57 protein-coding genes, 1 pseudogene and 1 riboswitch (2 of these 59 only partly in view) are annotated in these 55,840 nt (G+C 52.7%); of the genes and pseudogenes, 21 read left to right on the top strand and 37 right to left on the bottom strand.

All coding sequences use genetic code 11. The features are described 5' to 3' along the window. Both L103DPR2_RS05295 and L103DPR2_RS05290 read right to left on the bottom strand, forming a co-directional pair. A protein-coding gene (locus L103DPR2_RS05295; protein WP_055360079.1) for an RbsD/FucU family protein crosses the window boundary here: on the bottom strand, positions 1-299 show its 5' portion. It extends 142 nt beyond the left edge of the window; the window shows 299 of its 441 coding nt (coding positions 1-299); its start codon is at positions 297-299; the stop codon falls past the left edge of the window. Continuing rightward, complete coding sequence (locus tag L103DPR2_RS05290; protein ID WP_055361868.1) at positions 293-1,075, bottom strand: ATP-binding cassette domain-containing protein; 783 nt, start codon at positions 1,073-1,075, stop codon at positions 293-295. The genes L103DPR2_RS05295 and L103DPR2_RS05290 overlap by 7 nt, the downstream gene beginning before the upstream one ends. Positions 1,076-1,260: 185 nt before the next feature. Here L103DPR2_RS05290 and L103DPR2_RS05285 point away from each other — a divergent pair, with 185 nt between their 5' ends. From L103DPR2_RS05285 to queC, 3 genes are read left to right on the top strand one after another with little or no spacing between them, the layout of a single operon-like run. Next, positions 1,261-2,226, top strand: coding sequence for a sugar ABC transporter substrate-binding protein (locus tag L103DPR2_RS05285; protein ID WP_055360078.1), 966 nt, complete (start codon positions 1,261-1,263; stop codon positions 2,224-2,226). A gap of 19 nt (positions 2,227-2,245) precedes the next feature. Continuing rightward, positions 2,246-3,190 carry an ABC transporter permease gene (locus L103DPR2_RS05280; protein ID WP_055360077.1) on the top strand — a complete coding sequence of 315 codons (945 nt, stop codon included), beginning with the start codon at positions 2,246-2,248 and terminating at the stop codon, positions 3,188-3,190. A gap of 33 nt (positions 3,191-3,223) precedes the next feature. Beyond that, a complete protein-coding gene (gene queC / locus L103DPR2_RS05275) occupies positions 3,224-3,946 on the top strand; it encodes a 7-cyano-7-deazaguanine synthase QueC (protein WP_055360076.1) in 723 nt (240 codons plus the stop codon). Here queC and fdhF read toward each other — a convergent pair. From fdhF to L103DPR2_RS05260, 3 genes are read right to left on the bottom strand one after another with little or no spacing between them, the layout of a single operon-like run. Beyond that, the gene (fdhF, locus tag L103DPR2_RS05270) at positions 3,931-6,789 is read right to left on the bottom strand and encodes a formate dehydrogenase subunit alpha (protein WP_055360075.1); all 2,859 of its coding nucleotides are present in this window, start codon (positions 6,787-6,789) and stop codon (positions 3,931-3,933) included. The genes queC and fdhF overlap by 16 nt on opposite strands. Then, on the bottom strand, positions 6,790-8,520 hold the full coding sequence (locus tag L103DPR2_RS05265) for an NADH-ubiquinone oxidoreductase-F iron-sulfur binding region domain-containing protein (RefSeq protein WP_055360074.1): 1,731 nt from the start codon (positions 8,518-8,520) through the stop codon (positions 6,790-6,792). 24 nt (positions 8,521-8,544) lie between these two features. Continuing rightward, positions 8,545-9,429, bottom strand: coding sequence for a LysR family transcriptional regulator (locus L103DPR2_RS05260; protein ID WP_055360073.1), 885 nt, complete (start codon positions 9,427-9,429; stop codon positions 8,545-8,547). A 92-nt stretch (positions 9,430-9,521) separates the two neighbouring features. Here L103DPR2_RS05260 and L103DPR2_RS05255 point away from each other — a divergent pair, with 92 nt between their 5' ends. The 6 genes from L103DPR2_RS05255 to yghU all read left to right on the top strand — a co-directional run bounded on the left by L103DPR2_RS05255 (position 9,522) and on the right by yghU (position 14,297). Beyond that, positions 9,522-10,310 carry a DODA-type extradiol aromatic ring-opening family dioxygenase gene (locus L103DPR2_RS05255; RefSeq protein WP_055360072.1) on the top strand — a complete coding sequence of 263 codons (789 nt, stop codon included), beginning with the start codon at positions 9,522-9,524 and terminating at the stop codon, positions 10,308-10,310. 9 nt (positions 10,311-10,319) lie between these two features. Next, positions 10,320-10,874 carry a cytochrome b gene (locus L103DPR2_RS05250; protein ID WP_055360071.1) on the top strand — a complete coding sequence of 185 codons (555 nt, stop codon included), beginning with the start codon at positions 10,320-10,322 and terminating at the stop codon, positions 10,872-10,874. Then, positions 10,871-11,443, top strand: coding sequence for a YceI family protein (locus L103DPR2_RS05245; RefSeq protein WP_055360070.1), 573 nt, complete (start codon positions 10,871-10,873; stop codon positions 11,441-11,443). The genes L103DPR2_RS05250 and L103DPR2_RS05245 overlap by 4 nt, the downstream gene beginning before the upstream one ends. 23 nt (positions 11,444-11,466) lie before the next feature. Beyond that, positions 11,467-12,045 carry a YceI family protein gene (locus L103DPR2_RS05240; protein ID WP_055360069.1) on the top strand — a complete coding sequence of 193 codons (579 nt, stop codon included), beginning with the start codon at positions 11,467-11,469 and terminating at the stop codon, positions 12,043-12,045. A gap of 76 nt (positions 12,046-12,121) precedes the next feature. After that, a complete protein-coding gene (locus L103DPR2_RS05235) occupies positions 12,122-13,348 on the top strand; it encodes an MgtC/SapB family protein (protein ID WP_055360068.1) in 1,227 nt (408 codons plus the stop codon). Between the two features lie 76 nt (positions 13,349-13,424). Beyond that, positions 13,425-14,297, top strand: a complete 873-nt coding sequence (gene yghU / locus L103DPR2_RS05230) for a glutathione-dependent disulfide-bond oxidoreductase (RefSeq protein WP_055360067.1) — start codon at positions 13,425-13,427, stop codon at positions 14,295-14,297. A 42-nt stretch (positions 14,298-14,339) separates the two neighbouring features. Here the strand turns inward: yghU and L103DPR2_RS05225 are convergent, their stop codons facing one another. From L103DPR2_RS05225 to L103DPR2_RS05205, 5 genes are read right to left on the bottom strand one after another with little or no spacing between them, the layout of a single operon-like run. Next, the gene (locus tag L103DPR2_RS05225) at positions 14,340-15,206 is read right to left on the bottom strand and encodes a sterol desaturase family protein (RefSeq protein WP_055360066.1); all 867 of its coding nucleotides are present in this window, start codon (positions 15,204-15,206) and stop codon (positions 14,340-14,342) included. Then, positions 15,207-15,449 (bottom strand): glutaredoxin family protein, encoded by a 243-nt coding sequence (locus L103DPR2_RS05220; protein WP_055360065.1) that lies wholly within the window; start codon positions 15,447-15,449, stop codon positions 15,207-15,209. Between the two features lie 48 nt (positions 15,450-15,497). Further along, complete coding sequence (locus L103DPR2_RS05215) at positions 15,498-15,989, bottom strand: NINE protein (protein WP_055360064.1); 492 nt, start codon at positions 15,987-15,989, stop codon at positions 15,498-15,500. A 7-nt stretch (positions 15,990-15,996) separates the two neighbouring features. Beyond that, positions 15,997-16,689 (bottom strand): SCO family protein, encoded by a 693-nt coding sequence (locus L103DPR2_RS05210; protein ID WP_055360063.1) that lies wholly within the window; start codon positions 16,687-16,689, stop codon positions 15,997-15,999. Further along, on the bottom strand, positions 16,682-17,401 hold the full coding sequence (locus L103DPR2_RS05205) for an SURF1 family protein (protein ID WP_082466856.1): 720 nt from the start codon (positions 17,399-17,401) through the stop codon (positions 16,682-16,684). Before L103DPR2_RS05205 ends, L103DPR2_RS05210 begins: the two co-directional genes overlap by 8 nt. 87 nt (positions 17,402-17,488) lie before the next feature. On the opposite strand from L103DPR2_RS05205, the gene L103DPR2_RS05200 reads away from it, so the two are divergent. Beyond that, positions 17,489-17,710, top strand: a complete 222-nt coding sequence (locus tag L103DPR2_RS05200) for a twin transmembrane helix small protein (RefSeq protein WP_055360061.1) — start codon at positions 17,489-17,491, stop codon at positions 17,708-17,710. A gap of 39 nt (positions 17,711-17,749) precedes the next feature. Here L103DPR2_RS05200 and L103DPR2_RS05195 read toward each other — a convergent pair whose 3' ends face one another. From L103DPR2_RS05195 to L103DPR2_RS05170, 6 genes and pseudogenes are all read right to left on the bottom strand, one after another. Next, positions 17,750-18,631, bottom strand: a complete 882-nt coding sequence (locus L103DPR2_RS05195; protein ID WP_055360060.1) for a cytochrome c oxidase subunit 3 — start codon at positions 18,629-18,631, stop codon at positions 17,750-17,752. 14 nt (positions 18,632-18,645) lie between these two features. Further along, positions 18,646-18,858, bottom strand: a complete 213-nt coding sequence (locus tag L103DPR2_RS05190; protein WP_055360059.1) for a DUF2970 domain-containing protein — start codon at positions 18,856-18,858, stop codon at positions 18,646-18,648. Further along, complete coding sequence (locus L103DPR2_RS05185; protein WP_257719817.1) at positions 18,855-19,430, bottom strand: cytochrome c oxidase assembly protein; 576 nt, start codon at positions 19,428-19,430, stop codon at positions 18,855-18,857. The genes L103DPR2_RS05190 and L103DPR2_RS05185 overlap by 4 nt, the downstream gene beginning before the upstream one ends. Next, the gene (gene ctaD, locus L103DPR2_RS05180; protein WP_055360057.1) at positions 19,430-21,061 is read right to left on the bottom strand and encodes a cytochrome c oxidase subunit I; all 1,632 of its coding nucleotides are present in this window, start codon (positions 21,059-21,061) and stop codon (positions 19,430-19,432) included. The genes L103DPR2_RS05185 and ctaD overlap by 1 nt, the downstream gene beginning before the upstream one ends. 100 nt (positions 21,062-21,161) lie before the next feature. Further along, positions 21,162-21,989, bottom strand: a pseudogene (gene coxB / locus L103DPR2_RS05175) (cytochrome c oxidase subunit II); the annotation flags it as partial. Between the two features lie 51 nt (positions 21,990-22,040). Beyond that, entirely contained in the window at positions 22,041-22,709 is a 669-nt protein-coding gene (locus L103DPR2_RS05170) for a c-type cytochrome (protein WP_082466725.1), read from the bottom strand. Between the two features lie 198 nt (positions 22,710-22,907). Between L103DPR2_RS05170 and cyoE the strand changes: the two genes are divergently transcribed. Together cyoE and L103DPR2_RS05160 are read left to right on the top strand one after the other, a co-directional pair. Next, complete coding sequence (gene cyoE, locus L103DPR2_RS05165) at positions 22,908-23,789, top strand: heme o synthase (protein ID WP_055361866.1); 882 nt, start codon at positions 22,908-22,910, stop codon at positions 23,787-23,789. Between the two features lie 116 nt (positions 23,790-23,905). Further along, positions 23,906-24,646, top strand: a complete 741-nt coding sequence (locus L103DPR2_RS05160; protein ID WP_055360056.1) for a DUF2189 domain-containing protein — start codon at positions 23,906-23,908, stop codon at positions 24,644-24,646. On the opposite strand, the gene L103DPR2_RS05155 is transcribed toward L103DPR2_RS05160, so the two are convergent. Next, positions 24,643-26,898: a heavy metal translocating P-type ATPase gene (locus tag L103DPR2_RS05155; RefSeq protein WP_055360055.1), complete on the bottom strand. Its 2,256-nt coding sequence runs from the start codon at positions 26,896-26,898 to the stop codon at positions 24,643-24,645. The two genes, L103DPR2_RS05160 and L103DPR2_RS05155, sit on opposite strands and share 4 nt — an antisense overlap. A 39-nt stretch (positions 26,899-26,937) precedes the next feature. On the opposite strand from L103DPR2_RS05155, the gene L103DPR2_RS05150 reads away from it, so the two are divergent. Next, on the top strand, positions 26,938-27,135 hold the full coding sequence (locus tag L103DPR2_RS05150) for a heavy-metal-associated domain-containing protein (protein WP_055360054.1): 198 nt from the start codon (positions 26,938-26,940) through the stop codon (positions 27,133-27,135). Here the strand turns inward: L103DPR2_RS05150 and L103DPR2_RS05145 are convergent. After that, complete coding sequence (locus tag L103DPR2_RS05145; protein ID WP_055360053.1) at positions 27,132-28,016, bottom strand: LysR family transcriptional regulator; 885 nt, start codon at positions 28,014-28,016, stop codon at positions 27,132-27,134. The genes L103DPR2_RS05150 and L103DPR2_RS05145 overlap by 4 nt on opposite strands. Positions 28,017-28,127: 111 nt before the next feature. Between L103DPR2_RS05145 and L103DPR2_RS05140 the strand changes: the two genes are divergently transcribed. From L103DPR2_RS05140 to L103DPR2_RS05130, 3 genes are all read left to right on the top strand, one after another. Further along, entirely contained in the window at positions 28,128-29,126 is a 999-nt protein-coding gene (locus tag L103DPR2_RS05140; RefSeq protein ID WP_055360052.1) for a tripartite tricarboxylate transporter substrate binding protein, read from the top strand. Between the two features lie 2 nt (positions 29,127-29,128). Beyond that, on the top strand, positions 29,129-30,304 hold the full coding sequence (locus L103DPR2_RS05135) for a M20 aminoacylase family protein (protein ID WP_055360051.1): 1,176 nt from the start codon (positions 29,129-29,131) through the stop codon (positions 30,302-30,304). A 10-nt stretch (positions 30,305-30,314) separates the two neighbouring features. Beyond that, positions 30,315-30,403: riboswitch (glycine riboswitch) on the top strand. A gap of 158 nt (positions 30,404-30,561) precedes the next feature. Continuing rightward, complete coding sequence (locus tag L103DPR2_RS05130; RefSeq protein ID WP_055360049.1) at positions 30,562-31,839, top strand: D-amino acid dehydrogenase; 1,278 nt, start codon at positions 30,562-30,564, stop codon at positions 31,837-31,839. Here L103DPR2_RS05130 and L103DPR2_RS05125 read toward each other — a convergent pair. From L103DPR2_RS05125 to L103DPR2_RS05095, 7 genes are read right to left on the bottom strand one after another with little or no spacing between them, the layout of a single operon-like run. Next, a complete protein-coding gene (locus L103DPR2_RS05125) occupies positions 31,773-32,177 on the bottom strand; it encodes a hypothetical protein (protein WP_055360047.1) in 405 nt (134 codons plus the stop codon). The two genes, L103DPR2_RS05130 and L103DPR2_RS05125, sit on opposite strands and share 67 nt — an antisense overlap. A gap of 4 nt (positions 32,178-32,181) precedes the next feature. Further along, positions 32,182-33,102 carry an SMP-30/gluconolactonase/LRE family protein gene (locus tag L103DPR2_RS05120; protein ID WP_055360046.1) on the bottom strand — a complete coding sequence of 307 codons (921 nt, stop codon included), beginning with the start codon at positions 33,100-33,102 and terminating at the stop codon, positions 32,182-32,184. 21 nt (positions 33,103-33,123) lie between these two features. Next, positions 33,124-34,098 carry a Bug family tripartite tricarboxylate transporter substrate binding protein gene (locus L103DPR2_RS05115; protein ID WP_055360045.1) on the bottom strand — a complete coding sequence of 325 codons (975 nt, stop codon included), beginning with the start codon at positions 34,096-34,098 and terminating at the stop codon, positions 33,124-33,126. A gap of 23 nt (positions 34,099-34,121) precedes the next feature. Further along, positions 34,122-35,189: a cyclase family protein gene (locus L103DPR2_RS05110; RefSeq protein WP_055360044.1), complete on the bottom strand. Its 1,068-nt coding sequence runs from the start codon at positions 35,187-35,189 to the stop codon at positions 34,122-34,124. A 13-nt stretch (positions 35,190-35,202) separates the two neighbouring features. Then, positions 35,203-36,144: an NAD(P)-dependent oxidoreductase gene (locus L103DPR2_RS05105; RefSeq protein WP_055360043.1), complete on the bottom strand. Its 942-nt coding sequence runs from the start codon at positions 36,142-36,144 to the stop codon at positions 35,203-35,205. Beyond that, positions 36,141-36,821 carry an RraA family protein gene (locus tag L103DPR2_RS05100; RefSeq protein ID WP_055360042.1) on the bottom strand — a complete coding sequence of 227 codons (681 nt, stop codon included), beginning with the start codon at positions 36,819-36,821 and terminating at the stop codon, positions 36,141-36,143. The genes L103DPR2_RS05105 and L103DPR2_RS05100 overlap by 4 nt, the downstream gene beginning before the upstream one ends. A gap of 23 nt (positions 36,822-36,844) precedes the next feature. Continuing rightward, positions 36,845-37,840 (bottom strand): Bug family tripartite tricarboxylate transporter substrate binding protein, encoded by a 996-nt coding sequence (locus tag L103DPR2_RS05095; protein ID WP_055360041.1) that lies wholly within the window; start codon positions 37,838-37,840, stop codon positions 36,845-36,847. 92 nt (positions 37,841-37,932) lie between these two features. Between L103DPR2_RS05095 and L103DPR2_RS05090 the strand changes: the two genes are divergently transcribed. Beyond that, positions 37,933-38,700: an IclR family transcriptional regulator gene (locus tag L103DPR2_RS05090; RefSeq protein WP_055360040.1), complete on the top strand. Its 768-nt coding sequence runs from the start codon at positions 37,933-37,935 to the stop codon at positions 38,698-38,700. Positions 38,701-38,757: 57 nt separating this feature from the next. Here L103DPR2_RS05090 and L103DPR2_RS05085 read toward each other — a convergent pair whose 3' ends face one another. The 7 genes from L103DPR2_RS05085 to dxs form a co-directional block, all read right to left on the bottom strand. Next, positions 38,758-39,978, bottom strand: coding sequence for a M20 aminoacylase family protein (locus tag L103DPR2_RS05085; protein ID WP_055360039.1), 1,221 nt, complete (start codon positions 39,976-39,978; stop codon positions 38,758-38,760). 8 nt (positions 39,979-39,986) lie between these two features. Continuing rightward, complete coding sequence (locus L103DPR2_RS05080) at positions 39,987-40,970, bottom strand: TauD/TfdA family dioxygenase (RefSeq protein WP_197274910.1); 984 nt, start codon at positions 40,968-40,970, stop codon at positions 39,987-39,989. A gap of 40 nt (positions 40,971-41,010) precedes the next feature. Continuing rightward, on the bottom strand, positions 41,011-41,547 hold the full coding sequence (locus L103DPR2_RS05075; protein ID WP_055360038.1) for a PaaI family thioesterase: 537 nt from the start codon (positions 41,545-41,547) through the stop codon (positions 41,011-41,013). Positions 41,548-41,686: 139 nt separating this feature from the next. Continuing rightward, positions 41,687-42,190, bottom strand: a complete 504-nt coding sequence (locus tag L103DPR2_RS05070; protein WP_055360037.1) for a DUF6622 family protein — start codon at positions 42,188-42,190, stop codon at positions 41,687-41,689. Between the two features lie 106 nt (positions 42,191-42,296). Further along, positions 42,297-43,280: an NAD(P)H-binding protein gene (locus tag L103DPR2_RS05065; RefSeq protein ID WP_156339860.1), complete on the bottom strand. Its 984-nt coding sequence runs from the start codon at positions 43,278-43,280 to the stop codon at positions 42,297-42,299. Positions 43,281-43,287: 7 nt separating this feature from the next. Continuing rightward, the gene (gene hemA, locus L103DPR2_RS05060; protein WP_055360036.1) at positions 43,288-44,541 is read right to left on the bottom strand and encodes a glutamyl-tRNA reductase; all 1,254 of its coding nucleotides are present in this window, start codon (positions 44,539-44,541) and stop codon (positions 43,288-43,290) included. Further along, a complete protein-coding gene (gene dxs, locus L103DPR2_RS05055; protein ID WP_055361863.1) occupies positions 44,542-46,419 on the bottom strand; it encodes a 1-deoxy-D-xylulose-5-phosphate synthase in 1,878 nt (625 codons plus the stop codon). Positions 46,420-46,555: 136 nt separating this feature from the next. On the opposite strand from dxs, the gene hemE reads away from it, so the two are divergent. From hemE to bchO, 4 genes are all read left to right on the top strand, one after another. After that, positions 46,556-47,665: a uroporphyrinogen decarboxylase gene (hemE, locus tag L103DPR2_RS05050; RefSeq protein ID WP_055360035.1), complete on the top strand. Its 1,110-nt coding sequence runs from the start codon at positions 46,556-46,558 to the stop codon at positions 47,663-47,665. A 104-nt stretch (positions 47,666-47,769) separates the two neighbouring features. Beyond that, entirely contained in the window at positions 47,770-48,810 is a 1,041-nt protein-coding gene (bchI, locus tag L103DPR2_RS05045; protein WP_055360034.1) for a magnesium chelatase ATPase subunit I, read from the top strand. A gap of 3 nt (positions 48,811-48,813) precedes the next feature. Next, a complete protein-coding gene (locus L103DPR2_RS05040; protein WP_231717685.1) occupies positions 48,814-50,670 on the top strand; it encodes a magnesium chelatase subunit D in 1,857 nt (618 codons plus the stop codon). A 10-nt stretch (positions 50,671-50,680) separates the two neighbouring features. Beyond that, positions 50,681-51,568 (top strand): alpha/beta fold hydrolase BchO, encoded by an 888-nt coding sequence (gene bchO / locus L103DPR2_RS05035; RefSeq protein WP_055360033.1) that lies wholly within the window; start codon positions 50,681-50,683, stop codon positions 51,566-51,568. Here bchO and L103DPR2_RS05030 read toward each other — a convergent pair. The 5 genes from L103DPR2_RS05030 to chlG all read right to left on the bottom strand — a co-directional run. Beyond that, complete coding sequence (locus L103DPR2_RS05030) at positions 51,561-52,391, bottom strand: cobalamin B12-binding domain-containing protein (protein WP_055361861.1); 831 nt, start codon at positions 52,389-52,391, stop codon at positions 51,561-51,563. The two genes, bchO and L103DPR2_RS05030, sit on opposite strands and share 8 nt — an antisense overlap. Positions 52,392-52,598: 207 nt before the next feature. Continuing rightward, positions 52,599-53,084, bottom strand: coding sequence for a TspO/MBR family protein (locus L103DPR2_RS05025; protein WP_082466723.1), 486 nt, complete (start codon positions 53,082-53,084; stop codon positions 52,599-52,601). A gap of 10 nt (positions 53,085-53,094) precedes the next feature. Next, on the bottom strand, positions 53,095-54,303 hold the full coding sequence (locus L103DPR2_RS05020) for a geranylgeranyl diphosphate reductase (RefSeq protein ID WP_055360032.1): 1,209 nt from the start codon (positions 54,301-54,303) through the stop codon (positions 53,095-53,097). After that, positions 54,300-55,646 carry a BCD family MFS transporter gene (locus tag L103DPR2_RS05015; protein WP_055360031.1) on the bottom strand — a complete coding sequence of 449 codons (1,347 nt, stop codon included), beginning with the start codon at positions 55,644-55,646 and terminating at the stop codon, positions 54,300-54,302. Before L103DPR2_RS05015 ends, L103DPR2_RS05020 begins: the two co-directional genes overlap by 4 nt. Next, positions 55,643-55,840, bottom strand: the 3' end of a protein-coding gene (chlG, locus tag L103DPR2_RS05010) for a chlorophyll synthase ChlG (RefSeq protein ID WP_055360030.1). It continues 726 nt past the right edge of the window; only the last 198 of its 924 coding nucleotides appear in the window; the start codon falls outside the window, past its right edge — the gene reads right to left on this strand; its stop codon occupies positions 55,643-55,645. Before chlG ends, L103DPR2_RS05015 begins: the two co-directional genes overlap by 4 nt.

Below are 55,840 nucleotides of genomic sequence, written 5' to 3'. Positions count from 1 at the left end.
TCCGCCACCGCCAAATCAATCACCGCTTGCTGCGCTTCCGTAGCATGGCCTTCTGGACTGTTGCACACCCGCATGAAAGCCACGGGTTGCGCCACATCTGCCGCTAATGGAAAGACTGACAAGACAGCTTTGCAGACACGCTCAAGTGAATGCCCAGGCAGGCGAACCACGGGCTTGCCCTGACTCAAATAATCGGCGGTGAAATTGGCATCCACCACAGCCACCCACTCGCCGTGCCCCATGGCGCTCAAATGCATGAGCAACTCTGGCGTGAGCAGTGGATCAATGCCTTTCAACATGCGACGCTCGCTTCAGATTTCAAGGACGCTGGATCGATGGCACCGGTGATCAAGCCCACAATTTCTTCGGGGCTGGTTTCACGTGTGAGACGGCTACAAATGATGCGCCCCTGACGGAACACCCAGATGCGATCGACCAAGTCAAACACTTGGCGTAAGTTGTGGCTGATGATGATGAGGGGTATGCCTTGTTGCTTCAGCCCTTTGATGATCTGCTCCACGCGCGCTGTTTCTTGTACGCCCAAGGCCGCAGTGGGTTCGTCCAAGATGATGAGTTTCTTGGCAAAACCTGCGGCACGCGCAATGGCCACACATTGGCGCTGGCCGCCCGACATGCCGCGCAAACTTTCAGACATGTCTTGAATCTTCACACCCGTGGTGGCCAACATGCTGGCCGATTGTTCGCGCATGGCCTTGTGGTTCAAGATGGACAGAGGGCCCAAGTTCAAGCGGGTGATTTCACGGCCCAAGAAAATATTGGCTGGCACATCTAGGTCTTCGGCCAAGGCCAAAGTTTGGTACACCGTCTCAATGCCTTGATCCCGTGCGTCCAAGGGCGATGCAAAACTCACCTTCTGGCCCTCCAGCAAGATGTCGCCCTCGTTGGGTTGCTCCACACCGGTGATGAGCCGCACAAAGGTGCTTTTGCCTGCACCGTTGTCCCCCACGATGGCTGCATGCTCCCCTGGCAACAGCTGAAAATGCGCATCGGTGAGCGCTTTCACGCCCCCGTAGTGCTTGGTTAAGTGGTTGATTTCTAAAACAGTTTTTGACATTTTCAAGATCCCAAAGGGGCGCAGCAGGCGCACAAACTTTCCATGGGTCGCAAGCATCGCGGATTTTCAAAAACATTGCATTAGTAAAACTACTAGGTTTACTTAGTCGGCTTTTCGATTCAAATACACCGGCAGTCAGTAAAAGGAATTTCTGGCTTCATAACCTCAAACAACGGAGATACCCCATGATCACAAAACGTACTTTTGGCCGTTTGGCCATTGCGGCAGCTGCAGCCACTTTGTTCACCTCGGCCATGGCGGCCGACGTGACCGTGGCCTACATCACCAACGGCAACACCAATGAAGGTTGGACCCTGATCAACGGCGGCGCCAAGAAAGCTGGCTCTGCACCTGGCGTCAAGTTCATTGAACTGGCTGCCGAAAAAGGTGAGCTCTCCAAACAACTGGCCATCGTGGAAGACATGATCACGCGCAAGGTCAACGCCATTGCCATCGCCCCTGTTGATTCAGCAGGCATTGCCCCCGCCATCAACAAAGCTTTGGCCGCTGGCATTGCCGTGGTGGCAGTCGATACAGGCATCACCGGTGCCAAGATCACTTCGTATGTGGCGACCGACAACATCAAAGCCGCCAACGTGCAAGGCAAGTGGGCCGCTGGCGAGATCAAAGATGGCGACACCGTGATTTACGTGACAGGCGACCAAGGTCAGTCCACAGGTCAAGAGCGCAAGAAGGGTTTCATTGACGCCTTGAACGCTGGCCGTAAGAACGTGAAGATTGTGGAAGTGCCCACAACATGGGACCAGACCATGGCGCAAAACGGCGTGGAAGCAGCTCTTCGCAGCAACCCCAATGCCAAGGTGATTGCTTGTGCATGGGACGGCGGTGCATTGGGCGCAAAAGCTGCATTGATGGCTGCAGGCAAAAAACCAGGCGACATCAAAATCGCAGGCTTTGACGGTTCACCCGGCGGCTTGGACATGATGAAGCAAGGCTGGCAACAAGCCAACGCGGCACAAATGTTGGCCAAGATTGGCCAAGTGGGCGTGGAAACTGCCGTCGCTGCCGCACAAGGCAAAAAGGTTGAAGCCCGCATCGACACCGGTTCATTCTTGGTGCTGCCCTCCAACGTGGACAAATTCGCAGCCGACTCGGGCGTGGGTCAGTTCATGAAAGTCAAAGCCAAGTAATTCACGATCGCTCTCAGACATGAAATCAATCACCCGACAAGAATGGTACGGCGCCCTGGTGGCAGTGCTCGTATTGGGCGCACTGCTCACAGTGGCTTCACCGTACTTCTTAACGACTGGCAATTTGTCCAATATCTTGGTGCAAGCCTCGGTCATTGCCTTGTTGGCGGGCGGTCAAACTTTTGTGATCTTGACGGGCGGCGTGGATTTGGCGGTGGGCGCGCTCACCGCCTTGGCCGGCGCAGTGGCCGGCCACTTGATGATCAAGGTGGGCGTCGATCCTTATGCGGCCATGCTGGTGGCATTGGGCATTGGCGCTGCAGTGGGTTTGTTCAATGGCTACTTGGTGGCGTTTGTGGGCATTCCCGCCTTCATCGTCACCTTGGGTGGCCTGACCTTGTGGCGCGGATTGGCGTTTGACCTGACGGGCGGCTTTGACAACGCTGGCTTGCCCGATCCCCTGCCCTTCTTGGGCTACGGACAAGTGTTGGGCATTCCCATGCCCACACTGATCACGGGCATCTTCTTTGTGGTGATGGCCTTCATTTTGTCGAGCACCAAAATTGGCCGCTATGTGTACGCCATGGGCTCGAATGAAATGGGCGCGCGCCAAGTCGGCATCAACATCCGTTGGTACAAGCTGGGTGTGTACGTCATCTCGGGTTTGTCTTGTGCATTGGGTGCCATCGTGTTGATGGCCCGCATGGATTCGTCCAGCGGCAAGATGGCGCAGATGTTTGAACTCGATGCCATAGCTGCTGTGATTTTGGGCGGCACCTCGTTGTTTGGTGGCCGGGGTAGCATTTGGGGCAGCTTGCTAGGTGCTGTGCTGATCACCATGATTCGCAATGGCATGAACTTGATGGAAGTCTCTCAGTTCAAACAGATGATGGCCATTGGTGCCGTGGTCATTGTGGCGGTCTGGATTGATGTGATAAGGCGCAAGCACCTGTTAAAGAAATAAAATTGCCAGAACTTCAGCTTCTGCGCAATTTCAATGTCCACTTTCAACACCTCTGCCCTTGTCCTGTTTTCAGGTGGCCAAGACTCCGCCACCTGCTTGGCTTGGGCACTCGAAAGATACGAGCGCGTTGAAACCATTGGCTTTCAGTATGGCCAGCGGCACGTCATTGAATTGGCCTGCCGCGAACACTTCATCAAAGGCATCAAGCAACAATTTCCGCAGTGGGCCCACAAGCTTGGCGAAGACCACATGCTAGACCTCAGCTTGCTGGGGCAAATCAGCAACACGGCACTCACAGCCGACAAAGCCATTGAGATGCAGCAAAACGGCTTGCCCAACACCTTTGTGCCAGGTCGCAATTTGTTGTTCCTCACCTTTGCTGCCACCATTGCTTACCGTCGCCAACTCAAAATGATTGTGGGCGGCATGTGCGAAACTGATTACTCTGGTTACCCTGATTGCCGAGACGACACCCTCAAAGCGCTCCAAGTGGCTTTGAGTTTGGGCCTGGACACGCGCTTGGTGCTCGAGACACCCTTGATGTGGCTCGACAAAGCGCAGACCTGGACCATGGCAGAGAAATTAGGCGGACAGACTTTGGTTTCTTTGATCGAAGAAGAAACTCACACTTGCTACTTGGGTGACCGCACGCACCGCTACGCTTGGGGTTACGGCTGCAACACCTGCCCCGCTTGCGATTTGCGTCGCACGGGGCATGAGCGCTACAAAAAACAAAGTCCTCACGCAGGCGCTTGAAAAAATCCCACAGCTTCCGACAATTGGCCGCCTGCCTTGACGGCAATGGCGCAATATTTGAATTCAGGAATTTTGCCAACCGGGTCAAGCGCGGCATTGGTCATTAAATTGGCTGCCGCCTCATAATAAGCAAAGGGTACAAACACGGCGCCTTGCGGTGTGCCATCGTCACGACGAACCCGCAAAGTCACTTCGCCACGCCGTGAAGTCAAGGTGATGACGTCGCCCGCATTCACTCCCAAGGACAGCAAATCAGCACCACACAAAGACGCCGTTGCTTCAGGTTCAATGGCATCAAGCACGGTGGCTCTTCGCGTCATGCTACCCGTGTGCCAGTGCTCGAGCTGCCTGCCCGTGATCAGCACAAAGGGATATTGCGCGTCGGGTCTCTCATTGGCAGGAATGATGTCAGCTGGCACCAAATGAACCCGGCCATCGTCTGTTGCGAAATGCTCTTTGAAGACGATGGGCTCGCCTGGGTCTTCTTCTGTCAGGCAAGGGTACGTGACACTGGACTCGCGCGCCAAGCGATCCCATGAAATGCCGCTGATCACTTCGTGCATGGCTTGGCGCATTTCTTCGTAGACCGCCGCCACACCATGATGCTCACCTTCATAGTGCCAATTCAAGCCCATGCCTTTGGCCATTTGCTGAACGATCCACAAATCAGCCTTGGCATGGCCTGGTGCATCCACAGCTTGTCGACCCATTTGCACCATGCGATCGGTGTTGGTCACGGTGCCAGTTTTTTCTGGCCATGCCGTTGCAGGCAAAACCACATCGGCCAACCACGCGGTTTCGGTCATGAAAATATCTTGCACCACCAAGTGCTCTAGCGATGCCAAGGCATGCCTTGCATGGTTCAAATCTGGATCGCTCATGGCGGGGTTTTCGCCCATGACATACATGCCGCGAATTTTGTGCGGATCTGCGTCATCGGCTAAGGCCTTGTGCATGATCTCGACAACGGTGTAGCCGGGTTGACTGTCTAAGGGTGTGTTCCAAAATTTTTCAAACCAAGCGTGGGTATCGGGGTTAGAGACGCGTTGGTAGTTAGGGTACATCATAGGAATGAGGCCCGCATCGCTGGCACCCTGCACGTTGTTTTGACCGCGCAAGGGATGCAGGCCTGAACCGGGTTTTCCAATCTGTCCTGTTACTGTAACCAAGGCAATGAGGCAACGCGCATTGTCGGTGCCATGCACATGTTGACTGACACCCATGCCCCACAAAATCATCGCCGCTTTACTGGTGGCAAATTCACGCGCGACTTCACGCAACGTTGCTGCCGGTACGCCGCATATGGGCGCCATGGCTTCGGGGCTATAGCCCTGAATATTTTGCTTAAGTGCTTCGTAGTTGTTGGCACGTGTTTGAATGAAATCCTGATCGACCAAGCCTTCTTCAATCACGGTGTAGATCAGTGCATTGAGCATGGCCACATCGGTATCGGGCTTGAACTGCAATGTGCGCCAAGCGTGTTTGCCAATGTCGGTGACACGGGGATCTGCCAAGACAATCTTGGTCCCGCGCTTGGCAGCGTTTTTCATCCAGGTAGCGGCCACAGGATGGTTGGCTGTAGGGTTGGAACCTATGACCAAAATCAAGCCAGCATGTTCCACATCGTTCACCTGATTGCTGACAGCGGCAGAGCCAACGCCCTCTAGCAATGCAGACACGCTAGAGGCATGGCACAAGCGCGTGCAATGGTCAACGTTGTTAGAGCCAAAGCCTGTTCGCACCAATTTTTGGAACAAGTAGGCTTCTTCGTTGCTGCCTTTGGCGGAACCAAAGCCCGCCAAAGATTTAGGGCCGTGCACATCTCGCAATTGTTTCAATTTGCCAGCACCTATGGCCAGCGCCTCTTCCCATGTGGCTTCTCTGAAAACATCAGACCACTGCGCGGCATTGCGATTGAGGTGTTGAATGGCTTCTGGGTCCTTGGGCACGCCTGCTTTGCGAATCAGCGGTACTGTGAGACGCTGCGGGTGCTGGATGTAATCAAATCCAAAACGACCTTTGACACAAAGGCGATTGTGGTTGGCGGGACCATCTCGCCCCTCCACACTCACAATGCGATTGTCTTTCACGTTGTAAGTGAGCAAGCAGCCCACACCGCAGAAGGGGCACACAGAGTCGATTTTTTGATCAACCACTTGCGAGCCCACTTGCGTCTTGGGCATCAGTGCCCCGGTAGGGCAAGCCTGCACACACTCGCCACAAGCAACGCAACTGCTACTGCCCATGTCGTCTTGCACATCAAACACAATTTGACTGTGCGCACCGCGATGTGCATAGCCGATGACATCGTTCACTTGCTCTTCACGACAAGCACGAACACATCGGTTGCACTGAATGCATGCATCTAAGTTGACAGCCATGGCCGGATGCGAGACATCAGCCGAAGGCTGCTCCCGCCGCAGACTTTGAAGTTCAGGTCTGACCGTGACATTCATGGCCTGCGCCCAATCGCTCAGCTCACCATGTTGCCCTGCTTCTGTCCATTTGTAACCCTGATCAGGCATATCCGACAGCAACAACTCCAACACCATCTCTTGGCTCTTTTTGGCGCGAAGGCTTTGGCTCAAGACCTCAAGGCCTGGGGTGACATTGCGGCAGCAGCTGGGGGCCAGCGTTCTTTCGCCTTTGATTTCCACCACGCATGCACGGCAATTGCCATCTGCGCGCATGCCTTCTTTGTAGCAGAGGTGCGGAATCTCAATGCCATGTCGCTTGGCCGCATTGAGAATGGACTCACCTTCAAAGCCGACCACGGTTTGGTCATTGAGTTTGAATTCAACGCTAGGTGGCGCCAGCAATTCTTTGGACACAGGGGCGTTCATTTAGATGATCTCCTGTGGGAAATATTTTTGGACACATCGAATGGGATTGGGGGCCGCTTGTCCCAAACCGCAAATCGAAGCGTCGCTCATCACTTGGTTTAAATCTTCCAAGGTGGTGGCGTCCCAAACAGGGGCTTGCATCAGCTGAACAGCTTTGGCAGTTCCCACGCGACAAGGCGTGCACTGCCCACAACTTTCGTGTGCAAAGAAGTTCATCATGTTGAGCGCAGCGTGCCGTGCTGAGTCTTGATGCCCCAACACAATGACCGCCGCTGAACCAATAAAGCAGCCATAGGCTTGCAGGGTGTCAAAGTCGAGCGGAATGTCTTTCAAAGATGCAGGCAGAATGCCGCCAGAAGCACCGCCGGGCAAGTAGGCGTAGAACTTGTGGCCTTCTTGCATGCCACCGCAATACTCTTCAATCAACTCTGCAATGGTGATGCCTGCAGGCGCCAGCTTCACACCTGGCTTTTTGACACGCCCACTGACACTGAAGCTTCGCAAACCTTTGCGGTCGTGACGGCCGTAACCAGAGAACCACTCAGGTCCTTTTTGCACAATGTCGCGCACCCAGTAAAGGGTTTCAAAGTTGTGTTCCAGCGTCGGCCTGCCAAACAAGCCGACCTGTGCAATGTAAGGCGGCCGCATGCGGGGTTCACCCCGTTTGCCTTCAATGCTTTCAATCATGGCGGACTCTTCGCCGCAAATATAAGCACCAGCGCCTCGGCGCAATTCAATCTTGGGCAAGACCACTTGCGCATTGGCTTGAAGCTTGGCCAGTTCAGTTTCCAAAATTTTTCGACAGCCATGGTATTCGTCGCGCAAATAAATGTAAATGGCATCAATGCCCACCACATGGGCTGCCACCAGCATGCCCTCCAAAAACCGATGGGGATCTCGTTCTAAATAAGTTCTGTCTTTGAAGGTGCCTGGCTCACCTTCATCAATGTTGACGGCCATCAAGCGAGGCGCAACTTGCTCGCGCACAATGCGCCACTTGCGACCCGCTGGAAATCCTGCACCGCCTAAGCCGCGCAGACCTGAATCCTCCATGGCTTTCAAGACGGCTTCTGTATCTGAAGTACCTTTGTCCAACGCTTGAAGCAATTCGTAACCACCATCGGCCACATAGGCATTGAAGTCAATGTAGTCGGGCACCACAGCTTCAATCGCTTTCGCTTGAACGGCTTGCATCACTTGGTCTACGGACGCATGCCCTATTTCATGTTGATGCACCACGGCAACCGGCGCTTGCTCACAACGACCCATGCAAGGCGCTGCGACCACTTTGACCTGATCAGCACCCAGCGATGCCTGCAACTTGCCAAGCAATGTGGCCGCACCCGCCATGTCACAGCTCAGTCCGTCGCAGACACGCACTGTGAACTGTGGCGCTTGCTCACCATCTTGAAGGACTTCAAAGTGGTGGTAGAACGTGGCTACCTCATAAACTTCGGCCATGGCCATGTTCATCAGCTTGGCCAATGCCACCAAGTGACGCTGATGCAAACCGCGGTGCGTGTCATTGAGCTTGTGCAGATGCTCAATCAGCAAATCGCGCCGCTCCTTGAGAACGTCGGACGCCATGCCCAGCAACTGCTGGACCTCTTGCAGCGAAGTCTCGTCAGCTTGTCGACCCTTGAGCTGCCGCCTTTGGCGAAGTTGAAGCGCCATCTCTTCAGCACTTGCCAAAGTGACGATGGTGTGGGATTTGATTTCTTCTCGTGTCATGCTGTTTCGATTTTAGAGGGCGTTTCAAGATTTGAGCGCAGCTGACAAGTACTCAATCAACACCGAAACCCGATGCGGGATGTAGCGATTGCTGGGCAACACAGCGTAAATGCCAAGCGGGTCCATCGCAAATTTTTTCAAGATTTCCACCACTTCACCAGCGTCTAAGAACGGTTGTGCAATGAAGTCGGGTTGTCGCGTGATGCCAATACCCGCAGCCGTTGCCTTCATTAGGGCTTCACCATTGTTGGCCATCATGCGTCCTCTGATGGGTACGTTGAAGTTGCTACCGCCCGCTTCATAAATCCAGTTCGCTGGCTTCATGTCCATGGAATAGGCCAGGCACTCATGGTTTTGCAAATCACGCGGATGCTTGGGTGTGCCGTGTTGCGCCAAATAGTCAGGCGACGCCAAGGTGAGGATTTTGCAGGCGCCTAATTTGCGAACGATGTCGCTGGGGTCCAAGTTGGCCGTGATGCGAATCGACACATCAATGCCTTCTTCAATCAGGTTGGAGCGCCTGTCCGAGAAGTCCATGCTGAGTTGAATGTGTGGGTGCAGCTTGGAGAACTCCGCCAAAGTGGGCATGAGCCGCTGCAATCCAAAGCTAAGCGGCAGCCCCAATCGAATGCGCCCGCGTGGCTCCACCTTCTCTTCCGAAAGGCTGGTCTCGGCGGCATCCACCATGTTCAAAATGACACGGCAACGCTCGAGATAAGCCGCACCCGCTGTGGTCAAGGTGAGGCTGCGCGTGCTGCGAACAATCAACTTGCTGCCAAGTTGTTTTTCCAGCCCAGCAATTTGGCGGGTGATCATGGATCGCGCGACATTCTGCTGATTGGCAACAGCTGTAAAACTGCCCGCTTCAGCCACGCGCACGAAAACTTGCATTGCGTTGAATTTGTCCATTGTTGCTAATTTTGCAACAAATATTTGCAAATTAGCTACTTTTTTAAAACCAATTTAAAACCTACAGTTCGCCCATCCCCTTGGAGACCTGCATGGAAACCCTTCGCAACGCCATTTTTGTGCCTCACGGCGCGCCCACCTTTGCGCTAGACCCTGGCGCAGCAGGCGCTGCCATGAGTCAATTGGCCAGCCAGTTGCCTACACCTCGCGCCATCATCGTGGTCAGCCCTCACTGGGACACGGCCGTTCCCACGGTGAGCACGGCCACACAACTGGAAACCATTTACGACTTTTACGGATTTCCTGAAGCGCTGTACAAAATCAAATACCCCGCAACAGGCTGCCCTGAGGGCGCCCAAGAAGTGGTGGCAGCTTTGCAAAAGCGCTTTGACAACGTCGCGACCGATCCCACACGTGGCCTTGATCACGGTGCCTGGACACCCCTGCGTCAAATGTTTCCCGATGCCGACATTCCCATCATTGCGGTGTCGATTCAAAGCCATGCCGGCACGGCCCATGCGCTGGCCATGGGCGAGGCTTTGGAAGAACTGACGCACAAGGGCTTCTTGGTCATTGGCTCTGGCAACATCACGCACAACTTAGGTGATTACCGAATGGCCGCCATGCAAGGCGGACAAACACCCGCCTATGTTCAGAGCTTTGCCGATTGGGTGGAAAGCGAACTGACAAATCACCATATTCAGCGCATGATGGACTATCGTCAGCATTCGCGCGAAGGTGTTCGATCGCACCCTACTGAAGATCATTTGTTGCCTTTGTTTGTGGCCATGGGCGCCGCAGGCAAAGATGCCAACGCCAAAGCTTTCTATCGCGGCATCAGCAGTTATGTCATTGCGATGGACGGCTACACATTCACTTAAAGGCACGACATGAACCGCAGTACTTACTCCCCCGTCGCCAAAGCCCTTCACTGGGCCATGGCACTTGGTATTTTTGGGTTGGTGGTCTTGGGCAGCATCATGAGCGACATGGAATTCTCGCCCGAGAAGTTGCAATATTTTTCTTGGCACAAATGGGCCGGCGTGAGCATCTTTGCATTGGTTTGGGTTCGCTTGGTATGGCGCTGGATCAGCCCACCCCCGCCCTATGCAGAAAGCATGTCTATCAACATGCAGCGATTGGCGCATGCAGGTCACATTGCTTTGTACGCCTTCATGCTGATCATCCCCATCTCAGGCTGGCTGATGAGCTCGGCCAAAGGTGTGCAAACCGTGTGGTTTGGCGTTTTACCCCTACCTGATTTGATTGGCAAAGACAAAGCACTGGGTCACTTGCTCGAAGAGGTACATGAAACTTTGAGCTGGACCTTGGTGACCCTGATTGCAGGTCATGTCTTGGCATCATTGAAACACCACTTCATCGACCGCGACGACACACTGCGACGCATGGCCCCCTTCATCAAACCCAAACAAGACGCATCATGACATCACGCATCCTCAAATCCACTGGAACTGCATTCGCCGCCGTGCTGCTGACCTTCAACGCTCACGCCGTTGAATACAAAGCCATTGACGCGGCCAAAAGCAACGTCGCTTTCAGCTACAAGCAAATGGGCGTTGGCATGGATGGCAAGTTCAAAAAGTTTTCAGCGCAACTGAACTTTGATCCCACCAAACCTGCAGCAGCCAAAGCCACTTTGGAAATCGACTTGGCTTCTATCGACACTGGCTCTAGCGAGGCAGATCAAGAAGTGACAGGCAAGTCATGGTTTCACACCGCAGCATTCCCCAAAGCCGTCTTTGTGAGCAACCAAATCAAACAAACAGCTGCCAATCAATTTGAAGTGGCAGGCAAATTGACCATCAAGGGTCAAACCAAGGACATCAGCTTTCCGTTGAAACAAACTGCACAAGGCAATGTGGGGATGTTCAATGGCAGCTTTGTGATGCGCCGCGCCGATTTCAACATCGGTGAGGGCATGTGGGCCAAGTTCGACACTGTAGCGAACGAGGTTCAAGTGAATTTTCAAATCACCGCTCTCGCGAGCAAATAATTTTTTAAACCAGGAGCTTCTCTATGACAAAACTCAATCGCATCGCCGCCGCTTTGGCTTTCACAACTTTGGCTGTGACCACTGCCATGGCCGCGCCTAAAACCTTTGAAATCGACGGTTCACACACCTTTCCACGTTTCTCTTACTCTCACTTCGGCTACTCCACACAAGTCAGCCGCTTTGACAGCACCACTGGCAGTGTGGTGTTTGATGCCGATGCCAAGACGGGTTCTGTCGACATCAGCATCGACATGAAATCAGTCAACACTGGCTTTGCCGATTTCAATGGCCACATTCAAGGTGAAGATTTCTTGGACACCGCCAAGTTCCCAAAAGCAACTTTCAAGTCCACCAAAGTGAACTTCCAAGACGGTAAACCCGCTTCCATTGAAGGCCAATTGACCATCAAGGGCATCACCAAAGCGGTGAACTTGACGGTGACTTCATTCCAAGCCATGGCACACCCCATGCTGAAGAAGGACGCCATTGGTGCCAATGCCTTTACCGTGATCAAGCGCTCTGAATTCAACGCTGGCAAGTACGCACCTTACGTGGGTGACGAAGTGCGCATTGACATTGCTTTAGAAGCCATTCAAAAGTAATGGGTCTGATTTATTCAGTCATCTTGTGACGATCGTCAATCTACCCATGATGGCATATGAGGCATAAGATGACTGAATGGCCTTCCAAGAACAAAGCTTTGGTTTTTTAACAGCCCTGTGCATCGGCTTTCTCATCGGCATCGTCCGTGAGAGATTGCACCAGCCTGGCGTCATGATGGCAGGCGTTAGAACGCACACTGTGGCTGCGCTGATGGGCGCAGTGGCATTCCATTTCGGAATGCCCATTTTCACCATCACTTTGATTGTCACTGGCTGCTTGGTCGCAGTTGCTTACTTCAAATCTTTCCGATCCGATCCCGGCATGACAGGTGAGGTCTCATTGGTCATGACCGTGCTACTCGGCGGGCTGGCCATCAGCTCCTCTCCATTGGCAGCGGCATTGGGTGTTGTCGTTGCAGGTTTGCTCTTCCTCAAAAAACCACTTCGCAAATTCAGTCAAGAATTGATCTCGGAGCAGGAGCTGGAAGATGCCTTGATCCTCTTTGCGGCGGCCTTGATCGTCTTGCCACTGCTTCCCCAAGAGGCCATCGACCCGTGGGGCGCGCTCAAGCCCTTTGGCATCTGGAAAGTGGTCGTGATCATCATGTGCACGGGCATGTTGGGACATCTGGCCATTCGCTTAACAGGGCTCAACTATGGCTTGCCCATTGCTGGCTTTTTATCTGGCTTTATTTCTTCGACGGCTGCGATCATGGATTTAGGGCGCAAAGCCAAAGATGACCCCACACTCACCAGCATCGCTTGTGCTTCCGCGCTGCTCTCCACGTTGGCTTCACTCATCTTGTTTGCACTGGTTCTTGGCGCAAGTTCCTTGGAACTTCTGAAGTCTGTCGCACTGCCTTTGTCATTGGGCAGTCTCAGCTTATTGTCAACTTCTGCATTTCTTTTTCAAAAACAAATGATCCGACGTGATGTTTTGCCAACAAGCACCCAAGAAGCATTTCAACTCAAACATGTCTTTGTCATTGCTTTCAGCATCAGCAGCATCAGCCTCTTGTCTGCGTGGATTGGCGCTATCTTCGGTCAAACCGGCACGCTCATTTCTGCCGTCATCATTGGTTTTGCAGAAATTCATGCGGCAGCCTTCAGCATTTCGCAACTGGCGCTACCACAGCAAGAGATTTCTGCAATGGCGCGCTGGGGTGTGATTGCCATTTTGGCTGCCAGCGTTCTTTCCAAATCGGCTCTGAGCTTTGTCAGTGGCGGAAAAAGTTATGGCCTCAGAATGACAGGCGCACTGATCGTGTTCATCAGCACCACCGCCATAGGACTCTTGTTTTGAGAAAAACTCGTACTTTCCCAGTTTGAATCCGCCACAATCTCATGTACGCTTGCATCCAATTTCGATGAGGTTCAACATGTCTGATACACCCTACGTCCCCCCCAAAGTTTGGACCTGGCAAAAGGCCAATGGCGGCCGATTTGCCAACATCAATCGTCCCGTCGCGGGCGCTACCCACGAGCAAGCACTGCCCCGTGGCAAACACCCTCTTCAACTTTATTCTTTGGGTACACCCAACGGCATCAAAGTGACCGTGATGTTGGAAGAGTTGCTCGAGCTGGGCCACACAGGCGCTGAATATGACGCCTGGTTGATTCGCATCAACGAAGGCATGCAATTCAGCTCCGGCTTTGTGGGCGTCAATCCCAACTCCAAAATTCCAGCGCTGCTCGATTGCAGTGGGCCAGAAGACATTCGCGTTTTTGAATCGGGTTCCATCCTGTTTTACCTGGCTGAAAAATTCAAAGCCTTCTTGCCTACCGATGTGGTCAAGCGTACCGAATGCATGTCATGGTTGATGTGGCAAATGGGCAGTGCACCTTATTTAGGCGGCGGCTTTGGCCATTTCTTTGCCTACGCACCTATCAAAATTGAATACGCCATTGACCGTTTTGCCATGGAAGTCAAGCGCGAGCTCGATGTGCTCAATCGCCGTCTGGCCGATCATCGCTTCATTGGTGGTGACGACTACACCATTGCCGACATGGCCATCTGGCCTTGGTATGGCAGCCTGGCCAAAGGCGAACGTTACGACTCGGGCGAGTTTTTGCAAGTTCATGAGTACACCAACGTCATTCGTTGGGCTGATGAAATTGAAGCCCGCCCAGCGGTCAAACGAGGGCGCATGGTGAACCGTGTGATGGGCCCGCTGGAAACACAGTTGCACGAGCGTCACGATGCCAGTGATTTCCTGCATAAGACGCAAGACAAGCTACAAAAGCCTGACTAATGCGCTTAAAAAAAGTAGCGCCGTAAATCGGCGCTACTGTAATCACTCATCTTCTGCATAAATTTTGCCGCCAAATTTGAGGGCGGAGTATTCGCGCTTGGACTGAAAAAGTGGGTAGAACATTTGGTGATACCAATGTTCTTGTCCAAACAATTGATCGTCTTTGAGCCCCACTTGTGCAGGATACTTTTGAGTGATGTGGGCAGAACCAAAAATGATGTCCCAAATGAACAGCAAGTTACCAAAGTTGCCCTTGTAATGTCCCACACCGTCTTTTTGCGTGATGGCATGGTGCGCCCAATGCGTAGCCGGTGTGGAAATGGTTCTCTCGACTACCCACATCACAGGTCGCAAGGCTGGAATTTTGTACAAGGGCTCATCCCAGCGCCATGCGCAATGAGCGCCCACAATGACAGTGAGTTTGACGACGACATACAGCGCATAAACCAAACCACCCACGCCCAAATAAATGAGCACACCCGCCAACCACAGGCCAGGCATCATGAGGTAGTAGAAAAAATTATTACGGAAAGTAATTCGAATGCTCATGTAATGTGCTGAGTGATGCGCACGGTGCAAGGGCCAAAGCAGGGGCGAGTGTGAAAGACGATGCCACCAATACTGCGTCAGGTCATCACACAAAATCAAAATGCCCGCCATGCCCCACCACGGCCAGTCGGCCAAAATATCTTTGTACTCGGGTGCCAACCAAGCACCCAGCTTGGCAGTGACCAGCATGGCCAATGGCTGTGAAATGGCCAACAAACTCAGGAACATGAAAAGTTCCAGCTTGGTGTCGTTGGCAGTAGCGTGAACGGTGTTTTTGTAGCGACGGCTGATGATTTCAGTGGCGGCAAAGCCCAAAATCATGCAAAGGACCAAGGCATTTTGAATTTGAGTCGCGTTCATTTATTGGCTGAGTTGCGCCAAGGCCGCCTGCAACCCTGCCAGCCCGCCCACGCGCTGGTCGTTGATGAAAACTTGGGGCATCTGACGGACAGATGGGCCGCATTTTTCATAAAAAGCCATTCGCTCGGCTTCGTCATCAATTTTGATTTCCTCGTACGCCAAAGAACGTGTTTTGAGGAGCATTTTGGCGGACTCACATTGTGGGCACGCGGACTTGGAATAAACAACGATTTTGAGGCTCATGCGGAATAGTTTAATTGTTGAATTAGCAGCACGTCAACCCAAAGGGGATCAAGCCCGACTTGGGCTCATGAAAACCATGGAGGTGGTCAACTTCTGCGCGGCCAGTTTTTCTTGTGCCTCAAGCTCATTTTCAAAGTAACGCTGCGTGCCATAAGCGATGGCTGACATCAAGGCCGCAGTACCGATCAACAAGCTAAAAATGATGCCAAAAACAGTCAACCAATTGCTTTTACCTGCCAAATCCTTGGGGTCCGCTTGAGGGTTGAATTGCGCATTCCATTTCTCGGGTGTAGACAAGCCATAAACAATGGCTTGCAAGCTACACGCAGCAATGTGGATGCCAAAAATAGGCAGCAAAACCCAACTGAGGGTGTCGTCCAGACCATAGGCCTGAACGCGCTCGAAGCCCCAAACTCCCAAGGCAGTAGGGATCGGCATGAACCATCCCAAGGTATCTTGGAGACCTTTTAAATAAAAGCGATGAATACCCAAAGGGCCCAACACAAAAGTTAGCCAGGTTGCGAGTGTTTTGGATTTCATATGGTTCTTAACGACCTGGTTTGTCCCACGAAACTGATGCGCGCAACAAGCGCTCCACATCGCGTTTCATGTCAACGACAGTTTTGGCATCATCTGGATAGTTGAAGCGCATCATCCAGTTTCCCATTGGATCGATTAAATACAAGTGCTCTTCAAGCGCACGGCCACTTGCAGGCGCTAACCATTGAGACAGTTGATCAGCAGGCACACGCAAAACGGTTGCTCCCTCAATGGCCGAGAGAAGTTCACCCTTGGGTGCAGCTTGATCGTTCAGCAGCCAAACACGGTCCAAACGGTCACTTTCTTTGTTCAACAATTTGTGCAACTGGCGTTGAACAAACAACAGACGCTCACACTTTTCACCGCATTCGCCAGAGCCCACGGCCACCAGTAGCCACTGCCCTTTAAGAGTGACCAGCGGCGTTTCTTTGCCTTGAAGATCTTTGGCACTCCATGCCGGCAGCATGCGTTGTGGCTCAATCAATTCACCGTGGTGCACACGTCCTTCAGGACGGATGACGTAGTAAGTTAAATAAGACAAAACAACAGGTGCAGCGCATGCCAATAGCACCAACATCATGTACAAACGCCCTCCCCGCGTCCGCGAGGATTCAGACAATGAACTGGATGTGGGTTGCGGTAGATCGTAGACCGTCAAACCAATTGGCTTCAAGTCATCAGGCGATTTGGGATCAGACATGTTTTCGTTTTTTCCAGACTTGGAACCAAGCAAAGAGAATGAGGGTTAAAGCAGACAAAGCAAACCATTGAAACGCATAACCGCGATTTTTATCGGCACCCGAAATGGATTTTGGCCATTCGCGGAGCAAACCATCGGATGCGTCGTTTGTTTGCTGAAGTGTTGCAAGCATTGGGAGTTTTGTCTCAAGACCAAACTCTTGTAAATCGATATTTTGCCTGAGCAGATTAAACCCTTCTTGAACGGGGGCAGGTGCGCTCAACTCCATCAATTTAGATGGTGAAGGAACAACCCGTCCTTGAAGGGTGACTTTGCCTTGAGGTGTTGGAACGGGCGGCAAAAAATCACTGCGCGCACGATCACGGGCAACCCAACCCCTTTGCACCAACAAAACAGGACCACTGCTCAATTGAAAAGGCGTGAGGACAAAGAACCCTGTTTGCGACTTCATGCTGCGGTTGTCGAGGTAGACCGTGAATTGAGGCAACCATTGCCCATCCAGATCTGCACTTCTTTGCATCCAATCTTCGGGCACGACCCCAGAAGCCCAGTCGTCGTTACGCAAAGCAGGCTCTAATTGGCGTGCCACTGTGATGGCATTCAGTGCTTCTTTGGTTTGTGCACGACCCAATTGCCAAAAGCCTAGCTTGGCTGTGATGCCAGAGACCAACAATGTTGCCAGCAGGATGACAAACCAAGTTTTTGAGAACATCCCAAAATTTGCCCTTTCAGAAGTCATGTTCGAAGTGCTCATCAGAATGTTTGAAAGGTGCTGGCCATTTGAAAGGATAATAGCAGGATGAAATATTGGATCATCATTGCCTTGGTTGGCATTATTGGCAGCTTGCTTGCAGCTGGTTTGTTCATGGTTCGCGGCGGGCCCGATGAGCAAGACAAGGCCAAACGGATGGCCAATGCTTTAACGTGGCGCATCGGCATCTCGGTCTTTCTATTTTTGACCATCATCTTCTCGTACGTCATGGGTTGGATCCAACCCACCGGCATCCCAGTCGGCGCATAAAAAAAGCCCCTTGAAGGGGCTTTTTTAATTGAATTCTGCTTAGAACCAGTACACCACGATGTACAGGCCCAACCACACCACGTCCACAAAGTGCCAGTACCAAGCAGCACCTTCAAAACCGAAGTGGCTGTCCGCTGTGAAGTGACCTTTTTGCAAACGCAATGTAATGACGAGCAACATCAACATGCCCACGAACACGTGGAAACCGTGAAAGCCAGTCAACATGTAGAACGTAGAACCATAGATACCAGAAGACAGCTTCAAGTTGAGGTCTGAATAGGCGTGAGCATATTCGTAACCTTGGCACAGCAAGAAGATCACGCCCAGTAAAACCGTCATCCACATGAATGCGATGGTTTTGCCGCGATTGTTTTCACGCAACGCATGATGCGCAATGGTCATAGTGACACCCGAAGTCAACAACAAAGCCGTGTTGATGGTTGGCAACCAGAAGGGACCGACAGTTTTGAATTCTTCAATGATCTTGGCTGGAGAGGCTGTTGCGCCGGCGACCATGCTAGGCCAGTCCGCTGTAAATCCAGGCCAAAGAAGGCTGTTAGCTTCGCCGCCCAAATTGGGAACAGCGTGAATGCGTGACCACCACAAAGCGCCAAAAAAGGCCGCAAAAAACATCACTTCGGAGAAGATGAACCAGCTCATGCTCCAGCGGAAGGACTTGTCGATGCGCGCACCGTATTGACCATGCAGGCTTTCGTCGATGGCATCACCAAACCATTGGTACAAGGTGGTCAACCAAATGACCATGCCCATCAACAAAGCATACTTACCCCAAGGACTGTCGTTCACCAATTGGCTTGCGCCCATGATGACGAAAAACAAACCCAAAGATGCCATGGCAGGGTGCCTGGATGGGGCCGGCACATAGTAATGTGGGGCGTTGGCGTGCGAATTGGCACTCATAACTCTTCTCCTACTTAACTCGTGACAAAGTTGACCACGAAGGCCAAAAACGAAACAAACAATAAACCACAAATAATGCCAACGATGACAATTTGCAGAGGTTTGACAGTCAAGAGATCTTGACGGTGCTCAGAACCTTTGCGAATGCCAAAGAAGGACCATGCAACCATGACAAAAGCGCGTAGTAATGATGGGCTTGCCTTAGGGGCTTGCTCAAGATTGCTCATACGCTAGAACCTACCTCAAAAAATGTGTAAGACAAAGTGATGGTCTTCACGTCTTTGGACATTTTGGGGTTGATGTAAAAAGTCACAGGCCAAAGCTTCTTTTCTCCGGGCGCCAGGGTGTACTGATTGAAACAGAAACACTCGACTTTGTTGAAGTAAGACGCCGCCTGTTGCGGGGCATAACTTGGAATGGCTTGCGCTGACATGGTGCGATTTTGAATGTTCTGAAATTCAAACATCACCGTGACCAGCTCGCCAGGATGCACATTCAATGAGCGCGTCATAGGGGCAAAGTTCCAGGGCCCCCGAACGTTGGTGTCAAATTCCACTGAAATGGTTCTAGAGGTGTCTACCTGCGTATTGAGGGGCAAGCCCGCTCGACCATTCATGGAGTTTTTAGACTCGCGCTCGCTCAGTGACAACACATTGGAACCCGTCCACTCACAAAAAGCTTCGTAGAGGGGCACCAACATGTAACCAAATGCAAACATGCCCAAGCTCACCATGAGGAGCTTACGCATCAACTGAAAGTTGGTTTGCATGTTGGTTTTACTGTTAGAAAGGTTTGGAATTAACCAATGACCTTGTTGGCGTCAGCATTCAGCTTGGGCGGTGTTTCGTAAGTGTGATGTGGGGCTGGTGAAGGCACTTCCCACTCCAAACCTTCCGCACCGTCCCAAGGTTGTTGAGCAGCTTTTTCACCTTTACCGAGCATGCAAGGCAAGACGATGAAGAAGAAGAAATAAACCTGCGCAAAACCGAAGAAGAACGCGCCAACCGATGCAATGGCATTGAAGTCAGCAAACTGCATGGGGTAGTCGGCATAGCGACGTGGCATACCGGCCAAGCCCAAGAAGTGCATGGGGAAGAATGTGATGTTGAACGCAATCAGAGTCCACCAGAAGTGCAACTTACCGCGTGCTTCGTTGTACATCACACCAGACCACTTAGGCAGCCAGTAGTAGGCACCAGCGAACATGGCAAACAAGGAACCCGCCACCAACACATAGTGGAAGTGGGCCACAACGTAGTAACCGTCTTGCAATTGCAAATCGATAGGCGCCATGGACAAGATCAAACCTGTGAAACCACCCATGGTGAACACGAAGATGAAGCCCACAGCAAACAGCATGGGGGTTTCAAACGTCATGGAGCCTCTCCACATGGTGGCAACCCAGTTGAACACTTTCACGCCGGTAGGCACTGAAATCAACATGGTGGCGTACATGAAGAACAACTGACCAGTCACTGGCATGCCAGTGGTGTACATGTGGTGAGCCCACACGATGAAGGACAGAATCGCAATAGAAGCGGTGGCGTAAACCATTGAAGAGTAGCCGAACAACTTTTTACGTGCGAACGCAGGGATGATCTGGCTGACGATGCCGAAGGCTGGCAAGATCATGATGTACACCTCGGGGTGACCGAAGAACCAGAAAATGTGCTGGAACATAACGGGGTCACCGCCTGCCGCAGGATTGAAGAAGGTGGTACCAAAGTGACGGTCTGTGAGCGTCATGGTAATCACACCGGCCAACACTGGCATCACAGCGATCAACAAGAAAGCCGTGATGAGCCATGTCCAAACGAACATAGGCATCTTCATCAGCGGCATGTCAGGTGCGCGCATGTTCAAGATGGTGACGATGATGTTGATCGAACCCATGATGGAAGAAGCGCCCAGGATGTGCAATGCAAAAATTGCAACGTCCATGGAGGGGCCCATTTGCATGGTGAGCGGTGCATACAGCGTCCAGCCAGCAGCAGGTGCGCCACCCGGCATGAAGAATGTAGAAGACAACATCAATGCAGCAGGAATCATCAGCCAGAAGCTGAAGTTATTCATGCGGGCAAAGGCCATGTCGGATGCGCCAATTTGCAAAGGAATCATCCAGTTTGCAAAGCCCACGAAGGCCGGCATGATGGCGCCGAACACCATGATCAAACCGTGCATGGTGGTCAATTGATTGAACAACTCGGGGTTGACGATTTGCAAGCCAGGTTGGAACAACTCGGCGCGGATGAGCAAAGCCAAAACGCCGCCCAACATCAACATGGTGAAAGCAAACAACAGGTACAAAGTACCAATGTCTTTGTGATTGGTCGCGTAGACCCAACGGCGCCAGCCGTGGGGGTGATGATCGTGGTCATCGTGACCGTGTGAATCGACAAAGCCGCCGTCAGAATGGGAAATGGAACTCATGGTTTACCTCAGTCTTTCAACTCAATCACTTCTTTTCAGAAACAGGCGCTTGGGCTACTTGCGCAGCTGGAGCGGCTTCATTCTTGGCTGCAGCAGGAGCTGCTTCAGCCTTTTTCTTTTGGACCCAAGCTGAGTAATCAGCCTCGGACAGAACTTGCACATTGATAGGCATGTAAGCGTGCTCTTTACCGCACAACTCTTGGCACTGGCCATAGAACATGCCTGTGCGCTCAGCCAAGAAATGGGTGTCGCGTACAAAGCCTGGAATAGCATCTTGCTTGATACCGAATGAAGGCACGGCAAATGCGTGAATCACGTCGGAAGCTGTTGTGATGATGCGAATCTTTTTGCCAACAGGAACAACCAAGGGATTGTCGACTTTCAAGAGGTAATCATCGGGCATGTCACCCTTAGCACCTGCGTTTGACAAGATGCGGTGTGAATTGTCCAAGGATGAAATGAAGGAGATGCCCTCGCCTTCGCCTTTGATGTAGTCATAACCCCAACGCCACTGATGGCCTGTGGCCTTGATGGTGAGGTCAGCATTGGAAGTGTCTTTTTGCGCAATCACTGTTTTGGTGGCGGGAATGGCCATGAAAATCACAATGATGAAAGGCGCCAGGGTCCAAGCAATTTCAACTTTGACCGACTCGTGAAAGTGAGCAGGTTTGTGACCCAATGATTTGCGGTGCTTCAAGATGGAATAGAACATCACTCCAAAAACCACCACAAAGATGGCCAAGCAAATGGCCATCATGAACATGTGCAAGTTACCTTGCTCTGCCGCCAACTTGGTTGCAGGTACGTGCAAATTCAGTTGATTGACAGCAGGACCGCCGGGCAAATCTTTGGTTGCGAAGGCAGAAGTTGTCAAACCAGCCAAGGCAAGCGCGCTGGCTTTGGCAATTTTTTTCCAATGTTGGCTCAATTTTTTCACTTTATATCCTCGAAAAACAGTGCTGTAGATGACCAACTGGTATCAACGGAACTTGGACTGAGGAACAACTTTCAGTTCCCCTTGCTGGCTACCCAAATAATCTGCAATCATTTTCAGCTCAGCCAATGAATATTGCTTTGCAACACCACCCATGACGGCATTGTTGCGACCCCAAGTGCTAGAGCCTTCTTCTTTGTAAGATTTCAGTGCCATGTACAAGTAGTCTTTGTGCTGACCGGCCAGCTTGGGGAAATCGGGCGTGGTGGGCTTGCTGTAATTGGCACCGTGGCAACCAGCACAACCGCCTTTGGTCAACAATTCAGCAACTTTTGCGGGTGCAGGGGCAATTTGATCGGGCGCTGGCAAGGTGTTGCCATGCAATTCGTAGTAAGCCGAAACATCAGCCACATCTTGAGGTGTCAAACCCAAAGCAACACTGCGCATGGTGGGGTGCTTGCGCTCGCCAGATTTGTATGCATTCAGAGCATTGGCAATGTACTTGGCGCCTTGTCCAGAAATCATGGGCACTTTGTAGACGGATGGAAAGCTGGCTTGGTAGCCAACGATGCCATGGCAACCAATGCACATGGCAATTTTTTTCTCTCCAGCCTGAACATCACCCTTAAGGTCTTGCGCGACTGACATTTGGCCAGCCATGCCCGCGAACAAAGCTGCCGCAATGGCAAAAGATTTGAAACTCATGGGACGCATTCTGAAAAAATTAGTTGTGGTTGATATAAATCAAATATTATACATAGTTGGCTCTTGGCGAATAAAGCGCAAAGCGCTTTGCGCATGCCAAGCTTGCCTCGGTAGAACATTACTAAAAACTTACTTCCTGAAAATTTTTAGACTCACATTGAGTTCCGCAACTTGCCCTTGAGCGACATTATCCAAACAAAGTCACAAATGAACATTGGCCCCCTTTTTAAACAGTACAACGCACTCACTAAGCCAAGGGTTATTCAGCTGATTGTGTTCTGCGCGCTGATTGGCATGGTGCTGGCTGTACCAGGACTTCCCACGTGGGACGAGTGGCAAAGAATGGCGCTGGCCAGCTTGGGCATTTGGCTGGTTGCAGGCGCAGCAGCGGCCTTCAATTGTTTGGTTGAAAAAACCATTGACGCCAAGATGCGCAGAACATCTTGGCGGCCCACCGCCAAGGGCGAGTTGTCTGACATGCAAGCCCTGATTTTTTCAGCCACGCTGTGCGCCATTGGCTCGTTCATTTTGTTCGTGTGGATCAACCCCATCACCATGTGGTTGACCTTCGCCACCTTCGTGGGCTATGCCGTCATTTACACCCTGATTCTCAAGCCCATGACGCCTCAAAACATCGTCATTGGAGGCGCTTCTGGCGCCATGCCACCTGTCTTGGGCTGGGCCGCCATGACTGGCGAAGTGGGCGCAGAAGCCGCCATTCTTTTCCTGATCATTTTTCTGTGGACGCCGCCCCATTTTTGGGCGTTGGCTTTGTACCGCGTTGAGGACTATCGCAAATCAGGCTTGCCCATGTTGCCCGTTACGCATGGCAATGATTTCACACGGCTGCAAATTTTGCTCTACACCTTTTTGCTGGCAGCGTCTTGCTTGATGCCGTTTGCATTTGGCATGAGTTCTTGGATTTACTTGGCAGGCGCCGTGGTGTTGAGCATCGGCTTCATTGCCTATGCCGTTGCACTGTTTAAAAAATATTCAGACGAATTGGCGCGCAAAACATTTCGCTTTTCGTTGATTCATCTCACGGCGCTCTTTGCAGTACTGCTGCTCGACCACTACATCTTGACTTAAGTCAATTTTTCAGAAGCACTTGGCATTGCGCCACAAGTCTTCATCTAGCGAAACCCCTGATGGTCAGCTGACACACCTGTTCATTAAACTTTGTGCACACCACAAAGAGGTTTTCTATGGCTGCCATTCAATCTGACCTTCCCTTGCTCAGCCCTATGACTTGGCTCATAAAAGGCTTTGATGACATGCGCAAAACGCATTTTGTGGGCGCTTTTTATGGCTTGGTGTTTGTTGTACTGGGATATGCCCTCGCGCTGGTCTACGCCCATTATTGGAAGGCCACCATGGGTTTGACGGCCAGTTTTTTCTTGCTTGGGCCGATTGTCTGTACGGGGCTTTATGAGTTGTCTCGCCAAGTGCAAAAAGGAGAGGAAGTCAGCCTGCCCAAAAGCATGAAAGCTTGGCTGCCCAATTGGAAAATGATGGGCTTGTTTGCCATCCTGTTGACGTTTCTGATGATTGTTTGGGCGCGTGTTTCAATCGTCTTGTTCGCGCTGTTTGCAGACCAAGAATACCCGCATCTGCAAAGTTTAATTTCTCAAATCGTCGATTTCAAAAACATCGAGTTTCTGTTGGTCTGGACGTGTGTTGGCGCCATTTTTGCATCCCTGGTTTTTGCAATCTCAGTCGTCTCTGTGCCCATGCTGCTAGACCGATCAACCGACACCCTAGAGGCCATCTTCACCAGCGCCAATGCGCTGTGGAACAACGCGCTGGTCTGCTTGCTATGGGCCAGCCTGATCGTTTGTTTCATTGGACTGGCGCTGGTTTTTTTCAAACCTTTGTTGGTGATCACTGCACCCCTGATTGGTCATGCCACTTGGCACGCCTATCACGCCTTGGTCTTGCCCGATTAAGGTTTCCAGCGCTTGAGCAGCAAGGCATTGGTCATCACACTGACCGAACTCAATGCCATGGCCGCACCAGCCACTACAGGGCTCAGGTAGCCCATGGCTGCCAGTGGGATGCCTGCAGCGTTGTAGGCAAATGCCCAAAATAAATTTTGCCGAATTTTGGCCACTGTAAGCGCAGAAATTTCCAAGGCGCCAGCCACCAAGGCCACATCGCCCCGCATCAACGTGATGCCTGCGGCTTGCATGGCCACATCGGTGCCACCGCGTCTGCCATCGGCATTCAAATTGGCCATGGCCAAACCCACATCCGCAGCGGCCAATGCCGGTGCATCGTTGATACCGTCTCCAACAAAAGCCACCACATGCGGCGCATCAGTTGAATGGGCTTGCAAACTTTTGACCAAGGCTGCTTTGTCGCCAGGCAATACTTCTGCAAACACCTCATCAGGTTGAAGTCCTAAACGTGCCGCCATGGCTTGTGCTGCGCCTTTGTTGTCACCCGAAATCATGACCAGCCGAAGTCCGCGCTGACGCAATAACTTCAATGCAGCTTGCACGCCAGGTTTGGGCTCGTCGCCAAACGCCAAGACTGCCAAAGGATTGACGCCAGCGTGCGAGCGCTCAGCCAAGATCGAGACAGTGGCACCGTCGGCCTGCATGCTTGCTGCCTGTGCTTGCCACGGTCCGTCTGGCACATTGAGCGAGTCCATCCAACGCAAGCTGCCCAACAACAAATGGCGGCCCTGCACATGGCCTTCGCTACCAAAACCTGGCACCGCCTTAACGTCGTCAGGCACCACGAACTGCAAGCTCTGTGTTTTGGCTGCTTGCACCACAGCATGCGCCAAGGGGTGTTCACTTCCGCTTTGCAAGCTGGCGGCCAACATCAACAGTTGATCGTCCGAATCAGAGCTTGGCACATTTTGTAAATTGACCGACGTCAAGGAAATCAGCCTTGGCTGACCCACGGTCAAAGTACCTGTTTTGTCAAAGGCGACGGTGTCAACTTTGTGGGCAATTTCTAGAGCCTGCGCATCTTTGATCAGGATGCCGTGCTTGGCTGCCACGCCAGTGCCCGCCATGATGGCGGCGGGTGTGGCCAAACCCAAAGCACAGGGACAAGCGATCACCAGCACAGCCACACTGTGAATAAGCGAGACCTCAAGGCTGTGACCCGTGAACCACCACGCCAACAAGGTGATCAATGCCAACACCAACACCACAGGCACAAACACGGCCGATACCTGATCCACCAAACGCTGAAGAGGTGCTTTGGCAGCCTGCGCATCTTCAACCAAGCGAATGATGTTGGACAACACTGTTGTAGTGCCTGTGGCACTGACCGTGACCAGCACGCGGCCCTCACCATTGATGCTGCCACCCGTGACGCGTGCGCCAACATTTTTAGGGACAGGCAAAGGCTCGCCCGTCAGCATGGCTTCATCAACTTGTGTCTGTCCTTCCAGCACCATGCCATCGGCGGCAAAACGTTCACCTGGCAATACCAGCATGCGATCGCCCACCAACAATTCTTCGATGGGAATTTCGACTTCACCATCGGCTGTGATGACGCGCGCTTTTTCAGGGCGCAGTGCATGCAAGGCCCGAATGGCATCGGTGGTTTGACGCTTGGCACGTGCTTCAAGCCACTTGCCTAGCAAAACCAGGGTAATGACAACGGCAGAACCTTCAAAATACAAATGCACCATGTGCCCATCGGCTGCCGTCAGCCACAGCCATATGGACAACAACCACCCGGCTGAGGTGCCAATGGCCACCAACAAATCCATGTTGCCACTGCCGGCTAGCAAGGCATGCCAACCCGCTTTGTAAAAACGTGCGCCCAGAATAAATTGCACAGGTGTGGCCAATAAAAACTGCCACAGCGCAGGCAACATCCAATGCTTACCAAGTGCATCGCCCAACATCGGCAGAACCAAAGGTGCACTGAGCAACAATCCAACAGCGACAGGACCGAAACCAGACCATGCGCCAGCGGGTGCTTGTTCCAAATGTTCTGGGGTCAAGGGCTCGTAACCTGCATCGCGCACTGCACGTCGCAAGCGGGCTTGCTGTTCTTGCGCATTGAGGGCGCCAGACTCTGGCGACTTCCAAGTGACCCTCGCAGATTCAGTGGCCAAATTCACACTGACGTCTTTGACATCGGTCAACTTTCCGATAGCGCGTTCCACCCGCGCAACACATGACGCGCAGGTCATGCCACCAATACCAATATCGCAGGACAATTCAGACATAGGCTAAGCTTACATCTAATTTATTGAGAGGAGTTGATCATGAACAACACATTTCAAGTTCAAGGCATGACTTGTGGCCATTGCGAAATGGCCGTTAAAAAAGCCATCAATCGTTTAGATCCTGAAGCCAAAGTGGTCATCGACCGACCTGCAGGCAAAGTGGACGTAGAGAGTTCCAAAGCGCGCGAAGAAATTGCGCACGTCATTGCAGAAGAAGGTTACACGGTAGCCGCTTAAAGCACCGACAAACGCTGTACTGCTGCCTCGCGCAGCACTCTGGCCAAGGGCACTTCCGACCTTGACTTAAGAGAGACCCAACCAAAGCGGGCATTGGCATTGAGCGCCGGCGTCATTGGCAAGGCCACCAAATCAGGCGCCAGCGCGCGAACAGCCAAGACCACGGCCTGCGTGCTTCTGGCCACATCCAACAAACTCGATACTTCTTCGCAGCGCAATTGGATGAGTTGATCTGGGTGCGCTTGTGCACCATATTTTTCAGTCAATAGGCGCGCCACCTCATCACTCAAGGGCGTTGATGCAATGGGGTAATCAAGCAGTTGCTCAAAGGTGACTTGCTTCAGTTTGGTCAGCGGATGTTTTTTGTTGCACATGAAAGTTCCTGGCAACTCACACAAGGGCTCTACTTTCAAATCAGTCGATGGAGTGAGTGAGCGAATGTCCAGGATCAACGCATCCAACAATCTCTCCCTGAGTTGTTGAACCAACAAAGTGGTGGCACCCCTTGCAATTTCCAAACGTGCGCCGGGACATTCATTGGCTACATAAGTTAAGAGGGGGGTCATCCACAAAGCGCCCGGACCCGAGCCCAATCCCAACTTCAGTTGGCCATGACGTCCTGTTAACAGGTGCTTGCTGCTCTGCTTCAAGTTGTTGGCGGCATCCAGTAATTCGCGCGCTTGCCCCAGGATGTGATGTCCAAAGGGCGTCAGTTCATTCTTGCGCCCCACTCTGTCAAACAAGGCTTGTCCCAGTTCGTCCTCCAGAGATTTGATACTCCGGCTGAGGGCGGGCTGCGTGAGGAACAGCCTTTCAGCCGATTTGCTGAACGAGCCATTGGCGGCCAATTCGATGAAGTGCTTCAGTTGGACCAAGGTCATCGGTTTTTTCCATGCATTTAAATCATGCTAATGAATATTATTATGCATTTGACTTGGATTCAAGCCATTTTTAGGATGAGGGCACTATTTATCCAAAAGAGGAGACAAGAAATGAACGCAGTGGTTGAAAAATGTTTCAAGAGTGCATCCGCAGTTGTGGGCATGTTGCTCGTGGCCGGCACCGTCTTGGCGCAAACCTACCCCTCAAAACCCGTCACGTTGCTGGTGCCCTATCCAGCCGGTGGTTTGTCTGACGTGATTGCCCGCACAGTGAACAACACCTTGTCAAAAAATCTGGGACAGCCCGTGATTGTTGACAACTTGGGCGGAGCAAGTGGTGCCATTGCAGCACAAAAGGTTTTGAACTCACACTCTGACGGTCAAATCATTTTCCAAGGTTCGCCCAACGAATTGATCTTGGCACCCTTGGCGATTTCGGCTGTCAAATTCAAGAGCGAAGATTTCCGTTTGGTGCAAATGATTTCTACAGCACAGATTGCTTTCTTAGCTCGCAAAGATTTGCCTGTGAACAATGTCGATGAATTCTTGGAATATGCGCGCAAAGAAGCCCAGGCTGGCCGCCCCATCACATACGCCAGCGTGGGACCTGGCTCTTTTTACCATTTGCTGGGTGAGCATTTGTCCAAAGTGACCAACATTCCCATGACCCACATTCCTTACAAGGGTGGCGCACCCGCTAACCAAGATTTGATTGGTGGCCAAGTTGATATTTTCTTAGCGCCATTTGGCAAAGCATATGAAGAATTGCAAAAGCAAGGCAAGATCAAAATTTTGGCCATGCTCAACAGCGAGCGTCTGGATTCCGTCAAAGCTTATCCTGCAATTTCAGAAAGCAAGTCACTGAAGAACTTCACTTTCAATATTTGGACAGGCTACTTTGTCAAAAAAGACACACCAGAAGCCATTGTCCAAGTTTTGCATAAAACCATCACGGACTCTCTGAGTGATTCCGCTGTTCGCAGCGGCCTGGAAGCCAACAGCCAACTGGTTGCCAAACCCTTGTCATTGCAAGCCGTTGACAAAGCTTATGCAGATGGCACCGCACAGTTCCGCGCCATTGCCAAGTCCATCAACTTGCAACCGCAATAAACATGACCTACTTGCGCGAAGCGCTCACAGCCCGAGTGGGTGAGTTCATCCAACTGCGGCGAGACATTCACCGCCACCCCGAGTTGGCGTTTGAAGAACATCGCACCGCTGAGTTGGTGGCGTCCAAGCTTGAGTCTTGGGGCTACCAAGTGCACCGCGGCTTGGGCGGCACCGGTGTGGTGGGCACCCTCCAACGTGGCACCAGCACACGCAGCTTGGGCCTGCGTGCCGACATGGATGCCCTGCCCATTCAAGAGGCCAGTGGCGCCGAATGGTCGAGCACCAAGCCCGGTCTGATGCATGCCTGCGGCCATGATGGCCACACCGCCATGCTGCTGGCGGCCGCCCACGAGTTGGCGTTGAACAGCGAGTTTGATGGTGTGCTGCACCTCATCTTTCAACCGGCCGAAGAAGGCGGTGGCGGCGCACTGCGCATGATGCAAGACGGTCTGTTTGACTTGTTCCCTTGCAATGCCATCTTTGCCATGCACAACATGCCTGGCGTACCTGTGGGCAAATTTGTGTTTCGCAGTGGCAGTGCCATGGCGTCCAGTGATTACGTCACCATTCGCGTGAATGGCACAGGCGGACATGGCGGTATGCCGCATCGCGCTGCCGACTCTTTGGTCGCTGCAGCGGCCATCGTCATGGCTTTGCAAACCGTGGTGTCTCGCAATGTCGATCCACTGCACACCGCTGTGGTGACGGTGGGCTCCATTCAAGCTGGCAAGGCCAACAATGTGATTCCCGCGTTGGCCACACTCGAATTGAGTGTTCGCGCTTTGGACCCGGGTGTTCGCAAATTGCTCGAGCAACGCATCAAAGCCATTGCCACATCGCAAGCCGAAAGCTTTGGCTGCATGGCCGAAGTCGACTGGAAAGAAGGCTATTGCGTGTTGGTGAATTCAGAAAACGAAACCAATTTTGCAAGGCAAGTGGCTTTGGATTTGGTCGGCGCTGAGCGCGTTGTTTTAAATGGTCCGCCTTTAACTGGCAGCGAAGATTTTGCCTTCATGCTGGAAAAAATTCCTGGCAGTTATTTGCTCATTGGCAACGGTGATGGCGAATCCGCGGGCGCGTGCATGGTGCACAACCCTGGTTACGACTTCAACGATGACAACATTGCAACAGGCTCTGATTATTGGGTACACTTGACGAAGGAATTCTTCAAGTCTTAATTTAAAGATTCGATTGACATCGGGAGAGATTGCTCCAGAAGCAACGCCGAAGGAGCAACCGCCCCGGAAACTCTCAGGCAAAAGGACCGATGTCATCTTTCATTCTGAAGAGTGGTTTGCGTTTTCGTCCGCAAACCCACCGCAGGAGCAAGCAACACCCCAGCGTGTTGTGAATCTCTCAGGTCCAAAACAGAAGGGGCGCCAAAGGCACAGATGTGTCATGGCCCAACCCTTTGACGTTTTGAAAGATCTGAATCATGAAAACTATTGCCATTGTGGGCGGCGGCATCACCGGCGTCACGACTGCTTATGCACTGGCCAAGCGGGGCTTCTCTGTCACCTTGTTTGAGCGTCACCGCTATGCCGCCATGGAAACTTCATTTGCCAATGGCGGACAGTTGTCGGCCTCGAATGCAGAAGTTTGGACCCACCCCTCCACCATCATCAAGGGCTTGAAGTGGATGCTCAAAAGTGATGCACCACTGCTGGTCAATCCCAAACCCAGCTGGCACAAAATTTCTTGGTTTGCAGAGTTTATGGCTTCCATGACGGCTTACGAAAAGAACACCATTGAAACGGCCAAACTGGCTGTTGCGGCACGTCAACATTTGTTCGCTTGGGCAGAAGCTGAAAACATTGATTTTGATTTAAAGAAGCAAGGCATCTTGCACATTTACCGCGACAAAAAAGGCTTTGACCACGCTGGCAAAGTTTCTGAAATGTTGGCCAAGGGTGGCTTGCCACGCCATGCGGTGACCCCCGAAGAAATGAAAGCCATCGAACCCACTTTGGCTGGCCAATACTACGGCGGCTATTTCACAGAAAGTGACTCTACGGGAGACATCCACAAGTTCACCAACGGTTTAGCCATGGCTGCAAAGCGTTTAGGTGTTCGCACTTTGTATGACCAAGACGTCACCAACATTCAAAGCGACAACAACCAAGTCAAGATCAGTGTAGCCCACTCAGATGCGCCTACCAGCATTCATACGTTTGACAGCGTGGTGGTGTGCGCAGGCGTTGCCAGCAACCAATTTGCTTCACAACTGGGTGACCGCGTCAACATCTACCCTGTCAAAGGCTATTCCATCACGGTCAATTTGAACGACGCTGAAAGCCAAGCAGGCGCACCGCAGGTCAGCTTGCTGGACGACGAAACCAAACTGGTTACTAGCCGTTTAGGCGAAGACCGATTCCGTGTGGCGGGCACGGCTGAATTCAACGGCTACAACCGCGACATTCGCGCAGACCGCATCAAGCCATTGGTCGATTGGGTCAACCAATGCTTCCCCAAAATCAACACCCGCTCCGTGGTGCCATGGGCTGGCTTGCGTCCCATGATGCCCAACATGATGCCCCGCGTGGGTCGTGGCAAAGCTGCCAATGTGTTTTACAACACAGGTCACGGTCACTTAGGTTGGACATTGTCTGCCGTGACGGCAGACATGGTGGCGGAAGTGGTGGCGGCTCAAGCTTCTGCTGAGCGTGCCACGATCATTTCAGGATCGACCAACCTGGCACGTGTGTCCACGTAATAACCGCCGTATTCGGTGTACTTCAAGACAGCACATTGACATGTGCTGCACTTGAAGACGTCGCAGCGGTTGTAGGGAAAGTAGTCCACTGCAATAGGCGCGTTCGGTGAGTCGTAGCGCGTGCCCTTGGGATGGAATTCTTCGAAGGTCAATTCCATTTGGCCTTCGGCTAGTTCTTGCCTAAGAGTGCCTGCAGCTTGCATTTGGTCAGCGGGCCAGCGTGCGTCGGGTACGCTTTCCCAGCCTTTGCAGATTTTCAGGGCGCAGGTGCAGTGATGCGGTGCTTGAGCAGCCAGTGCTTTCAGCTGTTCCGCTTTGAAGGGGTGTTCATTTGACATGCCTCTATTTTGCGCGATGCAAGGGACAACCCGCCACGGACATGTCAGCCCTCAAAATGTTGCCATTCGTAGAGTCTGTGCAATACAAAGTTTTGCGGTCTTTGCCACCAAATGCCATGTTGGTGAGCGACGCGCCTTTGGGTCCCGTCAGAATTTCTTCGGGTTCCGCCCAATGTGACAGCACCCACACATAAGCCAATCCTGGATTGGCCACCAGCAGTCGACCACTTTCATCCATGGCCAAACCGTCAGGACCACTCGGTCCATAGGAAGTGAAAAACTGCCCTACTTTAGACACACTGCCATCGCTCAACAAAGGCATGCGCCACACAGAATTTCCGCGCGTTGCAGCGACAAACAAAAACCGCTCATCGGGTGACAACACGATGCCATTGGGGCTGGGCACATTGTTCAGCAACAGGTCTAACTTGCCATCGGGCGACAGTCTGTACACCCGCCCAGAGGGGTCGTGCATGCCGGTTTGCCCTTGGTCTGTGAAATACACATTGCCCCGGGCGTCCAGCACCAAATCATTCACACCTTTGAAGCTTTCGCTATTGCGGCGCTCAAGGAAAGATTTGACACGCCCCGTTTGAATGTTCAGGCGCATCAAACCGTTTTTGTAATCGGTGACCAGCAACTCGGTCTCGCTTAGAAACTTCATGCCATTGGGCTCACCATCCCATTGCGCCACCAAGTCCCACTCTCCTTTTGGATCAATTCGAAACACACGGCCAAAAGGTATGTCGGTGACGTAGAGGTTGCCATGCGTGTCAAATACCGGGCCCTCCAAAAATGAATCCGCCAATCGCCCGCCCTGATTCACATCGGCCCATTCACTGCGCACGCCAGTCTGCCTGAATTTCTCAGGCATGGCGCTAAATATTTCAAGAGGTCGAATGAGTGGATTTTGAAGTATGAGCATGTGGCAACCTAAAGTGCATTGTCACTCTTTTTTAATGCCCGCAGCCTTCACTGTGGCAGCCCATCGCTGGGTCTCGCCTGCCAAGTACTTTCGAAACTCATCAGGTGTAGAAGCCACAATGCGCGAACCCAGGCTCTCGAACTTGGCTTTGACTTCGGGAATTGCCAACACCTCTTTCACCGCGACCTGCAGACGATTCACAATTTCAGGAGAGGTGCCTTTGGGCAAGAAAATACCGTTCCACTCATAAGACTCATAGGGCTTGCCAATCACTTCGGTAACTGTCGGCACGTCTGGGAAAGCAGGGTTACGTTGTGCAGAAGTAATGGCCAGCGCCCTGACCGTGCCACTTTTGACATGACCACTGATGGCAGGCAAATTGAAAAAGCCCATGTCCACTTCAGCGGCAATCACCGCGGTCACCGCAAGGCCACCACTCTTGTAAGGGATGTGCAGCATGTTGACGCCTGCAGCCTGGTTCATCAACTCAGGTGCCATGTACTGCACCGTGCCTTGCCCACCGGAACCAAAAGTCAATTTGCCAGGCGATTGCTTGGCCGCCTTCAGGAAGTCTTGTGCTGTGGCAAATGTGGAGGTTTTAGGCACCGTCAGCAACATGGGCGTCACACCCACTTGCGTGACAGGAATCAAATCTTTTTCTGCATCGAATGGCATTTTTTGCAAATGTGGATTGATCGACAACGGTGTTGCGTCGTACAAAACCGTGAAGCCATCGGGTGAGGCTTGCGCCACAGCTTGCTCTCCAATGACGCCGCTTGCACCAGCTTTGTTCACCACCACGACGGCGGTGGACAGCTTGGTGCCCAAGTGCTGCGCAATCAGCCGTGCCAACGCATCGGCAGTTCCGCCAGGCGCATAGGGCACCACAATGCTGACAGGCTTACCATCAGGCCAAGCGGCCATGGCTACGGGTGTGCTCAGTGTGAAAGTCACACCTGCTGCCCATAGCAAAGCGTTCATTAATCGTCGGTTCATGTTGTCTTCCTTTTTTAAGTTGTTCAAACTGTCGCAATGGGTGTCACGGGTGATCCTGCTGCACCCGGCAAACGCAAGGGCGGTGCAGTCAGTAAAAATCGAGAGCGCTGATTCGCTCGAAGCCATAGTGCCAATGGCGTGAGCAACCACAACTCACCCAAGTGGATGCCGTTTTTGAACAGGCAATGTTCGTGCAAGGGCAAGCGCGGCCGTTTCATACCAGCAGGCTTGGTGAGTGACACAGATTGAACCAACTCCACGGCAGGGTTGTCGGCCACCAAGCAGGCCAGACGTGTCTCTGTAATCCAATTCAGCAGTTGTGGATCTTCGCCATCCAGACCACTGCCCGTTTCATGCAGGTGTTGTAGGTCGGGTTGCTTGTGCATGTTCAGCAGGGTGTCTGCAAAACCAGTGTGCAAGCACACCATGTCACCGGCTTCAATCTGGACCTTGTCTGCATCCAAAATGCGCATCAATGCGTCATAGCCCACAGCAAGTTTTTTGCGACCCAAGTGTTTTTCCAAATCAATCAACACACCTCGCCCCTGAACGCCATGTGCCGCCAAATTGGCAACACCCAAGGCGTTTGCATCTGGGTCTGGATAGCGTGCCCAATCGTTTGCAGCGCTTGAATCGGTCGAACCGGGGTGAATCTCAACGCCTGCTCTAAAGCCGTTGTAGAAAACAGCTTCAGCATCGCCATCACCGTCGGCATCAAAGCGGCTACCCATGTGGGCCAGACTGTCCCACTGCGTTGAATATTGCGTGTTCATCAGCATGACTTCGTCGCACACGACATCGGTCAAGTTGGGATCTTCTGTGGCGTATGACCAGCAATAGCCCTGAACGCCTGCGCTGACACCATCTCGCAAAGTTCCGTACAAACGCGGGGGCATGCGCCGCGCGTTCAAGGACCGTCCACCAGGCACATCCAAGGGCAAGGACAAACAAAATGTCAGTCCTTCCCTGACCTCCGCAATGCCTTGACGCACCTTGTCTGGTGTGACCAAGTTCATTCGTCCCAAACGATCGTCTGGGCCAAACTCTCCCCAGTGGCTGCCAGGCGGTGCGTTTTTCCAGCGTTGCATCATGATGGCTAGAACCTTATGCAGAAACCGCTTGAGAATATTTACTCAAAACTGCGAGCACATTCTTGGCCGCTCCTACACCCATGTTGATGTAAGCATCGCTGGTAACGCCGCCAATGTGAGGGCTTAAAAAGATTTGTGGCACACCCTGAAAAATGTGAGGTGCTGTCATCGGCTCTACAGCAAAGCTGTCTAGACCTGCGGCAAACACATGGCCACTTTGAACCGCCGCCAACAAGGCGGGTTCATCCACCAAGCCGCCGCGCGCTGTGTTGACCAGCATCACACCAGGCTTGCAAGCGGCCAAAGTTTGGGCATTGATCAACTGCCGGTTTTCTGGCGTGAGCGGGCAATGCAGTGAGATGGCATCGGACTCTCGCCACAGGGTATCAAAGTCAACGGCTTGAATGTAATCGGGCAAGTTTTTGGCGAAGGGGTCAACACCTAAAACTTTCATGCCCATGGCATCGCACATTTTGGCAAAGCGTTGGCCAATGGCACCCAAACCGACCAGGCCGATAGTGCGGCCATGCAGTTCAACACTTTTGTGCGTTGCTTTGTCCCAAAATCCTGCATGCATGCGCTCGTTCAAGTGCACCACCGATTTGGCACAGGCCAGCAGCAAAGCCATGGCTTGTTCAGCCACAGCAGCGGCATTGGCACCCACTGCAGCGCAGACTTCAATGCCGCGCGCTTTTGCGGCTTCTTTGTCGATGGTGTCGGTGCCACTGCCGTGCTTTGAGATGACTCGCAAAGCCGGTGCCGCGTCCATCACTTCAGCCCCCACACTGCCGTAACGAACAATGATGGCCACAGGATTGTGACGCTGGCACAAAGCGACCATGTCTGGCGTCTGCGGTGTTTTGCCTGCATACACAATTTCAAAATCAGTCAGTAACGCCAAAGCTTGCGATGCCAAATCTGCGCCTGTCACGATGACAACGGGGCGCGTACTCACAGCGTTTCGCCTTCTTTTAACACGCCAGCTGCCACCAGCGATGACAGCAACCAAGAAGCGCTGGTGTTGCCTTCCTTGATTTGCGCAATGCGTTTGGCCTCGTCCACCACTTTTTTGTCAGCCAAGGGCAACAAGCCAGGCAGCTTTTCGCGCTCAACCACCACAATGCCATCGGCATCGGCCAACACAAAGTCGCCGGGGTTGACAGACACGCCACCACAAGAAATGGGATGACCAATGCGGCCACCAATGTTTTTGGTGGGGCCATTGGGATTGGTGCCCACAGAAAAGACGGGGAAGTCCATCTCTTCAATTTCCAGACTGTCGCGCACAGCAGCATCCACAATCACACCAGCTATGCCCAATTGTTTGCAGGCTGTCATCATGATGGTGCCCATCAACGCGGCAGTTTGATCTGCCTTGCCATCAATCACCAACACATCGCCAGGCTTGGCCATGGCAATGGCGGCATGGATCATGAGGTTGTCGCCAGGGCGAACCTCCACCGTCAATGCCGGGCCCGCCACTTTCATGTGAGGACGCAGCGCACTGATGCGGCCGTGCATCACACCACGTCGGCCCGCCACATCGGCAAAAATAGCCGCCTGATGGACGGATGCTTTTTGCACCAAGTCGGCGGGCACACGTTCAAAATTTTTAACAATATCTTGGCTCATAAAAATCCCAAATTAAAAATTAATCAGTCAGCGCGGGCGCCGGACTCTTTAACAACCTTGCCCCATTTGACGAGGTCATCACGCATCAGCTTGGCAAATTGTTCAGGCGTTCCACCTGTGATGTCCAAGCCTTGATCGCCCAGTTTTTTGCGCAAGTCTTCTGCGCGCAAGGCTTTGTTCACTTCAGCATTCACAGCTGAAACCACCTCTGCCGGCAACTTGGCGGGGCCTAACAATCCAAACCAGGTGGTGGCTTCAAAACCCTTCAAACCAGACTCGGCCACTGTGGGAACATTGGGCAAGTCGTCTGTTCGTTTAGCAGATGTCACTGCCAATGCCCTGAGCTTGCCGCTCTTGATATGACCAATCAGGGTGGGTACAGAGGAGACGTAGACCTGTACATTGCCACCGATCACATCGGTCAAGCCTTGGGCGGCACCCTTATAGGGAATGTGCGTCATGCGAACGCCCGCTTCTTTCTGCATCAACTCAGTGGCCAAGTGCGCCACCGTACCGCTGCCCGAGCTTGCGTAATTGATGGCATCAGGTTGGGCTTTTGCTGCCGCTAACAATTCACCAAATGTTTTGTATGGCGAATTGCTTGCCACCACAAAGACCACGGGTGAACTGCCGATATTGACAATGGGCGTCAGGTCTTTTGAAGGGTCATAGGGCAGCTTGCTGTAGAGGCTCGGATTGATGGCCAAGTTGCTCGTTTGGCCAATGACCAAATTCAAACCATCGGGCGCGGCCTTGGCAATGGCGTCCACCCCAATATTGCCCCCTGAGCCAGGCTTGTTGTCGTAAATGAACGTCCATTTGGTGTTGGACACCACTTTGTTACCTACCTCGCGTGCAATCAAATCAGTGCCACCACCTGCCGGAAAGGGCACAACCACGCGGATGGGCTTCGAGGGCCAGTTTTGCGCAAGAGCGTTGAATGCCAGTGTGGTACCGATCAAAAGAGTTGCCAATGTACCCTGCGTCAAGAGGCGACGCGCCAGCACTGAATGAGTCATATTTGTCTCCAAAAGGGAAGAATTGTTTGAGATGGATTGTTCATTCATCTTTCATTGAATACAATGGTATTTCACACAGTGAAAGATGTTTCATGGCACGAAAATCCAACGCGGCACCCACCACCGATGAACCCCAAAACGACGGCGGCGTCATCGCTGTGAAACGGGCTTTGCAAATTCTGGAAGTCTTTGAAATTGGCGACCAGCACCTTTCACTGGCAGAACTCAGCCGACGAACAGGCCTACACAACACCACCGTTTTGCGACTGGCGCGCACGCTGGCCCTTTCGGGCTACATGGTGCAAAAGGAGGAAGGCACTTGGCGTTTAGGTGCAGCCGCGGGTTGGCTAGGTGCACGCTACCAAGCCGGTTTTGACATCAACGATGTGGTGGAGCCCACATTGCGACAGTTGTCCGCTGAAACCAAAGAGAGCGCTTCTTTTTATGTACGCGAAGGCGATGTTCGCTCATGCATTTCTCGCATCGAAGGACCGCAATCGGTACGCCACCACGTGCGCATTGGCATGCGATTGCCATTGAACTTAGGTGCCCCAGGCAAAGTGATCTTGGCGTTCTCTGGCACAGGCGGGGACGAATATGAAACGATTCGTCGTCGGGGTTATCACATGTCAATGGGAGAAAGAGACCCAGAGGTTTCCAGCGTGGCAGCGCCAGTGTTTGGATTGAACTGGCGACTGTTGGGCTCGATGTGCATTTCTGGCCCGACAGCACGCTTGAGTAAAAGCAAGCTGCAAGTCCATGCGAAGACTGTGATGAACGCGGCCAACCAGTTGTCATATGCACTGGCTGGATCGGCGTCGCAAGAGACACCTAAGGTGATTTCAACTTGGCATCCTTGAGGTATTCGTCAACACTTAAAAGACAGAATACAACAGCGGTTCACTGCCTCTCTCAAACTATGCAGCTTTCAAATAAGCATTGACCAATTTCACCCAATAGCTGGCAGCGATCGGCAAGATCGCGTCATTGAAGTCATAGCCTGGGTTGTGCACCATGCAACCACCTGTGTGGTGATGTTCACCTTGGCCATTGCCCACAATGAGGTAACAGCCAGGGCACTCTTGCAGCATAAAGGAAAAGTCTTCGCTGCCAGTTAAGGGTGCCAAGTTGGGCATGACACCCTTGTCACCCAACCAGTCCAAGGCCACTTGCTTGGCAAAGGCCGTGCTGGCTTCGTCGTTGATGAGCGAGGGGTAGCGCCAGTCGTAATCCACATCGGCCTGCACGCCCATGGTCTGCGCTTGTGATTGAACCAAATCGGTAATGCGCTGTTTGAGCATGGCGCGAATTTCTGGATTGAAAGCGCGCACCGTTAAGCGCATGGTGACATTTTGAGGAATGACATTGGCAGCTTCACCGCCATGAATGGCACCCACAGAAATGACGGCCATTTCACGTGGGTCCACATTGCGAGAGACCACCGTTTGCAAGGCCACCACAATGTGAGCTGCAGCCACCACAGGATCGGCTGACAAATGCGGCGCAGAACCATGGCCACCTTTACCTCGCACTGTGATGTTCACAGTGTCAGACGATGGCATGAAGGCACCCGCGCGGAAACCAAACTGCCCTTCAGGCATGCCCGGCATGTTGTGCAATGCGAAGATGGCATCGCATGGAAACAGTTTGAACAAGCCTTGCTCCACCATCACACGGCCACCACCCAAACCTTCTTCGGCGGGCTGGAAAATCAAATTCAAAGTGCCGTCAAACTGCGGATCTTGCGCAATGCTGCGTGCGGCAGCCAACAAAATGGCAGTGTGGCCATCGTGGCCACAAGCGTGCATCTTGCCGGGCAATTGACTGGCATAGGGCAAGCCTGTGGTTTCTTGAATTGGAAGCGCGTCCATGTCGGCGCGAATGCCCAAGCGCATCTTGCCGGTACCGCGCTTGAGGGTGCCCACCACGCCCGTGCCCGCTAAGCCTCGGTGCACTTCATAGCCCCACTCTTTTAGACGTGCCGCCACCATGTCGCTGGTGGCGTGTTCTTCAAATGCCAATTCGGGGTGGGCATGAATTTGGTGACGCACCTCCACCATTTCTTTGGCCATGTCTTGGATGGCTGGCAAGATGTTTTGCGAGAAGGCGAATTTTTTAGGTTCAACGGGGGCGCTCATCGTAATCCTCAGAGTGTGTTGGGAGGTGGAAATCCATTTCGGCCAGGAAACTCTGGTGCCAACTCTCTGGCATTTGGCATCTTCAACCACAAGCGCAACATTCGTCGACGCTGCGCCACATCGTCATGGTCTTCAAACTCAGTGCGTGAATGCAGCACTGCATAGTTGTTGGCAAACTGCAGATCGCCAGGCTCCATCAACATGTCCACGCGAATTTCGGGTAAATGCATGATGCGGTCGAAACAATCGAGGGCTTCCATTTCCACCTTTGACAAGGGCACGCCTTTGATGTCGCATCCCAACTCCAGATATTGGCGCAAATAACGGCAACTTAATTTACCTAGGTGATAGCTGAAGATGGGAGACAAGCTGGGCTGTGGTTCACACAAATGTTCAAAGTAAAACATTCTGTAATAGATGCCCAAATACTCAGGATGTTTCTCTAATATTTCGTTGTAGATGCGCGCGACGCTGACAAGGCTACTGATGCCGCCTTGCTTGGCTTTGCGCACGCACAGCAAGCCCACCACATCCGATGGATCGGAGTGATAAGGTAAATACAAATTGGTTTGGTACACCCGGGTACGGACATCTTTGGGATCCCCCACTGCAGCCACTTCGCCCAGCAAATCACCGCGCGGGTTTTGACACACGGGCAGTCCTAAGTGCAAGCCAATGCCGTAATACACCGCTTTCAGCTCATCTTCGCTGTAGCGATGCACGGGCAGTCCGCGCCAAAGAGAAAAACCTCGCCCATTTTCCAACTCATCTGACAAAGCGGCGAGCCTTTTCAACAAGGCAGTACCAATGGGAAAATCTTCACGCTCAAAATTTGGAAAGGCACGGCCTTTAGATTTGAGTGTTGCAAGCGCTTCATCCAAAGCTTGAATGTCTGAAGCCTGAAGTTGCTCGATCCAACTGGTGTCGTTTTGAATATCCTGACCCGTCCAAGCTGCTGGACCAGTGACTGGATTTTTCAGAATGATGCTCATCAATGACGCTCCCAACAATAACTCAATACACAAAGATTTTTCACTTCATCTCAAACACCAGACACGTGCAAGTTGCATGAGCGTAAAGAGTGCCGTCAGGACCTACCAGCTTGGCTTGCGCAGTGGCCAACTGGCGGCCACAGTGCAACACCTCGGCAATGGCACGCACACGCTCAACCTTGGGTGTAATAGCGCGCACCATGTGGACATTCAACTCTGCCGTGGTGTAAGCCCGCCCCACGGGCATTTTGGTGTGAACCGCACAGCCTAAAGCAGAATCGAGCAGCGTTGAAGTCCAACCACCATGGATGGTGCCCAGAGGGTTGAAATGCTTGGCCAAAGGGGTGCCTTGGAAAATGGTTCGCCCCTCTTCCAAATGGACCAAGCAAAAGTCCAAGGTCTTGCCTATCGGCGCTGCGGGCAATTCGCCCCGCATGATGGCCTGCATCATTTGCAAACCGGTCATGCCTGCAATTTGCTCCCGTGTGGCAGTACCAATACCGGCACCCGATTCATAAATTGCCATTGCTTTGGCTTCATCGGCAAGCCAAGTAGAAAGTTCTGAAGTCATTGTCATCACGCCTGTGTCAAGCTGTCGTCTGTGTTTCGGGGCATCTTAGTTGAGCAGGACACGACCCACTGTCAACCAGCGGACAGTCCCTGAACAGGCCCAACAACAGCGATTGATGGGTTGCAACAAGCGCTTGAAAAGCGCATCAGAGGCCGAGCGTGTTGGACCTTAGTTTGAACAATCGCCAAGCATTAGACAGAAACAAACCAGAAAACAAGCCGTATACGGCACTGATGCTCAGCACAAAGAGCAGTTCGTTCACAATAGGCATTCGCATGCCCGACATGAAACCCACCATGAACTTGAAAGCAAAAATCCCCATGTACATGGCCAGAGGCACGTAGCTGCCTGGCAATTGAAACTTGGCCGTTTCAAGGTCATAGTGAACTGTCTCTGGCAAAGGGCGTTTTGCAAAAAGCCAGGCAAGCAAAGCACACACACCACCCCACGACACCAAAGCAGGCAATAGCAAATCTGTCGCGCCATATTGCCCCAACAAGGAAGTGATGGCCATGATCGTCAATGCAATAGGAACGATGATGGGGACACGCCATCTGATCTTGCGATCTTTGCGGGCTGAAAGTCCCAGCCACAAAAGTCCAGCCAAAATTAGAAAGACCCAAATGGGGATGTGTTGAAGAATGATCATTCAGCATTGTAGACAGACTACCCAAGCTTCCCAAAGATGCCAAGTTGGTCATTTACCTCGGCAAAGCTCTTTGGAAAAAACCTGTGCGTGAAGCGACTCAACATCCTTAAAACACAGCATGCTCACGACGCTCAGGCGCAGGTTTTCCGGCCAGCCACGCCTTATAAGCCTCAAACAAAGTTTGCTGCCCGTGCGAAGGCGTCGCCGCTGCGTCATATTGATGCAAGTCCGCATTCCAAACCAACATCGACTCCGTGGCGTAGTAGCGCCCGATGCGAGCCAACTCTGCTTTATCAGCCGCTTTGGATGAAATTTTGCCAAGTACATCCAGCACACCAATGATGAAATCAAGCAGGCCGACAGGCACACTTTTAAATTGGACGGGCTTGCCAAGTTGCCGGAATAAAAACTCACCTTGATCGCGCGGTGTTATGGCCGGACCGGGTCCGCCAATCGGCAGAATTTGATTGTGCTTGTTCGAATCTGTCAAACACCCTGCGATGAAATCACCCAAATCATCATCGCTGATCGGCTTACAAGCCGTGAGTCTGCCATCGCCAAAGATGAGAAAGGGTTTGCCTTTTTGAACGCGCGCTAGCTGACCCGCAAGCGATTTGAAAAACGCGGTGGGCCGCACAATTGAATACGTCATACCTGATTCAATCAAGGCGGACTCAAAGGCCAACTTGGCTTTTTGAAATGCCAACAAAGGCTTCTGGACGCAGATGGCCGACAGCAGCACAAATTGACGCACACCCACCGCTTTGGCAGCTTCCAGTGCAAACAGGTGGGCCTGATAATCCACAGCCCAAGCATCCTGAGGCGTTCCCGTACGCGACGCTAGGCAAGAAACCACGGCATCAAATGGTTCATTGCAAAAAGCATCTTGCTGAAGGGACTCTAAGCTGCAGGGGTCACCATATCGAAGTTCAGCACCCCTTAATTCAGTGAGGAAGCCGGGCTTGTCTGCTCTTGCCGTAGACGGTAGAGTCTTTCGCAAAAAACAAACCAGTTGATGGCCTTGTTGCATCAATGCTCGGGCTGTTGCAAGACCGATGGTGCCCGATGCACCCAACAAAAGAACACGCATGGGTCTGTTAGGCGTTGAGGAACATTTTTCGCACAGCTTCCCGCGCTTTGTCTCTTTGCTCTACTTCTGCATGGTGAAGTTCTCGCAAAGGACCATTCAGCATTTTTTTCATCAGTCCGATCGAAAAAGATTCCAAGACCTCCTCAAGGGGCTGTCCTTTTTCGATCAACTTGCGCGCGCGAATCAATTCAGCCTGACGCCAATGGTCGGCTTGCGAATTGAGCTCTTGAATGAGGGGAACATGTGCTCTTTGATCAAGCCACGCCATGAACTTTTGAACACCCGCGTCGATGATGATTTCTGCATCGACCACTGCCGCTTGGCGCTGCGATTGACCGCTGTTGATCACTTCTTTGAGATCGTCTACCGTGTACAGATAGACATCGTTCAAGTCTTTCACCTCAGGCTCGATGTCGCGTGGCACCGCAAGGTCCACCATGAAAATGGGGCGATTCTTGCGTGCCCGCAGCGCGCTTTTCACAGCGCCCAATCCAATCAAGGGCAAAGAACTGGCCGTGCAACTGATGATGATGTCAAACTCATGCAAGTGTTTGGGTAAATCGACCAGTGCAATGGACTTACCACCATGCGCAGAGGCCAAGGCCTGGGCTCTGTCTGCCGAACGATTGGCAATGGTGATGGAACGTGGCGACTTGACGGCAAAGTGCGCCACACACAATTCAATCATTTCACCAGCACCTACAAACAGCACATGGGTGTCTTTGATGTTCTCAAAAATGCGGCTGGCCAAACGCACAGAGGCTGCTGCCATGCTGATCGAGTGAACGCCAATCTCAGTGGATGTTCTCACCTCTTTGGCCACTGCAAACGAGCGCTGAAACAATTGGTTCAAGGTGGTGCCCAATGCACCCGTGTCCGCCGCCAACTTCACAGCGTCCTTCAATTGCCCCAAAATTTGCGACTCCCCCAACACCATGGAGTCGAGCCCACTGGCCACTCTAAAGGCATGGCGCGCAGAGGCATCCCCTTCTAAGCGGTAAATGTGCGATTGCAACACCTCGATGTTGGTTTGCCCCTTCTCGGCCAACCAAGAAAGTGTTTGCGGAAGTTGCACCGCGTCACCTGCACAGTAAATTTCTGTTCGATTGCAAGTGGACAAGATGGCCACTTCTTTGTGGCTGTCAAAACTTTGTCGCAAACCAATCAACGAGTTCTCTAACTGCTCAGACGCAAAAGCAAACCGCTCCCGCAAATCAATCGGCGCGGTGCGGTGGTTCAGGCCAAGCGTCCAAACTGCCATTTAAACAACCCTTCTGAGCGCGGGAGTCGCTTGAACATCGGGCCAATGGGTTTCAATGCGCTTTTGAATACCTGGCGCTGTCAGGCCATATTGCTGCATCAACAGAGCCGGATCACCATGTTCTGTGAATTCATCTTCAAAGCCAATGACCAGCACGGGCTTGGCCAGACCCAAATCTTGCAAAGCTTCCAATACGGCGGCGCCAGCACCGCCTTTGCGTGTGCCATCTTCAAGGGTCACCAAGCGTTCGTGGGTCTGGGCAACTTCGTTCAGCAATTCAAGGTCCAAAGGCTTGGCCCAACGCATGTTGACCACTGTGGCATCGATCTGTTCTGCCATTTTCAATGCTTCGTAGAGCAAAGGGCCAAAGGACAAGATGGCAACGCCTTTGCCTTGTCTTCGAATCTCACCTTTGCCAAAGGGCAAGCAACTTAAGTCTTTGCAGACTTCGGCACCGATACCCGCGCCACGAGGGTATCGCACTGTGACTGAATGGTCTTGTGCATAAGCGGTGCTGAGGAGTTGGCGACATTCGTTTTCGTCAGCAGGACACGCCACACTCATGTTCGGAATACAACGGGTGAAAGCGATGTCGAACATGCCGGCATGCGTGGCCCCATCAGCGCCCACCAAACCTGCGCGGTCCAGTGCAAAAACCACTGGCAAATTTTGCAGCGCCACATCGTGAATCAATTGATCGTAAGCACGTTGCAAAAACGTGGAATAAATGGCAACCACAGGCTTCAAACCTTCACAGGCCATGCCTGCTGCAAAGGTGACGGCATGCTGCTCTGCAATGCCGACATCGTGATAACGGTTGGCAAAGCGTTGGCTGAATGCCACCATGCCAGAGCCTTCACGCATGGCGGGCGTGATACCGACCAAGCGGGGATCTTTGGCGGCCATGTCGCAAAGCCATTGGCCAAACACTTGCGTAAAGGTCAATTTGCTGCTGCTTGCAGGTGTGAGACCCACAGCGGGGTCGAACTTGCCAGGACCGTGATAGTTGATGGGATCGGCTTCGGCCTTCGCATAGCCTTTGCCCTTGCGCGTGACCACGTGCAAGAACTGTGGGCCCTTGGCTTGCGACAATTTTTGCAAGGCATCCACCATGCCGTTTACGTCGTGACCATCGATAGGGCCTGTGTAAGTGAATCCCAACTTTTCAAAAATGGTTTCGGGTTGGATGAAGTTGTGTGTTTGTTGTTCAAGTTGACGCGCCAGTGCAAACAAGGGCGGCGCATTTTTCAAAAACTTTTCGCCAATTTTTTTGGCTTCCGCATAAAAGCGCCCCGACATCAATTCGCCCAAGTACTGGTTCAACGCACCCACAGGTGGACTGATCGACATGTCGTTGTCGTTCAAGATCACCAACACGTCACAGTCTGCAGCGCCCGCATTGTTCATCGCTTCATAGGCCATGCCCGCCGTCAGTGCGCCATCGCCAATGATTGCTACGGCTTTGCGTTGGCTGCCTGTTTGTTTGGCGGCCATGGCCATGCCAAGTGCCGCTGAAATGCTGGTGGACGAGTGGGCAGTGCCAAATGCGTCGTACGCACTTTCTTCACGCCTTGGAAATCCACTCAGACCGCCCTTTTGGCGCAGCGTCCCCATTTGGTCCATCCTGCCAGTGAGCATTTTGTGGGGATAGGTTTGATGGCCCACATCCCAAATCAAACGGTCTTCTGGCGTATTAAAGACATAGTGCAAGGCAATGGTCAGCTCGACAGTGCCCAAGTTGGAACTGAAGTGACCGCCAGTTTGTGAAACGGATTGAATCAAACGCTCGCGCAATTCATGGGCCAAGCCAGGCAAACTGTCGCGCGACAGTTTTCGCAACTGCGCTGGCGATTGAATCCATTCCAACAAGGCGGTCATGATGGGCCTGACGAGGTGATTGACAGACCTGTAATTTACCCAGATTTGACAAATCGTCAAGTTAAATTGACACTTTGCATATATTTTGAATTGACACTTAGACAAGGATTGGTTTTTGACCAGACCCCAAACGACCATGTACCCAACACTCCAAAACGACCAATTCCTGCGCGCCTGTCTGCGCCAAGCCACTGACCACACCCCAGTTTGGCTGATGCGTCAGGCAGGCCGTTACCTCCCTGAATACCGAAAAACCCGCGAAAAAGCGGGCAGTTTCATGGGCTTGGCCACCAACACCGACTTCGCCACAGAAGTCACGCTCCAGCCCTTGGACCGGTATCCTCTAGATGCAGCTATTTTGTTTTCTGACATCCTGACCGTGCCAGACGCCATGGGCTTGGGCTTGAGCTTCGCACTTGGCGAAGGCCCCAAATTCGAGAAAGTGGTGCGCGATGAGGCCGCTGTGGCCGCCTTGCACGTGCCGGACATGAACAAACTGCGCTACGTGTTTGACGCGGTCACCTCCATTCGAAAGGCCTTGAACGGACGAGTTCCCCTCATCGGCTTCTCGGGAAGCCCTTGGACTTTGGCCTGCTACATGGTCGAAGGCGCAGGGTCTGACGACTACCGCTTGGTCAAAAGCCTGATGTACAGCCGACCCGACTTGATGCACCGCATTCTGGAAATCAACGCACTTTCAGTGGCGGAATACTTGAATGCCCAAATTGACGCAGGCGCTCAAGCCGTGATGATTTTTGACAGTTGGGGCGGCGTGATGGCCGATGGTGCTTTCCAGCAATTCAGTCTGAAATACACCGAATTGGTGCTCTCCAAGCTCAAAAAACAGCATGAAGGCCAACAAATCCCTCGCATCGTGTTCACCAAAGGCGGTGGCTTGTGGCTGGACGAAATGGGCCAACTCGACTGCGAAGTCTTGGGCCTCGACTGGACCATGAACTTGGGCAAAGCCCGCGCCATGGTTGGCGGCCAAGTGGGCGGCCCAGGCAAAGCACTGCAAGGCAACATCGACCCCAACGTGCTGTTTGCACCGCCGCAAAGCATCGAAAAAGAAGTGGTTCGGGTTTTGGACAGCTTTGGCAAACCGCACACCGACACCACCCAAACAGGACCCACCCATATTTTCAATTTGGGGCATGGCATCCATCAACACACGCCTCCCGAGCATGTGACAGCTTTGGTTGAAACCGTCCATCGACACTCCAAGAAATTGCGTTCGTCGCTCTAAACCGACAGTAGTAACCCCTAGTTGAAGCCTCAAACTGTAAATTTAACTTGACAGTTTGAGGCTTGTTTCAGATGATGGACTGAATCAGTTCAGTGGGATTTTCCATGGCATCCACGTTTCCTTTCGCAGCCATCGTCGGTCAAGACGAGATGACCCTCGCCATTCAGGTGGTGGCCATTGACCCCACTGTGGGTGGCGTGCTGGTGCTGGGCGACCGAGGAACTGGCAAATCCACCGCCGTGCGAGCTTTGGCCGATTTGCTGCCGCCCATTCAGGTGGTGAAGGGCTGCCCCTACAAATGCGATCCACAAAAGCCAGCGCAGGCCTGCCCTGTTTGCCAATCCTCGCAAGGCACACCGGGTGCCAAAGCAACCAAACTCCAAACCGAAAGCCGTGCTGTCAGCGTGGTGGACTTGCCTTTGGGCGCGACAGAAGATCGCATTGTGGGCGCACTCGATTTAGAGAAAGCTTTGTCGCAAGGCATCAAAGAGTTTTCGCCTGGCTTGTTGGCCCAAGCGCACCGCGGTTTTTTGTACATCGACGAAGTGAATTTGTTGGACGATCATTTGGTCGACCTGCTGATTGACGTTGCCGCCTCCGGCGAAAACTTGGTAGAGCGTGAAGGCCTCAGCATTCGCCACCCGGCGCGCTTCGTGTTGGTTGGCAGTGGCAATCCTGAGGAAGGCGAATTGCGTCCGCAATTGCTCGACCGTTTTGGTTTGTCGGTTCAAGTTCGCACGCCACAAGACATCGCACTTCGCGTTGAAGTCATCAAACGCCGCGATGCATTTGACAAAGACCCCGTGGGCTACAAAGCACAGTGGCAAGACGAAAGCGACAAGCTCCAAAAACGCATCGTCAAAGCCAGAAAGCTGTTGGACTCGGTGGTGATCAGCGACGAGATGCTCACCCTTTGCGCACGCTTGTGTCAGCAACTGGGCACGGATGGGCTTCGCGCAGAACTGACCCTACTGCGCGCAACGCGTGCCTTGGCAGCCATGCAAGGCAGCAAGTCTGTCAAGCCAGAACACCTTCAAACCATTGCACCCCTGGCCTTGCGCCATCGCCTTCGTCGCAACCCTTTGGACGACACCGATTCTGGCGAACGCGTGCAAAGGTGTTTGCAAGAAATTTTGGGTGCGTAAAAGTTGGCATCGCCAAACTCCTTGCAAGGCATGGCGGCATGGAACGATGCCATCACGTCCTTGCAGCTTTTACAAATTGATCCTCACGGCTTTGGCGGTATTTGGCTGAAGGCACCCTTTGGGCCAGTGCGTGAACGTTGGCTCCAGGCATTGCAAAACAGCAGTGTCAAAACCGTCAAGCTACCCGGCAGCATTGACCTTGAACGCTTGTTAGGCGGCATTGATTTGTCGACCACCTTGCAAACGGGCCAGCTTCACATGCAGAACGGTTTGTTACAGCAAGCCCATCAGGGTGCGGTTTGCATCAGCATGGCCGAAAGGTTTCCAAGTGCATTGGTCGCGCCAATTACCCAAGCCATGGACACGCAGTCGATTCCCGCTTTGAATGTGAAGTCAGATGCAGCGCCAATCAACACGCAATTTGGCGTTATCGCTTTAGATGAATCACTAGAAGACGATGCCCCCACTGGCAAAGCCCTGCAAGAACGATTGGGCATTTGGTTGGATTTAAAAGACCTCGCACCTTCAGACATTCAAGCCATGACTGTAGACGCGCTGGACTCAGACTCTCAGGCCATTGATGTGCAATTCAGCGAAGCACATTTGCAACAGATGCAAGCGCTTCTGCCCAAGCTTCAGTGGACGCACGATCAAGCATTGGCCATGTGCGCTACAGCACAAGGCTTGGGCATTGATTCTTTGCGCATCCCCAGTTTGGCTCTGCGTGTGGCCTGTTGCCATGCAGCCTTGAATTTGCGCACCACAGTTGAAGATGAGGATTTGGAGTTTGCAGCACGTCGCGTGTTGGCACCCAGAGCCACACAATGGCCCTCAGAACAAGCAGAAGAGACAAGAGAAGAGACATCCGAAGAAAAAGCAGAACAGCCGCGAGAACCCCACAGCGATGCACCCCCTCCACCGCCAGAATCTGCGCAAGATTCTGAAGATGCACAGCCTGAATCGCCACCGACAGAACCCACAGCGGAAGACTTGCAAGAGATGATGGTAGCCGCGGCCTTGGCCAGTTTACCCCTGGGCATGCTCGACACCTTGATGACGCAAGCGGGTCGCAGTCAGGGCAACACCTCAGGCCGAAGCGGTCAATTCAAAACTGGCTCTCAACGCGGGCGACCCCTGCCACCACGGCCCGGCAGACCCGGTGGCCATTCTCGTTTGCATGTGTTGGCCACTTTGCGTGCAGCAGCACCCAAACAAAAACTCAGAGGCGCCAAGGTACAAGGGCGCGTTGCCATTCGCTCTGAAGATTTTCATGTGCACCGCTATCAACAGCACTCGTCCAGTTGCTTGATTTTGGCCTTAGATGCCTCTGGCTCAGCCGCCTTGCAACGATTGGCTGAAGCCAAGGGGGCCGTTGAATTGTTGTTGCAACAATCTTATGCACGCCGTGACAGCGTTTGTATCGTGGCCTTTAGAGGCGCACAAGCACAACTGCTGTTGCCCATGACGCGCTCTTTGGTGCGTGCCAAACGGGCCATGACTGGCTTGCCTGGCGGGGGCGGCACACCCTTGGCTTTGGCTTTGAAAATGGCCTACGAGCAAGCCGCTCAGTTGCATCGGCAGGGTGTGACGCCTATTTTGGTGATGCTCAGCGATGGCCGTGCCAACGTCACTTTGCAAGGCTTGGGCGGTCGCGCACAAGCGCAAGCCGATGCCTTGCAGTGGAGCGCGCAGTGGCGTCAAACAGGCCACCGATCTTTGTGGATTGACACGTCCATTCAACCCGACCCGCAAGTGCAAAACTTGGCGCACACCATGGGCGGCAGTTACCTGCCGATGCCGCAAGTGCAAGCCCAGCGCGTGGCCAACGCCATGGACAACATGCGGCAGTTGGCGGCTTAAGTGATTCACCATGTTTGACAGCCTGTATCCCACCATGCAGTGGGCCAACTACCGCAGTACTTGGCCGCATGCGCAGCACAGCCAGTTTATTCAAGCAGGCGGTATTCAATGGCATGTTCAAATCATGGGGCAAGGCCCTGTCTTGCTGCTGTTGCACGGCACAGGTTCGGGCAGTTTCAGTTGGCGCGGCTTGATGCCATTGCTCAGCGCCCACTTCCAAGTCATCGCACCCGACTTGCCTGGACACGCTTTCACCAGCAGAGGGCCTGAGGGCAGCCTGTCGATGCAAGGCATGAGCGAAGGTTTGCGTGCACTGTTGTTGCAACTCAATGTCACGCCCTCCATCATCGGTGGGCACTCTGCGGGTGCGGCCATTGCGGCCAACATGCTGCTTCAACAGCGCGCACTGTCGCAGACACAGTTGATCGGCTTTAACCCCGCTTGGTTACCCCTGCCAGGCCTGCCCTCTTTGATTTTCAGACCTGCAGCCAAGTTAGCCGCAATCAACCCTGTTTCTGCTTGGGCCACGGCCAAATTGGCCAGCAAACCCGCCATGATTGAAAAATCCATTTTGCAAACAGGTTCTCAATTGGATGCACAAGGATTGGCGCTTTACCAAAGTGTGTTCAGCCATTCTGGGCATGTGCACAGCGTCCTGAACATGATGGCGGCATGGCAATTGGACACCCTCTCCAAATCTTTGCCGCAACTTCAAAACAAGGTGAGCATCTTGTTAGGGATGCAAGACCAAACCGTGCCGCCTTCAATGGCACACGAAGCTTGCAAATTGATGCCGCAAGCACGCGTGTTTGAACAACACGGCTTAGGGCATTTGGCGCACGAAGAAGATCCTGCTGGCACTGCGCAGTTGATACTCACCCACTGTGAATCTACTTAAGGGCGAAACCTTTTAAGAGATTGATCGCTTCAATGGGGTCGGTGGAAATGGCATCGGCACCAAACATGTCGGCCGACAAATCTTTGAGCGTGAAGATAGGCCCACCCAACATCACTTTGACATCGGGGTTGCCAGAGTTTTTTCTGAAGTGCGCAATCAATTCGCGCAACTGAGGCAACTGGGTTTCAATCGCCACAGAAATGCCAATGACGTCGAACCATTCATTGGCAATGGCACGCATCAACTCGGATTCGGTGGATGAAATTTCAATGACCACATGAGCGCCTGCCCGCCGGAAAAAATCGGCCACGATGGTCAAGCCCAAGAAATGCTGAGAGCCTGGCGCGCAAGACAACATGACGCGCTGCGTTTCGCCTTCAACAGTAGGGCCGTCGTGGTAGCCGTAGCCCAATCGGTGGGTCACTTGGTGCATCTGCGCCAAGCCACAAGTGACATCGCTGAAATCGCACAGGTCTTTTTCCCACAGCACGCCCAAATGCCTGGCAGCAGGGGTGATGAGTTCCATGAAGATGCGGTCTTGCTTCAAACCGCGGTCTAACAAGCGATCGACAATTTGATTCACGCCCGCCACATCACCTTTCAGGCAACAAGCGGTGAAGTCCAGCATTTCTGGGACGGGCTCGCCAAACTCGGGGGAGTCGGCGCTGATGGACTGGCTAGAGATGAGTTGCTGAGAATTCAACAGTCTGGGAATGATTTGAGACTCAATCACGTCCAGAAGGGAATCCTTGCACTCGTCATTCGCAGCACCCGAATCCTGGGGGCGCTGAGATGAACTCCCTAAGCCGTTGAACTTAGACATGCAATTTCCTTGCGAAGGATAGCGTGCCAACCTTTTTGGGTGATCGGGGCAAAAATTCTGCCAGCAACATAGCGTGCCGATCCGCTAATCGAACTCACTTTATAAAGAGAAGTCGCCTTGGCTTCAACCCTCTATAACCCTATGTACAGTCTGAGAGGATAGGGATATTTCCTTGATTTTTGATGACAAAGGACGTAAGTTTTGATGTCAAAAGGGACCATTGAGCTTCACAGTGGCCACATTCAAGACAGTGGCAATGCTAACCCATACCCAATAGGGTATCAGCAACAGAACTGCCTTTTTATTGATGCGCCATAGGCCCAAGACCAGAAATAGGATCGACAGCCACAAAAAAACCACCTCAAAAACGGCATAGTCGGGCCGTTGCAATTTGAAGTAGATGGCACTCCACAAAATATTCAAGAATGCGTTTGTGGCAAACAACAAAATAATTCTTTTTTTGTCATTTGGCCCTTGAGCTGACTGCCAAGCCAGTGCCCCACTGATGGCACACAGCGTAAAAATGGTGCTCCAAATGACACCAAAGTAAGGGTCTGGCGGCTTCCACTCGGGGTGTTTGAGCGAGAAATACCAAGGCCCGAGCTCAGTCAGACCTGCGCCAATGCCGGCGGTGAGGTAGCTCAGTGCAAATGCAATTGCAAAAGTTTTGAGAGTTGCGAAATTGATTTGCAATGGGACCCCTTTAGGTTCGGGCCAGTCCTAGCAAATGGGCCATGTCTTTGAAAAATATTCGGACATGGGCCATGGGGTCTTTTCTGGCCAACTCTTTGTTCATGTACGACTCGAAGGTGAGTCTTTGCACATCGCGATCTTCGCAAATTTTGACGAACTTTTCACGACGCTTGTCATTCTGATACCAGAAGTATTGCATGATGGCCAAAATCCAGAACACCTTGCCGTGCTGTTTCATGAATTTTTTACGGCCTTGTTTCAAGCAAGCTGGGTTGCCGGTTTTCAAGGCTTCATGCGCAGCCCTTGCCATGGTTCTGGCGCAATCCATGGCGTAGTAAATGCCTTCACCTGAAGACGGCGCTACCACACCCGCTGCGTCCCCCACCACCAACACATCTTTGCCGTTGTCCCATTTGGGCAAGGGTTTCAAAGGAATGGGCGCACCTTCTCTGCGCAAAGTGGGCTCATCTGTGAGTCCGGCGACTTTGCGCAGGTGGCCTGTTGCAGTTCGAAGTGAAAAGCCTTTGTCGGCACTGCCTGTGCCCACACTCATGGTGTTGCCGTGTGGAAAGACCCAGCCGTAAAAGTCGGGCGACACTTCACCTTGGTAATACACGTCACAACGCTGGCCATCGTGAGATGGTTTTTGCACCGGCGCTTGAATGATCTCGTGATAAGCAAACACATACTTGGTTTTGTCTGCATCGGGAATTTGCTGACGGGCCACTTCTGATTTGGCGCCGTCGGCACCAATCACCATGCGTGCACTCACCTTGACAGGCTTGGCATGCTCTGCAGCAGAATGCTCTTTGGCATGCACAGGTGTGTAGTGCACCCACAAAGTGCCCGCCTCGTCGTGCTGTACTTTGTCAAAAATAGCTTGCTGCCGAATGGCACCTGATTCTGCTGCACGTGTTCGTAAAAACTCGTCAAAGTCGATCCTGTCCACCATGCCCACAAAACCATTGTCGATGTGGATATCAACCTTGTTATCGGCGGGTGAAATCATGCGCGCGCAATTGACTTTGGCCACCAGCAAATGATCCGGAATTTCAAAGTCTTTGATCAACCTGGGTGGAATGGCGCCGCCGCAAGGTTTGGGTCGGCCTTGACGGTCGAGTAACAAAACGTGCCAGCCTTCGCGGGCTAAATCATTGGCAGCAGTGGCGCCTGAGGGGCCGCCTCCTACCACGACGAAATCGTAATCGGTTTGGCTCATGATGCAGATCCACCTTTCAAGAGGACTGAGTTGTCGAGAGACATTTCGGAAGGCTTCACGTCACCTGCGCGCATGCGCATGGCAACCACTGCAGAGGCCAAAAACATCAAGGATTGAAATGCAAAAACAGCCACATAGGCTGAACGAGAATCTTGAAGCAGTGCGTGTGCTAAATCGCTGGCACCGGTGCCCACCAGGCCACCCAAACCAAAGGCTGCGGCTTGCGCAGCACCCCAAAGGCCCATGCGCGTTCCTTCGCGGCCAGGGCCGCCCTCACCTGCCAAGCGCATCATGGTGGCGATGGCAGCAATGGAGAATGCGCCATTGGCCACGCCTAAGAAAATCACATTGGCTTTAAGGGGCCAAGCTTCCGTCATGTTGATCAAGGCAGAGGATGACAAACCGACCGTGGCAACAGCTGAGAACACACAGCCGCCCACCATCCAAGCTTGCACCGAACCCAATCGACCGGCCACCCACCGCGAACTGGCCGCAGCCACCGACAGCATGCCAATGAGCACACCCATGTGGTGCCAACCCGAGAGTTGTGTGGTTTTGCCGGGTGACATGCCATGAATGGCGCCAGCGAAGGGCTCCAAAATCAAGTCTTGAGCGCTGTAGGCCAGCATGGACAAGAACACAAAGATGGTGAATGTTCTGGCCTTAGGCTCTGACCACACTTCTTTGAAGGTTTGCTTAAAGTCGGCTGCAGATGCTTTGTTTTCTGGGGCCAATACAGCGGATGCACTTTCAAGGCGCCACAAACACAGTACAGTGATGCAAGTGGTCAACAGACTCAAACTGGCAGACACTTTCAACAACACTTCAGGGGTGTACGGATCAATCAATTTGCCCACCACGCCCGCCGTGATGGCAAAGCCCATGATCATCATCAACCACACAGTGGTTGCCGCTTGTGCGCGCTTTTGATCAGGCACTTGCTTGGCCATCAAGGTCAACAAGGAGGTGCCACAGGCACTCACGCCCAAACCAATCAAGCTGAAGGACAACACGGCCAAGCCAATGCCCATAGCAGGCTCGGTGGCCATCCAAATGGTGGACACAGCAGCCATCACACCTCCAACGCCTAGCACCATCATGCCGCCCATCATCCAAGGCGTGCTGCGTCGGCCTTTGTCTGCACCGTAGCCCATTCGGGGGCGCACCATTTGCACCGCGTAGTGCCACGCCACCAGAGCGCCTGGCAGCAAAGCTGGAAATGCCAACTCCACCACCATGATGCGATTGAGTGTGGAAGTGGTCACCACCACCACAGCACCTAAGCAAGCTTGAATGAGGCCAAGGCGAATGATTTGAAACCATCCAAAGACAGGTGAATTCATAGCACTCCTACCGCATTGAGTTGACGCAATCCCCAAGCGCTGACCATCATGCCGCTGACAAACAGGGGCACATCAAATGCACTGACATACAGCGCGCGCTCGACAGGATTTTTTAAAAACTTAAACATGAGGGGCCATTGCAGCAAGCTCAGCACCAACACGGCCAGTGCATGCCAAGGCAACTGCCATTGAAA

The organism is Limnohabitans sp. 103DPR2 (assembly GCF_001412575.1).
Taxonomy (GTDB): domain Bacteria; phylum Pseudomonadota; class Gammaproteobacteria; order Burkholderiales; family Burkholderiaceae_C; genus Limnohabitans_A.
This window is presented reverse-complemented; position numbering and strand designations above follow the sequence as displayed.

Excerpts from the sequence above, each read along its gene's own strand:
- L103DPR2_RS05100 (WP_055360042.1), bottom strand. The coding sequence starts at position 36,821 with ATGAGCCAAGATATTGTTAAAAATTTTGAACGTGTGCCCGCCGACTTG.
- L103DPR2_RS05225 (WP_055360066.1), bottom strand. The coding sequence starts at position 15,206 with ATGAACGCGACTCAAATTCAAAATGCCTTGGTCCTTTGCATGATTTTG.
- L103DPR2_RS05135 (WP_055360051.1), top strand. The coding sequence starts at position 29,129 with ATGACCTACTTGCGCGAAGCGCTCACAGCCCGAGTGGGTGAGTTCATC.
- L103DPR2_RS05210 (WP_055360063.1), bottom strand. The coding sequence starts at position 16,689 with ATGTCTGATCCCAAATCGCCTGATGACTTGAAGCCAATTGGTTTGACG.
- L103DPR2_RS05070 (WP_055360037.1), bottom strand. The coding sequence starts at position 42,190 with ATGATCATTCTTCAACACATCCCCATTTGGGTCTTTCTAATTTTGGCT.
- L103DPR2_RS05140 (WP_055360052.1), top strand. The coding sequence starts at position 28,128 with ATGAACGCAGTGGTTGAAAAATGTTTCAAGAGTGCATCCGCAGTTGTG.
- L103DPR2_RS05030 (WP_055361861.1), bottom strand. The coding sequence starts at position 52,391 with ATGTCTAAGTTCAACGGCTTAGGGAGTTCATCTCAGCGCCCCCAGGAT.
- L103DPR2_RS05130 (WP_055360049.1), top strand. The coding sequence starts at position 30,562 with ATGAAAACTATTGCCATTGTGGGCGGCGGCATCACCGGCGTCACGACT.
- L103DPR2_RS05170 (WP_082466725.1), bottom strand. The coding sequence starts at position 22,709 with ATGCGTCCCATGAGTTTCAAATCTTTTGCCATTGCGGCAGCTTTGTTC.
- L103DPR2_RS05090 (WP_055360040.1), top strand. The coding sequence starts at position 37,933 with ATGGCACGAAAATCCAACGCGGCACCCACCACCGATGAACCCCAAAAC.
- yghU (WP_055360067.1), top strand. The coding sequence starts at position 13,425 with ATGTCTGATACACCCTACGTCCCCCCCAAAGTTTGGACCTGGCAAAAG.
- L103DPR2_RS05205 (WP_082466856.1), bottom strand. The coding sequence starts at position 17,401 with ATGTTCTCAAAAACTTGGTTTGTCATCCTGCTGGCAACATTGTTGGTC.
- L103DPR2_RS05080 (WP_197274910.1), bottom strand. The coding sequence starts at position 40,970 with ATGAGCATCATTCTGAAAAATCCAGTCACTGGTCCAGCAGCTTGGACG.
- L103DPR2_RS05250 (WP_055360071.1), top strand. The coding sequence starts at position 10,320 with ATGAACCGCAGTACTTACTCCCCCGTCGCCAAAGCCCTTCACTGGGCC.
- L103DPR2_RS05235 (WP_055360068.1), top strand. The coding sequence starts at position 12,122 with ATGGCCTTCCAAGAACAAAGCTTTGGTTTTTTAACAGCCCTGTGCATC.
- L103DPR2_RS05260 (WP_055360073.1), bottom strand. The coding sequence starts at position 9,429 with ATGGACAAATTCAACGCAATGCAAGTTTTCGTGCGCGTGGCTGAAGCG.
- L103DPR2_RS05195 (WP_055360060.1), bottom strand. The coding sequence starts at position 18,631 with ATGAGTGCCAATTCGCACGCCAACGCCCCACATTACTATGTGCCGGCC.
- ctaD (WP_055360057.1), bottom strand. The coding sequence starts at position 21,061 with ATGAGTTCCATTTCCCATTCTGACGGCGGCTTTGTCGATTCACACGGT.
- L103DPR2_RS05065 (WP_156339860.1), bottom strand. The coding sequence starts at position 43,280 with ATGCGTGTTCTTTTGTTGGGTGCATCGGGCACCATCGGTCTTGCAACA.
- queC (WP_055360076.1), top strand. The coding sequence starts at position 3,224 with ATGTCCACTTTCAACACCTCTGCCCTTGTCCTGTTTTCAGGTGGCCAA.
- bchI (WP_055360034.1), top strand. The coding sequence starts at position 47,770 with ATGGCATCCACGTTTCCTTTCGCAGCCATCGTCGGTCAAGACGAGATG.
- L103DPR2_RS05015 (WP_055360031.1), bottom strand. The coding sequence starts at position 55,646 with ATGAATTCACCTGTCTTTGGATGGTTTCAAATCATTCGCCTTGGCCTC.
- L103DPR2_RS05220 (WP_055360065.1), bottom strand. The coding sequence starts at position 15,449 with ATGAGCCTCAAAATCGTTGTTTATTCCAAGTCCGCGTGCCCACAATGT.
- L103DPR2_RS05245 (WP_055360070.1), top strand. The coding sequence starts at position 10,871 with ATGACATCACGCATCCTCAAATCCACTGGAACTGCATTCGCCGCCGTG.
- L103DPR2_RS05255 (WP_055360072.1), top strand. The coding sequence starts at position 9,522 with ATGGAAACCCTTCGCAACGCCATTTTTGTGCCTCACGGCGCGCCCACC.
- hemE (WP_055360035.1), top strand. The coding sequence starts at position 46,556 with ATGTACCCAACACTCCAAAACGACCAATTCCTGCGCGCCTGTCTGCGC.
- bchO (WP_055360033.1), top strand. The coding sequence starts at position 50,681 with ATGTTTGACAGCCTGTATCCCACCATGCAGTGGGCCAACTACCGCAGT.
- cyoE (WP_055361866.1), top strand. The coding sequence starts at position 22,908 with ATGAACATTGGCCCCCTTTTTAAACAGTACAACGCACTCACTAAGCCA.
- L103DPR2_RS05020 (WP_055360032.1), bottom strand. The coding sequence starts at position 54,303 with ATGAGCCAAACCGATTACGATTTCGTCGTGGTAGGAGGCGGCCCCTCA.
- L103DPR2_RS05160 (WP_055360056.1), top strand. The coding sequence starts at position 23,906 with ATGGCTGCCATTCAATCTGACCTTCCCTTGCTCAGCCCTATGACTTGG.
- L103DPR2_RS05110 (WP_055360044.1), bottom strand. The coding sequence starts at position 35,189 with ATGATGCAACGCTGGAAAAACGCACCGCCTGGCAGCCACTGGGGAGAG.
- dxs (WP_055361863.1), bottom strand. The coding sequence starts at position 46,419 with ATGACCGCCTTGTTGGAATGGATTCAATCGCCAGCGCAGTTGCGAAAA.
- L103DPR2_RS05085 (WP_055360039.1), bottom strand. The coding sequence starts at position 39,978 with ATGAGCGCCCCCGTTGAACCTAAAAAATTCGCCTTCTCGCAAAACATC.
- L103DPR2_RS05215 (WP_055360064.1), bottom strand. The coding sequence starts at position 15,989 with ATGAAATCCAAAACACTCGCAACCTGGCTAACTTTTGTGTTGGGCCCT.
- L103DPR2_RS05200 (WP_055360061.1), top strand. The coding sequence starts at position 17,489 with ATGAAATATTGGATCATCATTGCCTTGGTTGGCATTATTGGCAGCTTG.
- L103DPR2_RS05145 (WP_055360053.1), bottom strand. The coding sequence starts at position 28,016 with ATGACCTTGGTCCAACTGAAGCACTTCATCGAATTGGCCGCCAATGGC.
- L103DPR2_RS05240 (WP_055360069.1), top strand. The coding sequence starts at position 11,467 with ATGACAAAACTCAATCGCATCGCCGCCGCTTTGGCTTTCACAACTTTG.
- L103DPR2_RS05265 (WP_055360074.1), bottom strand. The coding sequence starts at position 8,520 with ATGACACGAGAAGAAATCAAATCCCACACCATCGTCACTTTGGCAAGT.
- L103DPR2_RS05150 (WP_055360054.1), top strand. The coding sequence starts at position 26,938 with ATGAACAACACATTTCAAGTTCAAGGCATGACTTGTGGCCATTGCGAA.
- L103DPR2_RS05190 (WP_055360059.1), bottom strand. The coding sequence starts at position 18,858 with ATGAGCAATCTTGAGCAAGCCCCTAAGGCAAGCCCATCATTACTACGC.
- L103DPR2_RS05285 (WP_055360078.1), top strand. The coding sequence starts at position 1,261 with ATGATCACAAAACGTACTTTTGGCCGTTTGGCCATTGCGGCAGCTGCA.
- L103DPR2_RS05075 (WP_055360038.1), bottom strand. The coding sequence starts at position 41,547 with ATGACAATGACTTCAGAACTTTCTACTTGGCTTGCCGATGAAGCCAAA.
- L103DPR2_RS05290 (WP_055361868.1), bottom strand. The coding sequence starts at position 1,075 with ATGTCAAAAACTGTTTTAGAAATCAACCACTTAACCAAGCACTACGGG.
- L103DPR2_RS05095 (WP_055360041.1), bottom strand. The coding sequence starts at position 37,840 with ATGACTCATTCAGTGCTGGCGCGTCGCCTCTTGACGCAGGGTACATTG.
- L103DPR2_RS05120 (WP_055360046.1), bottom strand. The coding sequence starts at position 33,102 with ATGCTCATACTTCAAAATCCACTCATTCGACCTCTTGAAATATTTAGC.
- L103DPR2_RS05155 (WP_055360055.1), bottom strand. The coding sequence starts at position 26,898 with ATGTCTGAATTGTCCTGCGATATTGGTATTGGTGGCATGACCTGCGCG.
- fdhF (WP_055360075.1), bottom strand. The coding sequence starts at position 6,789 with ATGAACGCCCCTGTGTCCAAAGAATTGCTGGCGCCACCTAGCGTTGAA.
- hemA (WP_055360036.1), bottom strand. The coding sequence starts at position 44,541 with ATGGCAGTTTGGACGCTTGGCCTGAACCACCGCACCGCGCCGATTGAT.
- L103DPR2_RS05115 (WP_055360045.1), bottom strand. The coding sequence starts at position 34,098 with ATGAACCGACGATTAATGAACGCTTTGCTATGGGCAGCAGGTGTGACT.
- L103DPR2_RS05125 (WP_055360047.1), bottom strand. The coding sequence starts at position 32,177 with ATGTCAAATGAACACCCCTTCAAAGCGGAACAGCTGAAAGCACTGGCT.
- L103DPR2_RS05280 (WP_055360077.1), top strand. The coding sequence starts at position 2,246 with ATGAAATCAATCACCCGACAAGAATGGTACGGCGCCCTGGTGGCAGTG.